This window comes from Kitasatospora sp. NPDC036993, assembly GCF_055607525.1.
Genome location: NZ_JBVJRP010000003.1, coordinates 539864 through 596279 on the forward strand (window position 1 = coordinate 539864; position 56416 = coordinate 596279).

Sequence of the window (56416 nt, forward strand, 5' to 3'; positions counted from 1 at the left end):
TCGGAGAGCGCGGAGGAGTTTTCCCGAATCAACCTCCTATGCCCCACCACCATCCCGGTCCCTCTTCCCCCCCGCAAAAGTCCCACCGGGCTGGGTTCTTATGCCTGTTGCGCAGGAAGTCGGCGGGGGTGACTCTGCTGGCGAAGTGTTTGGTCTGGGTCAGGCTGCTGTTGTGATGTCGTGTTGGGTGCAGAGTGTGTGGATGCGGGTGGGGCGGCGGTCTGGTTTCTTGGGTGTGGTGTCGCAGTGGGTGCCGAGTCGTTGGATGTTGATGGCCATGCCGGTGAGGATGTTCTGGAGGTGGGTTTTGGTGAGGCCTCGGTAGCGGGATCGTCGTAGGCCGGGGCCTCGGACTGCTTGTGAGATGGTGCCTTCGATGCCGGCGCGGGCGCGGTAGGCCTGGCGCCATTGGGGGGTGTCCTGTTCGGTCTGCATCCGTATTCGTGCGGTGTGGATGGGTTCGGGGTGGATCTCCAGGCTGCGGCCGAGGTGGGGGGCGGGCAGTGGTGCAGTGGGCGCGGATGGGGCAGGGGCGGCAGTCGGCGCGGGCGAAGGCGACGCGGATCAGGCCGTTCTTCTTCGGGCGCATGGAGATGCTGGTGGCTCCGGCGGGGCAGTGGGTGGTGCCGGCCTGCCAGTCGACGTGGAAGTCCTTAGGGGTGAAGGTGCCGTTGTGGGCGCCTCGGCCGGTGTTCACGGTGACGGGTGCGATGAGGGTGATGTCGCGTTCGAGGGCGGCGCCGATGTTCGGCCCGCTGGGGTAGCCGGAGTCCGTCAGGTGCTCGCCGGGTTTCAGGTCCCGGTCGGTGAGCTTGTCCTGGATGGGGGTGGTGGCGGCGACGTCGGGTTCGGTGGCGGGGGTGGTGTGGACGTCGGTGACCAGGTCCGGTAAGTCCTCGTCGCAGAATTCGGTCAGGTGGGCCTTGGAACCGGTCCACTCCACGCTGCCGGCGCCGGGAACGCCTTTGGTGCTGTAGCGGGCCTGCGGGTCGTGGGGTGAGCGGATGCGCATCGCCGAGGGCGGCTGTTCCCGGTGTCGCGGTAGCGCAGCGTGCCGGCGCGGGTCTTCTCGTAGTGCTGGTCCCACAGTTCCCGCAGGATTCTGACCTGCGCAAGGTCGTTCATCCAGCGGGCGGTGGGATCCGCGTCGATGGCGATCATCAGGCTCCGGCCGTCGGCGCCGATCTGCTCGGCGAGTTTGAGCGCGGAGGCGTTCCTGCGGCGCAGGAGCCGGCTGGTCTCGACCTTGCGGCCGTAGCGTTCGTCCCAGCCGGGCCCGAGCAACGGCACGATGAAGGCGGGGCTGGTGAGGGCGATCTCCTCCAGGGCCGTGCGCAGGGCCTCGCCCAGGCACTCGATCCGGTTCAGCCTGCGCACGCAGGCCAGCACATGGGTGGAGTCGGGGCGCTGAAGGCCGCCGGCCCGTACCAGGCCGGCGGCCTTCAACCGCCGGAGCATCAAGGTCAGCAGGGCATCTGCCCGGTCACCCACAACCAGACGGGCACGGAACTCGCACAGCACACTGGCATCGAAACCCGCGTCCTCCAGCTCCAGGCCCAGCGCGTACTTCCAGGAGATCCGGTCCGCGACCGCCACCGCGGCGTCCCGGTCGGACAGGGTGTGCAGGAACTGCAGGACCGTGACCATCACCAACAGCGCCGGAGAGACACCCGGCCGCCCCAGACCCGCGTACATCTCCTCGAACTCACCCACAGTGAAGTCCTCGTCGACGAACAACGGACCCAACGCGTCCCGCACCCGCATCTCATCCGTCCCACCCGGATGAACCCTACGAGCCAAAGCCACCGTCTCCGACGGAATCCCCGACACACCACCAGGACGCAGCACAACCCACTCCCACCAACAGACACTTACTGTCCCACAACCACCCCAACCGACTTCGCCAGCAGAGTCGCCCGTCCGACTTCCGGCGCAACGTCGTGGAGGCCCCGGCTGCGGGGCGAGGCTACGGCCACGCAGGGGGTGGGTGGGGGCATGCGAAAGGGCCCGCGCGCTCGGGTGAGCGGGCGGGCCCCTGCGGGTGTACGGGCTCAGCCCACGGAGGAGTAGGCGATGATGCCGCGGCGGAGGCCGTCGACGGCCTTGCGGGCGGTCCTGCGAAGCTCCACGTCCTCGCCGGCGGCGTCCTGGATCTGGCCCAGGACGTCGATCAGCTGCTTCGTCCAGCGGACGAAGTCGCCGGCCGGCATCTCGGCGTCGCGCAGCACCTGGTCGAGGTTGTGGCCGAGCGCCCAGCGGTAGGCGACCCAGGCGAAGCCCAGGTCGGGCTCGCGCTGGCCGACGCCCTCGGCGGTGTTGATCCGGTGCTGCTCCTCCAGGGCGTCCAGGTGGCCCCAGATCCGGACCATCTTGCCGAGTGCCTCCTTGGCCGCGCCCTCCGGCACCCGGGGGGCGCCGGCGTCGTCGGACTGGCGCGCCTCGTACACCAGCGCCGAGGCGCAGGCGGCGAGTTCGGCGGCGGCCAGGCCGCTCCAGACGCCCTCGCGGATGCACTCGGAGGCGAGCAGGTCGAGTTCGCCGTAGAGCCGGCCGAGCCGTTTGCCGTCGTCGGTGACGGTGTCGCCGCTCAGGTAGCCGAGGTCGGTGAGCAGCCCGCAGACCCGGTCGAAGGTGCGGGCGATGGTGTGGGTGCGCGAGCGCATCCGGCGTTCCAGCAGTTCGGTGTCGCGGTGCAGCCGGTGGTAGCGCTCGGCCCAGCGGGCGTGGTCCTCGCGGTCGGAGCAGCCGTGGCAGGGGTGCTGGCGCAGTTCGGTGCGCAGCCGGGTGATCTCCGGGTCGTCGGCGGCGGCCGCACGGCCGCGCCGGAACCGCTCGGGCTCCAGGTGGCCGGCCTTGGTGCGCAGTGCCGAGGCGAGGTCGCGCCTGGACTGCGGGCTGCGCGGGTTGAAGGACTTGGGGATGCGCAGGCGCTCGATCGCGACGACCGGGTGCGGGAAGTCGATCATGGCGAGCCGCTTGACCTGCCGCTCGGCGGTGAGCACCACCGGGCGCGGGCCGTCCTGGAAGTCGGGATGGCGCGGGCCGCCCCGGCCGGAGCGGTTGACCGGCGGCAGGCCAGGGTCGAGGACCAGGGCGAGGCCGGCGAACTTGCCGGTGGGCACGTGGATGACGTCGCCCGGCTTGAGCTGCTCGATCGACTCGGCGGCGGCCGAGCGGCGCTGGCTGCTGCCCTCGCGGGCCAGCTCGTTCTCCCGGTCCTTGAGCTTGCGGCGCAGCTCCATGTACGCGTCGAAGTCGCCGAGGTGGCAGGTCATCGACTCGCGGTAGCCGTCCAGGCCCTCCTCGTTGCGCTGCACCTGGCGGGCGATGCCGACCACCGAGCGGTCCGCCTGGAACTGGGCGAAGGAGGTCTCCAGCAGTTCGCGCGAGCGGTGCCGGCCGAACTGGGAGACCAGGTTGACGGCCATGTTGTAGGAGGGCCGGAACGAGGACTTCAGCGGGTAGGTGCGGGTGCCGGCCAGGCCGGCCAGCGCCTCCGGGTCGAGGCCGCGCTGCCAGAGCACCACGGCGTGGCCCTCGACGTCGATGCCGCGCCGCCCGGCCCGGCCGGTGAGCTGGGTGTACTCGCCGGGGGTGATGTCGGCGTGGGTCTCGCCGTTCCACTTGACCAGCTTCTCCATGACCACCGAGCGGGCGGGCATGTTGATGCCGAGCGCCAGGGTCTCGGTCGCGAAGACGGCCTTGACCAGGCCCTTCACGAAGAGCTCCTCGACCACCTCCTTGAACCTGGGCAGCATCCCTGCGTGGTGGGCGGCGATGCCGCGCTCCAGCCCGTCCAGCCACTCGAAGTAGCCGAGGACGTGCAGGTCCTCGTCGGGGATGTCGGCGCAGCGCTCCTCGACGATGGCCCGGACCCGGGCGCGGTCGGAGTCCTTGTTGAGCCGCAGGCCGGAGCTGAGGCACTGCTGGACGGCGGCCTCGCACCCGGCCCGGCTGAAGATGAAGGTGATCGCGGGCAGCAGGCCCTCGGCGTCGAGCCGGTCGATGACGTCCACCCGGCCCGGCGTCCAGACCCGGCCGGGACGGCCGTTGGGCATCGAGCGGCCCCGGCCGCGGGTGAAGCGGTCGCGCGGGTTGCGGTCGATCTCGGAGCGGGCGAGCCTGACCAGCTCGGGGTTGACGGCCTTGCCGGGGTTCTTGAGGCTGTGCTTGGGGCGGCCGTCCCGGTCGGGGTCGGCGAACAGGTCGTACATCCGGTTGCCGGCCATCACGTGCTGCCACAGCGGCACGGGGCGGGTCTCGGAGACGATCACCTTGGTGCCGCCGCGCACGGTGTCCAGCCAGTCACCGAACTCCTCGGCGTTGGAGACGGTCGCGGAGAGCGAGACGAGGGTGACCGACTCGGGGAGGTGGATGATGACCTCCTCCCAGACGGCGCCGCGGAGGCGGTCGGCGAGGTAGTGCACCTCGTCCATCACGACGTAGCCGAGGCCGTCGAGGGTGCTGGAGCCCGCGTAGAGCATGTTGCGCAGCACCTCGGTGGTCATGACCACCACGGGTGCGTCGCCGTTGACGGTGTTGTCACCGGTGAGCAGGCCGACCTTGGCCGCGCCGTAGCGCTTGACCAGGTCGCCGTACTTCTGGTTGGAGAGCGCCTTGATCGGCGTGGTGTAGAAGCACTTGCGACCGGCGGCCAGGGCCAGGTGCACGGCGAACTCGCCGACGATGGTCTTCCCCGAGCCGGTGGGGGCGGCGACCAGGACGCCGGATCCGGCCTCCAGCGTCTCGCAGGCCTCCAGCTGGAAGTCGTCCAGCGGGAAGTCGTACAGCTGCTGGAAGCCGTACAGGGCGGTGGCCTGCTCCTGGGCCCGGCGACGACTGGCCGCGTACGCCTCGGCGGGGCCGAGCTCCTGGTCGTCCTGGGGCTCTGGATCGGGGGTGTTCATCGCCGTCCGGGTGTGGTTGGTGTGATCTCGCATCTCAGCGAGAGGTTACCCGGGAGGACCGACATCGATAGCACCGTTTTTCCGTGCGACGGGATCACTCCCCGCTGTCACACCCGAGACCACTCCTCTCTCAGATCCATGGTGGCCGATGTCCTCAAGTGATCGGAACGGGGCAGGGTTCGAACGTCTCCGGTCATCCCCGGTGGAATCCGCCGGTGCTCCCTACCGTCGTCACGGTCACGGAACAGCCACCGACACGCGGGAGGACAGCCACGATGGCGAACCTGGAGACGTCCCTCAAGGAGGCCATGGCGATCGAGGGCGCCATCGGCGTCGCCCTGGTCGACTACGGCAGCGGCATGGCGCTCGGCAGCCTCGGGGACGGCGGCGAGCTGGACCTCAACGTCGCCGCGGCCGGGAACACCGACGTGGTCCGCGCCAAGATGCGCGCGCTGGAGGCGCTCAACCTCCTCGACAACGAGATCGAGGACATGCTGATCACGCTGACCCACCAGTACCACATGGTCCGGCCGATCACGACGCCCGGCGGCCGCGGGCTGTTCCTCTACCTGGCGCTCAACCGCGGCCGCTCCAACCTGGCGATGGCCAGGCACCACCTCAAGCGGATCGAACTCGCTCTGGAGATCTGACCCCGACGCGCCCTTCGCTGCCGGTGCGGCTACCCCTTCAGCAGCTCCGCCAGGCCGTCCGCCAGCCGCTCGTACTCCGCCGCCCGGTTGTACAGCTGGGCGCTGACCCGCAGCACCCCGCCGCCGGCCCACGGACGGACGGCGATCCGGGTGCCGAGCCGGTGCCACACCTCGGCCATCAGCGCCTTCACCTGCGGCTCGGTCTCGCCGTACCCGGCGGGCAGCCGGACGGTGCTCATCCACACCCCGGGCGTCCCGGGCAGCGGCGCCAGGCCGGTCCGCTCGGCCAGCACCCGGCGGCCGTACCCGGCCAGCGCGGTGTTGTGGGCCGCCACCTCCGCGTGGCCGAGTCCGCGCAGCAGCCCGAAGCCGGCCGGGGCGGCCAGCCAGGGCGTGTAGTCGCAGGTGCCGCGCCACTCGACGTTGCCGGGGAAGCCCTTGTCGTGCTCCCAGGACAGCGCCAGCGGGCGCACCCGGGCGGTCCACTCGGGACGGACGGCGAGCACGCCGGTGGCGCGCGGGGCGAAGGCCCACTTGTGCAGGTTGCCGAACCAGAAGTCGGCGTTCGGGTCGATCGGAGCGGGCAGCATGCCGGGCGCGTGGGCGCCGTCCACCACGGTGGTCACGCCGCGGGCGCGCAGGTCGGCGAGCAGGGCCCGGCCGGCCACCAGGCGGGCGGTGGGCGAGGTGAGCTGGTCCAGGATCGCGACGGTGGTCCGCCCGTCCACGGCGTCCAGCACCGCCTCCCGGACGGCCTGCTCGTCCGGCGCCTCCAGCGGCACCCTGGCCACCACGACCTCGGCGCCGGTCTCGGCGGCCTTGCGGACGGCGGCCTGGGTCACCGCGCCGTAGCCGTGGTCGGTGACCAGGATCCGGTCGCCGGGTGCGAACGGGATGCTGTCCAGGGCGATCGCGACCGCCTCGGTGACGTTGGCGACCAGCGCGAGCCGCTCCGGGTCGGTGTCCAGCTCGGCGGCGAGCAGGGCCCGGGCGGCGGCGATCCGGGCCGGCAGGTCGGCGAAGAAGCCGTCCGGGTCCTGCTCGTGCTCGATCCGCAGCCGCTCCTGCGCCCGCTGCACCGGTATGGGCACGGCCCCGAACGAGCCGTGGTTCAGGTGCGCGGTCCGCGGCGACACGCTGAACAGCCCGTCGGCGGCGGGCAGCGGTGCCGGGGGCTGGGCGGTCCGCAGGTCGTCGGTCACGGTTTCCTCCGCTGGCTGACACTCACACTAGTGTGTGACATTTCACATGACAGACTACTGGTCGGAACGCGCACCGCGCGACCACCATCAGGCCGTGACCATCACCGACGCCTTCCTTGCCCTCAGCGCCCGTACCGGTCGGTTCACCTTCGGCGCACCGCGTGCGTGCACCTTCGCCGAGGACGGTACCCGGCTGCTGCTGCTCCGATCGGCCGGTCCCGAGGACCCGGTCGACCGCCTCCACCTGCTCGACACCGCCACCGGCGACGAGCGCCTGGTCGCGGATCCGGCCGCGCTGCTGCCCGGCCGCACCGGCCGGCGCGACGACCTGCCCGCCGTCGAGCGCCGGCTGCGCGAGCGCATCCGGCTGGTCGCCGCCGGGATCGGCACGTACGCCGCCACCGCCGACCTCGCCACCGCCGTCTTCACCCTGGACGGCCGGCTGTTCCGCACCGACACCACCACCGGCAACAGCGACGAACTCCCGGTCGCCGGGCCCGCGTTCGACCCCCGGCCGGACGCCACCGGGCAGCGCGTCGCCTACGTCGCCGAGGACGCCCTGTACGTCACCCCCGGCCTCGAACCGCTCTCCCCCGCCGACGGCGCCCGCTGGGGCGTCGCCGAGTTCGCCGCCGCCGAGGAGCTGGGCCGCGCCCGCGGCCACTGGTGGCGCCCGGACGGCGGCGCGCTGCTGGCCGCCCGGGTGGACGAATCCGCCGTCCCCCGACGGTACTTCGCCGACCCGGCCCACCCCGGCGAGGCGCCCGAGGACTTCGCCTACCCGCAGGCCGGCGGCCCCAACGCGGACGTCCAGCTCTGGGTGCTCGGCCTCGACGGCGGCCGGGTCCCGCTGCGCTGGGACCGCGAGGAGTTCCCGTACGTCTGCGCCGCCTCCTGGGCCTCCACCGAGGAGGTGCTGCTCACCGTCGCCGACCGCCTCCAGCAGAACGTGCTGCTGCTGAGCGCCGACCCGGCCACCGGCGTGACCACCGAACTCTCCCGCACCACCGACGAGTTCTGGGTGGACGACCTGCCCGGCACTCCCGACCGGCTGGCCGACGGCCGACTGCTCACCGTCCTCGACACCCCGCAGGCCCGCGGCCTCGCGCTGGACGGCAAGCCGCTGGACACCACCGGGCTCCAGATCCGCCGGGTGGTCGGCACCCTGCACGGCCGGCTGCTCTGCGAGACCGGCGAGGGCGACCCGTTCCACCAGTACGTCCACCTGGTCGACCCGGACGGCGGCGCGCCCGAGCGGCTCACCGCCGGCCCCGGCCTGCACACGGCCCTCGCCGCCGCCGACACCCTGCTGCTGACCTCGGCCACCGCCGACGGCGTCCGGCGCGTCATCAGCCGCGACGGCCACGAGATTCCGCTCACCGACCTCAGCGCCATGCTGCCCCACCGGGTGGAGCCGCGGCTCGCCCGGGTCACCGAGCGCGCCCTGCCCACCGCCGTGGTGTACCCGCGCGACCACGTCCCCGGCCGGCGGCTGCCCGTCCTGCTGGACGTCTACGGCGGTCCCGGCTACCAGGCGGTGGCCGCCGAGCCGCGCCGCTGGCAGCTCAAGCAGTGGTGGGCCGACCAGGGCTTCGCGGTGGTCACCACCGACAACGGCGGCACCCCGTTCGTCTCCCCCGACTTCAGCCGCACCATCTTCCGCCGCTTCTCCCAGGTGGCGCTGGACGACCAGGTCGACGCCCTGCACGCGCTCGCGGCCGCCCACCCGGACCTCGACCTCGGCCGGGTCGGCGTGCGCGGCTGGTCGTACGGCGGCTACTTCGCGGCGCTCGCCGTGCTGCGCCGCCCCGACGTCTTCCACGCCGCCTGCGCGGGCGCCCCGCCCACCGACTTCCGGCTCTACGACACCGCGTACACCGAGCGCTACCTCGGCCTGCCGCAGGACAACCCGGAGGGCTACGCCGACGACTGCCTGCTCACCGACGCGCCCGGCCTGAGCAGGCCGCTGCTGCTGATCCACGGGCTGGCCGACGACAACGTCCACCCCTCGCACACCCTGCTGCTCTCCCAGGCGCTCGTCAGGGCGGGACGCCCGCACACCGTGCTGCCGCTGCCCGGAGTGACCCACATGACCCCGGGCGGGCTGGGCGAGCAGCTGGCCCAGGCCGAACTCGCCTTCCTGCGCGCCTCGTTGGGATGACCCGTTGCACCATCCGGGCCGGAATCCGGCACTCCACACGATCGCCGGTCCGGCAGCGGGCGTCGCACCTCCGGGTGCGGCGCCCGTTCGCTTGTTTCACACCTCTTCCACGTAACCCGTGACATGTGAAATATTACCTGCGCTTCACCTTACCGATGTCGAAGCACCCCCATCTTCCGGAAAGGACCGGTCAGTTGCGCAGACTGTCCGCGGCCCTCGCCGCCGCGCTCACCACCGGCGCGATAGCGGCCACCTTGCTGGGCACCCCCGCCCAGGCCGCTCCCCCGATCTCCCTCACCGCCGCCGCGGCCTCCGACGCCCCGGAGGGCGCCGAGGCCCCGCCCGCCCCGATGGCCCCGCAGGAGCGCGAACGCCAGGCGCTGCGCGGCAAGGCCCTGGAACAGCTCAACAAGGGCGCCCTCGACCAGGGCGCCGCCGCCAAGGCCGCCGGCAAGCGGGCCCCGGCGAAGGTGAGGATCGGCAACGACTACGTCCAGCTCGCGCACCAGCGCACGGACAAGGTCTTCGTGATCCTCGCCCAGTTCGGCGACGAGGTCGACAACACCACCCAGTGGAACGGCCAGCCCCGCTACGGCGGCACCCCCGGACCGCTCCACAACCAGATCCCCAAGCCCGGCAAGGACGACAACCACACCCTGTGGTCGCAGAACTTCGACCGCGCCTACTACCAGAAGATGTTCTTCGACGACACGCCCGGTGCCGTGTCCATGCGCAACTACTACCGCACCCAGTCCTCCGGCCGCTACGACGTCCAGGGCACCGTCAGCGACTGGGTCACCGTCCCGCACAACGAGGCCCGCTACGGCAGCAACAAGGGCCCGCAGGGCTCCGGCGCCTGGACCCAGGGCCAGGAGTTCATCCGGGACGCCGTCAAGGCCTGGTACGACGGCGAGGTCGCCAAGGGCCGCCCGGCCGCCGACATCAAGGCGCAGCTCGCCCAGTACGACGTCTACGACCGCTACGACCACGACAAGGACGGCGAGTTCGCACAGCCGGACGGCTACCTGGACAACGTCGTCGTGGTGCACGCGGGCGTCGACGAGACCTGGGGCGGCGGCGCCCAGGGCGCCGACGCGCTGTGGGCGCACCGCAGTTGGACCTTCCCGGACGCGACCGGGCAGACCGGCCCGGAGGGCAACAAGATCGGCGGCGCCCCGGTCGGCGACACCGGCCTGTACGTCTACGACTACGTCCAGGGGGGTGAGAACAGCGGCGTCGGCCTGTTCGCCCACGAGTTCGGCCACAACCTCGGCCTGCCCGACCTGTACTCCACCAGCGGCGGTGACAACAGCGTCAACTTCTGGTCGCTGATGTCCTCCGGCTCGTACCTGGGCAAGGGCCCGAACACCACCGGCGGCTACCCCGGCGACCTCGACGCCTGGAGCAAGCTCCAGTTCGGCTGGCTCGACTACGACGAGGCCCAGGCCGCCACCCGCTCCACCCACGCCCTCGGGGTGAGCAGCTACAACACCGACCAGGCGCAGGCCGTCCTGGTCCACCTGCCGGACGGCACCACCCGCACCGACCTCGCCGACCCGTACGAGGGCGGCAGGCAGTGGTGGAGCGACACCGGCGACAACCTCGACAACTCGCTGGCCCGGGACGTCGACCTGCGCACCGCCGCGGGACCGGCCGCCCTGGACGCGGCGGTCTGGTACGACACCGAGCAGGACTACGACTTCCTCACCGTCGAGGCCTCCACCGACGAGGGCAAGCACTGGACCGCCCTCGGCGGCACCGTGGACGGCGCCCCGATCGGCAACACCAGCGCCAACACCCCCGGGCTGAGCGGCAGTTCCGGCAGCCACAAGCAGCTGCACATCCCGCTGGACGGCTACCTCGGCCGGCAGGTCCGGCTGCGCTTCCACGTCACCTCGGACAGCAACACCCACGGCAGGGGCGTGCTGGTGGACGCCGTGAAGGCCACCGCCGGCGGCGCCGAGCTGTTCGCCGACGGCGCCGAGAACGGCACCGGCGGCTGGACGGCCAGCGGCTTCACGGTCATCACCGGCCGCACCGCCGTCAAGCAGCACCCGCGGGCGTACCTCGCCGAGAACCGCCGCTACACCGGCTACGGGTCGTTCCTGAAGACCGGCCCGTACAACTTCGGCTACAGCGGCGTCGCGGGCAAGGCCAACGTGGTGGACAACTACCCGTACCAGGAGGGCGTCCTGATCTGGCTGTGGGACACCTCGTACGGTGACAACAACACCAAGGACCACCCCGGCGGCGGGCTGATCCTGCCGGTCGACGCCCGCCCGGCGCCGATCCGCTTCGCCGACGGCACGCTGGTCAACGGGCGGGCGCAGACCTACGACGCGACCTTCTCGCTCAAGCCGACCACGCCGTTCACCCTGCACAAGGGCGGCACCGCGGTGCGCATCCCGGCCAAGCCGGCCGTCCCGGTGTTCAACGACCACACCGGGGTGTACGGCGACGCGGCCACGCCGCAGCTGACGGTGAAGGTGCCGGACACCAACACGAAGATCGAGGTCGTCCGGGAGTCCCAGGGCGGGAAGATCACCACCGTCCGGGTGGGCCCGGCCTCCTGACCCGGAGACCCCCTGACCCGGAGACCCCCTGACCCGGAGCCTCCCGGCCCGGCGAACGCGCGAAGGGCCCCGGATCCCCCCGACGAAAAGGGATCCGGGGCCTGCTCGTGTACCCGGGCGCCTCAGCGCCCCAGGCTGCGCGCGGTGCGCGCGGCGGTGGCCACCCCCAGGACGGTGATCGCGGCGATCCCGAAGGTCATGTACCGGGCCGCGTCGACCGGGCTGTCCCCGCCCAGGTTGACCAGGGTGCCGGCCAGCGCCGAGGTCACCGAGAAGGCGATCAGCTGGGTGGTGTTGATCGCCGCGGCCGCCTTGCCGCCCTCGGCCGGGTCGCTGCTGCTGCGCATCGCGGCCACGCTCAGGTGCGGGAAGGCCAGCCCGATCCCGGTGCCGGCGGCGAACAGCGCCACCGCCCAGAGCACCACCCGCGGCCCGGAGGCGTGCCCGGTCTGGGTCAGCCCGTACACCAGCAGGCCGCCGACCAGCACCAGCGGGGCGGCGCGGACCGCCAGGGCCCGGCCGCGGGCCGACTCGATCCCGACGCTGAACAGCTGGGCGGTGGTCCAGCCGGCCGAGATCGCGGCGCCGAGGAACCCGGCCACCAGCGGGCCGAGGCCGCCCAGCCGCTGGCCGAACAGCGGGATGAAGTTCTCCGCCACCACGCCCGCGCAGAGCACCGCGACGGTCAGGTAGAGCCACTTCAGCGGATTGCCCGGCCGGTAGGTCTGCTGCGGCAGCACCGTCGCCGCCGCGCGCCGCTCGACCGCCGCGAAGCCGGCCAGCAGCGCCGCCCCGGCGAGCAGGCAGAGCGCCGTCGGCCGGCCGCCCGGCACGGTCGAGCTGACGCTGAAGGCGGCCGCCGCCAGGGTGAGCAGCAGCAGCGAGGGCAGCGGCACCGGGCCGCTTCCGTGCCCGGCGCCGGAGCGCCCGGGCAGCACCCGGCGGGCCAGGACGGCCAGCACCAGCGCGGCGGCCAGCAGCAGGACGTACGCCCAGCGCCAGGCGCCGAGCTGGGCGAACAGCCCGCCCAGCGACGGCCCGACCAGGGTGCCGACGCCCCACATCGCGGAGACCAGCCCGGCCGCCCTGGTCCACAGCCGCTCCGGCAGCGCGCTGCGGATCACGGCGTAGCCGAGCCCGGCCACCAGCCCGCCGCCGAGGCCCTGCACCACCCGGCCGAGGATCAGCGCCGCCATCGACGGGCTGAGCGCGTTGACCACCGCGCCGACGCCGAAGACCAGGAAGCCCAGCACGTAGGCCCGGGCGGCGCCGAGGCGGTCCAGCAGCCGGCTGACCAGCATCGAGGCGATGACGGCGGCCATCAGGAAGCCGGTGGCCACCCACGCGTAGTACCGCCCGCCGCCGATGTCGCCCACGATCGAGGGCATCAGCGCGGCGGTGAAGTAGAGGTTCATCGCGTACAGCGCGACGCCGCCGGCCAGGATCGAGGCGGCGGCGGCGTACCGGCGGGAGAAGAGTTCGCGCCACCCGCCGGAGGCCCCGGCGGACGGCGGCTCCGACGGGCAACCATCCCGCTCGGCAGCGGTGGTGTGGTTCTGGACGGCGGGTGATTCGGTCACGTCCGGTACGCTAGGACTTCAACAGAACTTGAAGTCAAGGAGCCGCCATGACCACCGCGCCGGTCGATCTGCTGAGCGTCGGCGAGGTGGCCCGGCGGGCCGGGATCGCCACCTCGGCGGTGCGCTTCTACGAGGACCAGGGGCTGATCTCCGCCGAACGCACCGCGGGCAACCAGCGGCGCTACCGGCGGCACGTGCTGCGCCGGATCTCGCTCATCCTGGTCGCCAAGCGGCTCGGCATCCCGCTCTCCGAGGTCGCCGAGGTCTTCACCGGCCTGCCCGAGGACCGGATGCCCGGCAAGCACGACTGGGAGCGCATCTCCCGGCACTGGGCCGAGCAACTGCGCGCCCGCCGGGCCGAACTGGAACGGCTGGAGGACGAGCTGACCGGCTGCATCGGCTGCGGCTGCGTCTCGCTGCGCCGCTGCCGGGTGCTCAACCCCGGGGACGAACTGGCCGCCGAGGGCCCGGGCCCCCGACGGCTGCTCCCCGAGGACGGCCTGCTGCCCGTCGAGGAGTGAACGGGCGGGCCCGCGGACGGGCATGGGGAAGGGTGGGTGGAACCCGGTCGGACGCGGCCCTCGCAGGGTTCCCCGCCGCGTCCGACCGGGGGTCTGTAAGCGCCGGCTCAGCCCTCCGGGAAGTGGCAGGCCGCCTGCCGCTCGCCGGGCCCGGCGATCCTCAGCAGCGGCCGCTCGGTCCGGCACAGGTCCTGCGCCTTCGGGCAGCGCGGGTGGAAGGAGCAGCCGGGCGGCGGGGCCGCCGGGCTCGGCGGGTCGCCGAGCAGCACGATCCGCTCCCTGGTCCGCTCCGCCTCCGGGTCCGGCAGCGGCACGGCCGACAGCAGCGCCCTGGTGTACGGGTGCGCGGGCCTGCCGTACACCTCGGCCTTGTCGCCGATCTCCACGATCCGGCCCAGGTACATCACCGCGACCCGGTCGCAGACCCGCTTGACCACCGAGAGGTCGTGCGCGATGAACACGTACGCCAGTCCCAGCTCCTGCTGGAGCCGCTCCATCAGGTTGACCACCTGGGCCTGGATGGAGACGTCCAGCGCGGAGACCGGTTCGTCGGCAATCACCAGCCGCGGCGAGGTGGCCAGCGAGCGGGCGATGCCGATCCGCTGGGCCTGGCCGCCGGAGAACTCGTGCGGGTAGCGGTCCAGGTGCTCGGGGATCAGCCCGACCAGTTCCATCAGCTCGGCGGCCCGCTTGCGCGCCGCCGCCGCGCCCTCGCCCTGGACCAGCAGCGGCTCGGAGATGATCCGGGCCACCGTCTGCCGGGGGTTGAGCGAGGAGTACGGGTCCTGGAAGACCATCTGGAGGTCGCGCCGGTGCGGCCGCAGCCGGGCCTGGGAGAGCCCGCCGATCTCGGTGCCGTCGAAGGTGACGGTGCCCGAGGTCGGGTCGAGCAGCCGGACGATCATCCGGCCGGTGGTGGACTTGCCGCAGCCGGACTCGCCGACCAGGCCGAGCGTCTCCCCCGCGCCGACGTCGAAGCTCACCCCGTCCACCGCCCGGACCGGTGCGCCCGGCCGGCCGGTGCGGGAGCGCCGGCCGGGGAAGGTCTTCACCAGGTCCCGGACCGACAGCAGCGGAGCCTGCGGCGCATCCTTCGTCGACGGTGTGGTCATCACAGCACCCCTTCCGGCACCAGTGGCAGGTGACAGGCGGTCTGGTGGCCGGGGGCGAGCACGCCGAGCAGCGGGCGCTCGCCCAGGCAGCGGGCGTGCTCCTCGGCGGACGCGGCGGCGGTGCGGGCGCAGCGCGGGGCGAAGGAGCAGCCGGAGGCGGGGGCGATCAGCGACGGCGGGCTGCCGGGGATGGCCCGCAGCGGGGCGTCGTCGGTGTCGTCCAGGCGTGGCAGCGAGTCCAGCAGGCCGCGGGTGTACGGGTGCGCGGGTTGCGCGAACAGCCGTTCCACCGGGGCCTGTTCGGCGGCCCGGCCGCCGTACATGACCAGCACCTCGTGGGCGACCCGGGCGACCACGCCCAGGTCGTGGGTGATCATCACGACGCCGAGGCCGCGCTCCTGCTGGATCCGGGCGATCAGGTCGAGGATCTGCGCCTGGACGGTGACGTCGAGCGCTGTGGTGGGCTCGTCGGCGATCAGCAGTTCGGGTTCGCAGGCCAGCGCCATGGCGATCATGACGCGCTGGCGCATGCCGCCGGAGAACTGGTGCGGGTACTCGTCGACCCGGCGGGCCGGCTCCGGGATGCCGACCTCGGCCAGCATCTCCACCGCCCTGGCCCGTCCGGCCTTGCGGTTGGCCTTGAAGTGCACCCGGTAGTGCTCGGCGATCTGCTCCCCGACGGTGTAGAAGGGGTGCAGGCTGGACAGCGGATCCTGGAAGATCATCGCGATCCTGCGGCCCCGGACGGTGCCCAGCTCGCGCTCCCCCAGGCCGCCCAGCTCCTGGCCGTTCAGCCGGATCGAGCCGGTGACGGTGGCGCCGTGGTGCAGTCCCATGACGGCGAGCGAGGTGACGGACTTCCCGCTGCCCGACTCGCCGACCAGCCCGAGGGTCCGCCCGGACTCGACGGCGAAGGAGATCCCGTCCACCGCCCGGACCGTGCCGCGCGGGGTGTCGAAGGCGACCTTGAGGTCCTCGACCTCCAACAGCCTGGTCATCAGTACCTCACTCTCGGGTCTACGAACGCGTACAGCAGGTCGACCAGCAGGTTCGCCGCGACGATGAAGAAGGCCGCGAGCAGGGTGACGCCGAGGATGACGGGCTGGTCGGAGCGGGCCAGGCCGTCGTAGAACAGCCGGCCGACGCCGGGCAGGCCGAAGATCGACTCGGTGATGACCGCGCCGGCCAGCAGGCCGCCGAGGTCCATCCCGAAGATGGTCAGGATCGGCGTCATCCCGGCGCGCAGCCCGTGCTTGACGGTGACCGTCCGCGCCGGCAGGCCCTTGGCCCTGGCGGTGCGGATGTACGGCTCGGCCATCGTCTCGATCATCGAGTTGCGGCTCTGCCTGGCGTACATCGCCGCGTACAGCAGGGCCAGCGCGATCCACGGCAGCAGCAGGTTGGAGCCCCACTCGAAGGGGTTCTCGGTGAACTTGTGGTAGGCCGGGTAGGGCAGCACGCCCGCGGTCCGGACGACGCCCCAGATCAGCATGATCGAGGTGAAGTAGACCGGCAGCGAGGCGGTGCCGACGGACAGCACCATCAGGGCCTTGTCGACCGGCCTGCCCTTGCGCAGCGCCGAGGTGACGCCCGCGCCGAGGCCGAGGACCAGCCAGATCACGGCCGCGCCGAGCGCCAGCGAGATGGAGACCGGCAGGCGGTCGGTGAGCAGGTCCCACACCGGCAGCCCGTACTCGTAGGAGTAGCCGAGGCAGGGGAAGCCGCAGTGCACCGCACTGGGGCCGCTGCCGTAGTCGCGGCCGGCGAAGATGCCGCCGAGGTAGGCGAGGAACTGGTCCCAGACCGGCTTGTCCAGGCCCATCGCCGCCTTGACGTCGGCGAGCCGCTCGGGGCTACAGGTCTTGCCGCAGGCGGCCGCGGCCGGGTCGTTGGGCAGCAGGTAGAAGATGGTGAAGGTGATGGCGCAGATGGCGAGCAGGATGCCCACCACGCCGAGCAGGCGGCGGCCGAGGTAGAGGATCACGACCGGCCTCCCCGGGGGTCGAGGATGTCCCGCAGCGCGTCCCCGAGCAGCGTGAACGCGAGCACGGCGACGAACAGGAAGGCGGTCGGGATCAGGAAGTAGGTCGGGTCGGTCTCGTAGTGCACGATGCTCTCGGCGATCATCTGGCCCCAGGACGCGGTCGGCGGGCGGACGCCCACGCCGAGGTAGCTGAGCGCCGCCTCGGTGGCGATCATGCCGGGGACCAGCAGGGTGGTGTAGGCGATGATCGGGCCGGAGACGTTGGGCAGGATCTCCCGGGTGAGGATGCGCCAGGAGCGCGCCCCGCCCACCTTGGCGGCCTCGACGTACTCGCGGTGCTTGAGCGAGAGGGTCTGCCCGCGCACCACCCGGGCGATGCCGGGCCAGGTGAACAGCCCGATCACCAGGGTGATCAGCAGGATCCGGTTGACGTCCTTGGCCACCGACATCATCGCGATCATGAAGATCAGCGAGGGGAAGGACATCGTGAGGTCCATCAGCCGGGACAGCAGTGTGTCGACGCGCCCGCCGAAGTAGCCCGCCGCGATGCCGGACAGGGTGCCGACGAGCACGACGACGGCCGTCGCGGTGAAGGCGATCAGCAGGGAGACCTGCCCGCCGTGCAGCACCCGGGCGAACAGGTCGCGGCCGGTGAGCGGCTCGACGCCCAGCCAGTGCCGGGCGCTGATGCCGCCGAAGTCCCCCTTGGGCAGACCGCCCAGGTACGGGTCGAGCGAGCGCTTGTCGAACTCCTCGGGGCTCCAGCCGCCGAGCGAGCCGAGCGGCCCCGCCAGGGCGGTGACCAGGACCAGCAGGCCGACGGTGATCAGCCCGAACCGGGCCGAGCCCTTGGCCCACAGCTGGACCCAGACCAGCCGCCAGGGCCCGCGCCCGGCACTCTTCTTGGCGCCCCCCGCCGTGGCGTCGGCCACGGCGGCGGGCTCAGTGGTGGTACTCATGGCTGCCGGTCCCTCACTTGCCCTTGGCGGGGTCCTTGAGACCGACGGTGGCCAGGTCGATCATGCCGGCGAAGCCCGAGTTGCCGAACGCGCCGGCCACGTTGGTGCCGACCAGCAGCGGGCGCCGCTGCCAGAGCAGCGGGACGGCCGGGGCCTTCTTCATCAGGTCCTCGTCCAGCTGCTTCCAGGCCTTGTTCGCCTCGGCGACGTCCGTCATGGCCGCGATCTGGTCCATCCGGTCCATCGTGGCCTGGTCCTTGAACTGGCTGTAGTTGCCCTGGTTGCCCTTCTCCTTGATGGTGCGGCCGTCGAAGAGGAACGGCAGGAAGGTCGCACCGGAGGGGTAGTCGGGGCACCAGCCGTTGAGGGTCAGGTCGGGGGCGTTCCTGATGTCGCCGACGGTGTCGGCGAAGGCGGACGCGTCGACCGTGTTCACGGTGACCTGGACGCCGGCCTTGGACAGCGACTGCTGGATCGCCTCGGCGCGGGTCTTGTCGCCGGTCGAGACGGTGAGCGAGACCTTGAGGTCGCTCTTGCCCGCCTCCTGGAGCATCTTCTTGGCCTTCTCCTGGTCGCCGGCCACCGGGATCTTCAGCGGGTCGGACTTGGCGCCGCCGGTCAGCGACGGCGGTAGGAAGGAGGTCGCCGGGTCGGTCATCGCGGGGCCGCCGAAGGCGGTCACCTGGGCGTCGCGGTCGACCGCCCACATCATCGCCTCGCGCACCTTCGGGTCGTCGAAGGGGGCCTTGGCGGTGTTCAGGTAGAGCATGTCGGTACATCCGGTCTGCTCGGCGACCATGCGGGCCTTGACGTCCGCCTTGGGCAGCACCTTGGCGACGGTCTCGTGCTGCATCCAGGGCATGTTGATGGCGTTGGCGTCGGCGCCGTCGCTGGCGATGATCCGGTCGTCGGCCTGGCCGCCCTTGATGCCCTGGGTCACCACGACCTTGTCCGGGTACGCCTTGCGGACCGTGTCCGTGGCCGGGTCCCAGTTGGTGTTGCGGACCAGCACCAGCTGCTTGCCGCGGTCGTAGGTCTCGATCTTGTACGGGCCGGAGGAGAACGGCCGGGCGTCGTACTGGGTGCCCTTCTCCTGGGACTGCGGCACCGGGGCGAAGGTCGGCAGGGTGACGGTGTCCGAGAACTCGGCGACCGGGCGCTTCAGGTGGAAGACGATGGTCCTGTCGTCCGGGGTCTCGATGCTCGCCAGGTGCTCGCCGTTCAGCGGGCCCTTGTAGCTCTCACCGCCGGCCAGGTACTGGATCGCGTAGTCGGGGCCGCCGGTGAGGTCCGGGGAGAAGGACCGCTCGACGTTGTACTTGATGTCGGCGGACTTGATCGGCGAGCCGTCCTCGTACTTGAGGCCTTCCTTGAGGGTGAAGGTCCACACCTTGCCGCCCTCGGTGGACGTGCCCAGGTCGGTGGCGAGGTCGGGGACGATCTCGCTGCCGGCCGCGCCCGGCTCGGACTTGAAGGTGGTCAGGGTCCGGTAGATCAGCCGGGTGCCGAAGTCCATGTGCGGCACCACCCAGTTGCGGGCCGGGTCGAGGTGCGCGAAGTCCTGGTTGGTCAGGACGGTGAGGGTGCCGCCCTTGGCCGGGGTGCCGCCGACGACCGTGCCGGACGCCGCGCCCGGGCCCTTGCTGTCGGAGGGCGCGGCGTCGGCGCCGCTGTCGCTCTTGTCGTTGGAGCAGGCCCCGAGGCCGAGGGTGAGGGTGGCCGCGAGGGCCGCCGCGAGGGCGGCGTGGGTGCGCCTGGTCATGTGCAACTCCGCTGTGGGGGGCCTGATCCGCCTGATCCGGCCGCTGCGCTGTGTGACCCGTAACATAGTAATGTGAAATTGCACTGCACAAGAGGTGACGCCACCCGTTACCGAGCTGTGTCCGTGCCCCGCATCTCCCCAGCCCCGACAAGGAGTTCACCGGTGACCCTTCCCCCGACCGGCCTCAACACCGGGAGCCACGACCTCCCGGTCCCTCCCGCCCTCGCCTCGTTCATGGCCACCCAGTGGGCCGCCACCCCCCTCCCCGCCGACCGGCGCGTCCCCGGATACGACCGCTTCCCCGGCCGCCGGGCCCGGCTCTCCGCCGCCTTCCCCGGCGAACGGCTGGTCGTCCCGGCCGGCCGGCTCAAGGTCCGCTGCAACGACCTCGACTACCGCTTCCGCCCGCACAGCGCGTACGTCTGGCTCACCGGCCTCACCGGCGAGGACCAGGCCGACCACGTCCTGGTCCTCGAACCGGCCGGCCCCGAGGGCCACGAGCCGGTCCTCTACCTGCGCCCGCGCTCCCCCCGCGACGGCGGCGAGTTCTACCGCGACCGCCGCTACGGCGAGTTCTGGGTCGGCGCCCGCCCCGACCTCGCCGAGGCCGCCCGGCTCACCGGGGTGCGCACCGAACACCTCGACGACCTCGGCAAGCTGCTCACCGGACCACAGCCGCCCACCCGGGTGCTGGCCGGCACCGACCCGCTGGTCGACGAGGCCACCGGACGGCTGTCCGGCGACCTCAGGGACGGCGAACTGGCCGCCGTGCTCTCCGAGTTGCGCCTGGTCAAGGACGAATGGGAGATCGGGCAGCTGCAACTGGCCGTCGACCACACCGTCACCGGCTTCGAGGACGTCGTCCGCGCCCTGCCCACCGCGCTGCGCCACCACCGCGGCGAGCGCTGGATCGAGGGCGTCTTCGACCTGCGCGCCCGCGCCGAGGGCAACGGCACCTCGTACACCACCATCGCCGCCTCCGGCGCCCACGCCTGCGTGCTCCACTGGATCCGCAACGACGGCGCCCTCGACCCGAACTCCCTGCTCCTGCTGGACGCCGGCGTCGAGACCGACAGCCTCTACGCCGCCGACATCACCCGCACCCTCCCGCTCAGCGGCACCTTCACCCCGGTCCAGCGCCAGGCCTACGACCTCGTCCTCGCCGCCCAGAGCGCCGGCATCGCCGCCCTGCGCCCGGGCGCCGAGTACCGCGACTTCCACCGCGCCGCCATGCGGGTCATCGCCGAGGGCCTCGCCGACTGGGGCGTCCTGCCGGTCTCCGCCGAGGAGGCCCTCGACGAGGACAACGGCCTCTACCGCCGCTACACCCTCTGCGGCAGCGGTCACATGCTCGGCCTCGACTACCACGACTGCGCCAAGTCCCGCGCCGACCACTACCTCGACGGCACCCTGGAGGAGGGCATGGTCCTCACCGTCGAACCCGGCCTCTACCTCCAGCCCGACGACGAGACCCTCCCCGCCGAACTCCGCGGCCTCGGCATCCGCATCGAGGACGACCTGGTCATCACCGAGGACGGCGCCCGCCTGATGTCGGGCGCCCTGCCCCGCGAAGCCGACGCCATCGAGTCCTGGATGGCCGGCCTGCTCGCCTGAGGACGCAAGGAGCGGACGGTCAGGCCACCTTGATCGTCCGCTCCCCCTGCCGGACGGTGACCTCGACCTCGCCGCCGATCGCGGCGGCATAGGCCCGAAGGTTGTCCAGGCTGTCCACCTGTCCGTGCTCGATCTGCGACACCCGCGCCTGGCTGACCCCCATCAGCCCGGCGACCTCCTTCTGGGTCAGCCCTGCTGCTTTCCGCAGCTCAACGAGCTCATACCCCCGAATCCGCGCCAGCGTCTCCTGCCGGATCCGTGCCCGTTCCGCCTCGGCCTCCGGCGAGGCCAGCCACGGGTTGATGCGCTGGGCCTCAGCCCACACCTCGGTCCAGCTACGCCCCTTCACAGGCACCACCCATCGCTCTGCCACCAGATGGACGCCATGCTGAACGGCCGCCTACTGGTACGGCGCGGCCTTCCGCTTCGGCCACCCCTGCGGGGGACAACACTCGCCGCCCGGCGCGCCCCCGGTGCGCTACCCCCGGGCCGCCTGCCACAGCTCCGCGACGATCGTCTCCGCCGGGCCCGTGCGGGCGAGCGCGTGCGCCGTGCCGGCCCAGAGGTGCATGGCGGCGGTGTCACCGCGGCGGGCGGCGGCGGCGCGGAGGGGCGTGGTGAGGCGGTTGACCTCGGGGTAGGCGGCCGGGGCGTACGGGCCGTAGCGGTCCATGAAGGCGTTGCGCAGGCCACGGGCCGGGCGGCCGGTGAAGGCGCGGGTGACGGCCGTCTCGGGGAGTTCGACGAGCGCCGCCCGGTGGGCGGCCGAGGCGCCGGACTCGTCGGAGCGCAGCAGCGCCGTGCCCAGCTGCACCGCCACCGCCCCCGCCCGCAGCGCCGCCGCGACGGCCGGGCCGTCGCCGAGCCCGCCCGCGGCGACCAGCGGCAGCGCCGTCACCTCCCGGACCGCGGGCAGCAGGCGGAGCAGTGGCAGCTCCCCCGGCAGGTCAGCCACCCGGTGGGTGCCCCGGTGCCCGCCCGCCTCCGGCCCCTGCACGCACAGCGCGTCCATCCCGACCGCCTCGGCCGCCCGCGCCTCCGCCGGCGTGGTCACGGTGCCGACCTGCGTCGTGCCGGCCGCCCGCAGCGCCGCCGCCTCCTCTGCCGTCGGCAGCCCGAAGGTGTACGAGACCACCGGCACCGGGTCCGCGAGCAGCGCGGCGAGCTTGGCCTCCCAGTCGTCCCGGTCGGGCCCGGCCTCCTCCGGCAGCGCCACGTCCCTCCGCTCGGCCTCGGGCCGCAGCCGCTCCCGGTAGGCCGCGACGGCCGCCCGGTCCCCGGGCGGGCCCGGCACGAAGAGGTTCACCCCGAACGGCCGGCCGGTCGACTTCCGTACCGCGGCGATCTGTTCGGACATCCCGGCGGCGGTCTTCATCCCGGCGGCCAGGAACCCCAGGCCGCCCGCCCGGTTCACCGCCGCCACCAGCTCGGGTGTCGAGGGCCCGCCCGCCATCGGGGCGGCGATCACCGGTACGGCCAGCTCGTCGAGTCGGACGGTCATCGGGCGCTCCTCACACTGCGGGTACGGAACACGGCCACGGGCGCGGGCCCTGAACACCCTCACCCTACGCTCAGCGGATCAGCCCCCGCCGCCGCGCCTCGCGCACCGCCGACGTACGCGAGTCCACCCCCAACTTGGTGTAGATGTGCACCAGATGGGACTTCACCGTGGCCTGGCTCAGGTGCAGCCGCTGACTGATCTGCTGGTTGGCCAGCCCGTCCGCGACCAGCCCCAGCACCTCGGTCTCCCGCGCGCTGAGCGCCGCCGCCGGCGTCCGCATCCGTTCCAGCAGCCGGTCCGCCACGCTGGACGCCAGCGCGCTGCGCCCGGCCGCGGCGGCCCGGACGGCCTGCGCCAGCTCCTCCGGCGGCGCGTCCTTCAGCAGGTAGCCGGTGGCGCCCGCCTCCAGGGCCGGGAGGGTGTCCGCGTCGGTGTCGTACGTGGTGACGACCAGCACCCGCGGCGCGCCCGCCCTGGCGGTGATCGCCGCGGTGGCCTGCGCCCCGTTCATCGCCGATCCCGGACCGAACTGGAGGTCCATCAGCACCACGTCCACACCCGGCTCCGCGGCCAGTTCGACGGCCCGCTCGGCGGTGGCCGCCTCCGCCACGATGGCGAAGTCCGGCTCGCACTCCAGCACCGCCCGCAGCCCGGCCCGCACCACCGGGTGGTCGTCCGCGATCAGCAGCCGGATCACTGGCCGGCCTCCGGAGCGACCGGCAGCTGCACCGCCACCGTCGTCCCCTCCCCGGGCGCCGACTCCACCGTGAAGCCGCCGCCGAGCGCCCGGGCCCTGGCCCGCATCGAGGGCAGCCCGAACCCGCCGTCCCCGCCGGTGCGGCCGGCGACCGCCGCCGGGTCGAACCCGGCCCCGTCGTCGTACACGTCCAACGCCACCTCGCCCTCCATGTAGCTGAGTGTCACCTCGGCCCGCGAGGCCCCCGCGTGCCGGACGGTGTTGCCGAGCGCCGACTGCGCGATCCGCAGCAGCGCGACCTCCTGCGCGGCCGGCAGCCGGAACGGATCGCCGGAGAGGTGCAGGTGGACGGGCAGCGCGCCGTGCGCCGTCGTGGTCGCGCACAGCCGCTCCAGCGCGACCGGCAGCGGATCGCCGTCCAGCGCGGGCGGGGTGAGCGCCCGGACGAACCGGCGGGCCTCGTCCAGGTTGTCCTGGGCGGCCTGCCGCGCCTGCTCGACGTACCCGCCGGCGGCCTCGGTGCGCTCCGGCAGGGCCCGCTGGGCGGCGCGCAGCAGCAGCTGGATGGAGCTGAGGCCCTGCGCGAGGGTGTCGTGGATCTCCCGGGCGAGCCGCTCGCGCTCGGCGAGCACCCCGGCCGCGTGGTGGGCGGCGGCGGCGTCGGCGCGGGCGGCGGTCAGCTCGTCGATCAGCCGCCGGCGCTCCTCGCTCTCCCGGTACAGCGCCTGGTAGCCGAGCACGGTGGCGGTGGCGACGGCCGCGCCGAGCGCGGGCCCGATCGACGCGGCGAAGCCAAAGCTGTGCTGGTGCCAGGACCAGGCCGCGATCGACGCGGCGGCGGTCAGCCCGACGGCCACCAGCCCGGCGCGCCGCCCCAGCAGGTGCAGCTCCAGGAAGTACAGCGGGAACGCCAGCCAGACGCCGTCCTGGGTGGCGACCAGCACGCCCGCCCAGGTGACGCCGAGCAGCGCCAGCCAGAGCGCGGCCGCCCGGCGCGAGCGGCGCACGGAGGCCAGCTGCGGCCCGACCGCGTAGACGGCGGCCATGGCGGTGGCCGCGGCGGCGACGGCGGACGGATCGCCGCCCCGGTCGACGAGGACGGCACGGGCGACGGCGAGCGCGAGCAGGCCCGCCACGAGCAGGTGCAGGCAGACCTGGAGGACGCGGGCGACGGGGGTGGTTCTGAGTCGTTCGGTCGCCATCCGTCCAGCCTAGGTTCCGTGCCCGCACCCGGCATCAATCAAAAGGTTGAACTCGGCCTCTGCCCTTTGATGCCCAGGATGCAATCCCCGGCGCGATGCCCGCGGGCCCGCCGATCCGGGACGGTGGAAGAGTCGAAAGCACCTGTGCAGAGGAAGGCTCACTGTGTTCGTCGCCTGGAGGGACCTGAGGTTCGCCAAGGGGCGGTTCGCCCTGATGGGGACCGTCATCGTACTGATCACCGTCCTGGTCGGCCTGTTGTCCGGGCTCACCGCCGGGCTCGGCCGGCAGAACATCTCCGCGATCACCGGCCTGCCCGCCGACCACCTGGTGTTCGGCAAGCCGGCCGACGGGCAGAAGCTCTCCTTCACCGACTCCCAGGTCACCCCCGAGCAGTGGCAGGCCTGGGCCCACGAGCCCGGCGTCACCTCCGCCCAGCCGCTCGGCATCACCACCACCAAGGCCGCCGCGGGCAAGCGCACCACCGCGCTCTCCGCCTTCGGCGTCCCCGAGGGCTCGGACCTGGCCCCGCGGGGCACCCGGGTCGCCCCCGGCCAGGCGGTGCTGTCCAGGACCGCCGCCGAGAACCTGGGCGGCCTCGCCCCCGGCGCCGACTTCACCCTGGCCGGGCACCCGCTGCGGGTCGCCGCCGTCGAGGGCGACGCCGCGTACAGCCACACCCCGGTGATCTGGACCAGCCTCGGCGACTGGCAGCAGGCCGCCCCCGGCGGCGCCGGCCACGCCACCGTCATCGCGCTCGACACCGCGAAGGGCGCCGACCTGGCCGCCGCCGACGCCCGCCACGGCACCGAGACCCGCACCCGCGACGACGCCCTCACCGCGATCGGCTCCTACACCTCGGAGAACGGCTCCCTCCAGCTGATGCGCGGCTTCCTGTTCGCCATCTCGGCCCTGGTGATCGGCGCGTTCTTCACTGTCTGGACGATCCAGCGCAGCGGCGACATCGCCGTCCTCAAGGCCCTCGGCGCCTCCACCCGCTACCTGCTGCGCGACGCCCTCGGCCAGGCCGTCCTGCTGCTGGTGCTCGGCACCCTGCTGGGCACCGCGGTCGCGGCCGGCCTCGGCGCGCTGATCGGCTCCGCCGTCCCGTTCGTGCTGGACGCCCCGACCGTCCTGCTGCCCGCCGTCGTCATGATCGCCCTCGGCGCGATCGGCGCGGCCCTGTCCATCCGCCGGATCACCTCCGTCGACCCGCTGACCGCCCTGGGGAGTGCCCGATGAGTTTGGCCCTCGACCGCATCACCCTGACCTACCCGGACGGCGACGGCCGGCTCACCGCCCTGGACGACGTCTCGCTGACCGTCCCCAAGGGCTCGCTGACCGCCGTCGTCGGCCCCTCCGGCTCCGGCAAGTCCAGCCTGCTGGCGGTCGCCGCCACCCTGATCACCCCGGACTCCGGCCGGGTGGTCGTCGACGGCACCGACACCACGGGCCTCAGCCGGGCCGAACTCACCGCGCTGCGCCGCACCAGGATCGGCGTCGTGTTCCAGCAGGCCAACCTGCTGCCCTCGCTCACCGCCGTGGAGCAACTCCAGGTGATGGCCCACCTGGACGGCCGCTCCCCGCGCAGCGCCCTCCCCCGCGCCCTGGAGCTCCTGGACGCCGTCGGCCTGCGCGACCAGGCCGCCCGCCGTCCGCACCAGCTCTCCGGCGGCCAGCGCCAGCGGGTCAACATCGCCCGCGCCCTGATGAACGACCCCACCGTGCTGCTGGTGGACGAACCCACCAGCGCCCTGGACCACGAACGCGGCGCCGCCGTCCTCGACCTGATCACCGACCTGACCCACCGCCGGGCCACCGCCACCGTCCTGGTCACCCACGACCGCACCCACCTGACGGCCGTCGACCAGGTCGCCGAGGTCCACGACGGCCGGCTGACGGTGCCCGCGGCGGCGGTCTGAACTACTTCTTCGCCGTCAGCACGTCGTCCACCGAGAGCGTCACCGACGCGCCGATCGACTCCGGCAGTGTGAAGGACTGCCCGGGGTGGTGGACGGCGTGCACCCGGTACTCGCCGTCCTTGGGGTCGGTCAGGACCATCACGCGCTGGTTCGTCCGGTCCACGATCAGGTAGACGGGCACCCCGGCCGTCGCGTAGGCGGCGGGCTTCTTCTTCAGGTCGTCACTGAAGTTGGAGGAGGTCACCTCCGCCACGAGGCGAAAGGCCGCCGGGTCGTAGCAGTTGTACTCGATCAGCAGGTCGTCACTGTTCGCGTCGAGGATGGCCAGATCGGGCACCGCGTAGTCGGACGGGCCGCCCGGCAGCCAGATGCCCACGTTCTGCAGGACCTCTGCTTCGTCGTCGTCGAGACCCGCGGCGAAGAACAAGCGCATGAGCTTGGTCAGCGATCGACCGTGCTTGATGTCCGGCGGCGGCGTCACGGTGATCTGGCTCCCGACGATCTCGACCCGGTAGCCGGGAAACTGCTGCGAGATCAGCTCCGCGGCTTCGAGCAGCGTCGGCTGCTCCCTGGGCTCTTCCACTGCTGCGGCGGACATGGATTTCCTCCTGGCTGCCGATGTCGAGACCATCATCGTAGGACCCGGACACCCTCCGACGCCCGATCCTCAACCATCACCCGAACGAGCGGTTCAGCCGTGCCGGGCCCCGAGTCGCAGGGCCGAGGGCTCCGGCTCGGCCGGCTTCTCCTCGCCGGCCCACAGCGACCGGACGTGGCTGAGGTGGCGGGTCATGCAGGCCTCGGCCCCGGCCGCGTCGCCGGCGATCATCAGGTCCAGCAGCTCCAGGTGCTCCTCCGCCGAGGAGACCAGCTCGCCGCGCTCGTCCAGCCGGTTGAGGCCGTACAGCCGCGAGCGCTTGCGCAGGTCGCCGACCACCTCGACCAGCCGCGTGTTGCCGGCCAGTCCCAGGACGTCCAGGTGGAACTGGCGGTCGGCCTCCAGGTAGCCGATCAGGTCGTGCTTGCGGGCCGCCGCGACGATCGCCTCGGCCTGCGGGCGCAGCCGCTCCAGCTGATCCTTGGTGGCCGTGCGCGCGACCTGGCCGACGGTCGGGACCTCGATCAGGGCGCGGATCTCGGTGTAGTCGTCCAGGTCGCGGTCGGTCAGCTCGGTGACCCGGAAGCCCTTGTTGCGGACGGCCTCGACCAGGCCCTCGCGGGCGAGGTCGAGCATGGCCTCGCGGACCGGGGTCGCGGAGACACCGAAGTCGGCGGCGAGGGCGGGTGCGGAGTAGACCATGCCGGGGCGCAGTTCACCGGAGATCAGGGCCGCCCGGAGTGCGTGGGCGACCTGGTCGCGAAGCCGCTCCTGTACGGAGATCAGGGTGCGGGATTTGAGGTCGGACATGGTGTTCCTCCGGGTGGGTGCAGAACACCAGCGTACAATGTCACGTTACGTTGCGTGCGCGTCCGTCAGCGATTCGAACACCCGCCACCCGAGCCCCTCGTGGCGTCGAACGCCATGGTGACAGCGGCCGTCGGCCGTGACAACGGCCGACGGCACACGATCTTCCGCTTGACACGGACGGCTACGCCCCGCGGAGCCGTCCGACCAGCGCGCTCAGGCCGGCCGCGCCGTCACCACCCTCCACGCCCCGACGGACCAGCTCCGCCAGGACGGCCGGCAGCGCGCCGTCCACCCCGGAGTCCTCCGCGGTGTGCCGGACGTGCTCGATGCTCGCCAGCGCCATCGCCAGCCGGTCGACGTCCCCGCGGTGGTCGCCCGCGGTGATCCGCGGCGCGTAGAACTCGATCAGCCGCGGCACCAGCGAGGCGGTGGCGACGGCGTGCGGCCGGAACTCCTCGGCCGGGATCCCGTTGGCCTCGGCGACGGCCGTGGCATGCAGGTAGCCGAGCATCGAGGACCAGAACAGGTCCATCTGGATCTGGTAGTACAACTGCGCCAGCCCGGGGTCGTCGCCCCGGTAGTCGGCTCCGGTGAGCACCTCCAGGGCGGCCCGGTGCCGCCGGAACAGCTCGACCGGCCCACTGTAGAAGGTGGACGACTCGGAGCTGCCGATGCCGGACGGCGGCACCTGCACCCCACCGGTCAGGTGCCCGGCCCCGCGCTCGGCCAGCCAGCGGGCGGCCTCGCGGGCGCGCTCCGGGGTGTCCGAGCTGAGGTTCGCGACCACCTTCCCGTCCAGCACCGGCTCCACCGCCTTCAGCACCTCGAAGACCGCGTCGTAGTCGGTGAGGCTGAGCACCACCAGGTCGTTCGCCGCGACCGCCGCCTCCACGCCGGCCGCCACCACCGCGCCCCGGGCGACCAGTTCCCCGGCCCGACCGGCCGACCGGTTCCACACCGTGACGGCGTACCCGGCGTCCAGGAACGCCCCGGCCATGGCCTGCCCCATCGGACCGAGCCCGATCACCGTCACGGACCGCTGCGCCTGCTGCTCCACGGACATGCGTCTCCCCCTCACTCTGGAACGAACGCTCTATTCAGAGCACCGGGGCCGACGCTAGCACAGGACTGGAACGAACGCTCTACTCAGCACCTCGGCTAGAATCACGGCGTGAAGACGCCCGAGAAGACGCCCGAGAAGACCTCCGCGACGGGCGCCGCGAAGAACGGGGCGAAAAACGGCGCGACGGGCGCCGCGAAGCCCGGCACCCGCGAGCGGATCGTCCGGGCCACCTCCCGGCTGCTGCAACGCCAGGGGTACGAGGGCACCGGGATCAAGCAGATCTCCCGAGAGGCCGAGGCCACCCTCGGCTCCGTCTACCACTTCTTCCCGGGCGGCAAGCAGGAGTTGGCCGCCGAGGCGATCCGGCACGGGGACGAGGAGTTCGCCGTCCTGCTGCGCGCCGGGCTCGACTCCTCGCCGGATCTGGGCGAGTCGCTGGCTTCCTGTACGCGGCTGCTCGCCGAGGAGTTGCGCGCCTCCGACTGGCAGGACGGCTGTCCGATCACCACCACCGCGCTGGAGACGGTCGGCCGGGTGCCGGTGATCGAGGAGGCCGTCGCCGAGGCCTTCGACAACTGGCGGGCCATCGTGGCGCAGCGGCTGCGCACCGCCGGCATCGGCGAGGAGGACGCCGTCGAGCTGGCCGGCACGGTGATCAACGCCCTGGAGGGCGCCGAGCTGTCCGCCCAGGTCGCCCGCAGCGAGCAGCCGCTGCTGGTCACCGGCAGGCACCTGGCCCGGCTGCTCGCCGGCTACACCGACGACCGGGCCTGACCGGGCCTGCCCTCGCCTGCCCGGGCCTGCCCGCCACCGGAAAACGTGAGGAGCCGGCGCAGCGGGGGATCCCTTCCCGCTGCACCGGCTCCGGCTCCACAACTCCCGACCACAGCCAGGAGTAACGACATGGCGATCGACATCGCGCTGTACGACGGCCACCCGAACGGCGGACGCCGTACCAGCCCCAGGATGCTGCACCTGTCGAGCCCGGGCGAGGCCCTCACCATCGCCCTGGCCCGGCACACCGATCCGGCCCGCCACCGGCTCGGCCGGATCGACCCCTACGGGGACACCCTGTTCGACGAGCAGGAGGCGGGCGCGGCCTTCGAGGAGGCCACCGCCCTGCTCGCCCGCTGCACTACCGAGGCCGAGCGGGCGGCCGTCCGCGAACTGCGGAACCTGCTCGCCGAGTGCGCGGCGACCCCGGGAAGCCGGCTCGAGTTCCTGGGCGACTGAGCGGACGCCGGACGGCTACTGCTGCCGGTACACCTCCGCCGCGACGGCCAGGTCCTCCCAGGCCATCCCGACGCTCTTGAAGAACCGCGGCCGCCCGTCCGGCACCAGCGCGTCACCGCGCACCAGTTCGGCGAGGTTCCACAGCTGCCGCCCGGCCACGCCGGCCATCAGCAGGTCCCCGGCCTCCCGGGCCGCGACCGTACGCGCCTCCACGTACAGCTCGGCCCGCCGGACCAGCATTTCGTCGACCTCGCGGGCGTCCGGCTCGTGCGAGCCGACCGCCGCCACCGCTGCGTGCGCCGGCACCAGCGCACCGTCGAACAGCGGCGTGCGCGCGGTGGTGCAGCAGACCACCAGGTCCGCGTCGCGGACCGCCTCCGGCCCGCCGGCCTCGGCCGTCAGCCCGAGCCCCCGCCCGTACGCCGCCAGCGCCTGCGCCCGCTCGGCGTTGCGCGCCACCACGGTGAGCCGGCGTAGCGGCCGGACGGCGAGCAGCGCGTCCAGGTGCCCGTAGGCCTGGGGTCCTGAGCCGAACAGCACCAGGTGCTCCGCGTCCGGCACCGCGAGGCGCCGCAGCGCGGCCGCGGTGACGGCGGGCGTGCGCAGCGCGGTGAGCGCGGCGCCGTCCAGCAGGGCGAGCGGTTGCAGGGTGGGCCCGTCCAGCAGCAGGTAGCTGCCGGTGATCCGGGGCAGCCCCCGCTCCGGGTTGGCGGGTGCCACCCCGGCGATCTTCACGCCCGCGTACCGCCCGGCGGCGGCCGGCATCAGCAGCAGTTCTCCGGCGGGTACCGGCACGGCCGACCGGGCGGGTGCCGCTTCCGGGTCGAACCCGTCCAGCAGCACCCGCTCGATCGCCCCCACCGCACCGGTCGGCCCGACGCCGCCGGTTCCCGCCACGGCGTACTGGAGCGGCACAATTGCCGTGCCGGGCTTTGCGGTTGGACTCACAGCAGGAACCCCGTTCCCAGCTCGTCGCCCGGCTCCAGCACGAAGCCGTGCTCGCCGGTGCGGAAGGCCGTCCCGCCGACCTCGGTGACCACGCCCTCGCCCCGCGGGTCGCCGCCCGGGAGGACCCGGCCGCTGAAGACCGTGCCGATGACCGACTCGTGGCGCAGCGGCTCGCCGGGGGCCAGCCGCCCCTCGGCGGCGAGCACCGCGAGCCGGGCCGAGGTGCCGGAGCCGCAGGGCGAGCGGTCGATCTGCCCGTCCGCGAAGACGGTGACGTTCCGCTGGTACAGCACCCCGTCCTCGGACGGCAGTTCGTCGTGCAGGATGACCCCGTACACGCCCGAGAGGCGGGGGTCGGTCGGGTGCGCGACCGCCTCGGACCCGGCCAGCGCCGCCCTGATCTCCCGTCCCACGGCGGTGAGTTCGGCCAGCTTCCCCGGCTCCACGGCGAGCCCGAAGGCCGCGGCGGGCACCGAGGCGTAGCAGGCGCCGGAGTGCGCCACGGCGACCTCCACGGTGCCGTGCGAGGTGCGCACCGGCAGCTTCAGCGCGGTCACCCGGCTGGGCACGTTGCGGAAGGTCACCCCGGTGGTCCGGCCACCGGCCCGGTGCACCAGCGCGGTGACCCGGCCGGAGGGGACGTCGATCCTGACCCGTGCCACGCCGTCCTCGGGGGCCGTCACCAGTCCGGAGTCCACGGCCCAGGCGCCGAGCGCGATGGTGCCGTGCCCGCACGCGGTGGAGTAGCCGTCCTTGTGCCAGAACAGCACGCCGAGGTGCGCCTCGTCGTCGTCCGGCGGCACCAGGAAGCCGCCGTACATCCCGGCGTGGCCGCGCGGCTCGCGGCTGAGCAGCTGCCGGATCTCGTCCAGGGCGCTGGGCCGGGGCGCGGTCGCGCTGCCGCCCGCGCCGAGGGCGATGGCGCGGCGTTCGGCGACGGTGTCGCCGGGGATCGGCGGCACGCCGTCCAGCACGATCCGGAACGGCTCGCCGGCCGTGTGGTAGTCGACGGTGCGGACGAACATCAGAGGGCACCTCCCGGCAGCACGCTGACGGTCCGGCTGACGGTGTAGAAGTCCAGGGCGGCCTGGCCCTGTTCGCGGTCGCCGTGGCTCGCGCCCTTGGCCCCGCCGAAGGGCAGGTGGAAGTCGACGCCGCTGGACGGGGCGTTGACCCGGATCATGCCCGCGTCCAGCCGGTCGGCGGCGGCCAGCGCCACGTCCAGGCTGCGGGTGTGCACCGAGGTGGCGAGGCTGTGCGGGGTGTCGTTGGCGAGCGCGACGGCCTCGTCCAGGTCTGCCGCGGCGTGCAGCACCGCGATCGGGCCGAAGAACTCCTCGCTCGCCAGCGGGTGTCCGGCCGGCACCTCGGCGAGCAGGGTCGGCTCGACGTACCAGCCGGCCCGCTCGGGCACCCGGCCGCCGGTGAGCACGCTCGCCCCGGCCTCGACGGCCGAGGAGACGGCGCCGGTCAGGCGCTCCCGCGCGGCGGCGTTGATCACCGGTCCGCACACCGCGTCGTCGACCGCCGCCAGCGCCTTGACCAGCGCCTCGCGCAGCGGCTCGTACGCGGCGCCGACCGCGATCACCCGGCTGGTGGCGGTGCACTTCTGCCCGGCGTACCCGGCGACGGCCGCGGCGATGTGCCCGGCGGCCTGCGCGATGTCGGCGTCCGGCAGCACCAGCGCGGCGTTCAGCCCGCCGAGTTCGGCCTGCACCGGCACGCCGCGCTCGGTGGCGGCCCGCACCACGGCCCGGCCGACGCCGGTCGAGCCGGTGAAGGAGACCACGTCGGTGGAGTCCACCAGCGCGGTGCCCTCCTCGGCGCCGCCGGGCAACACGGTGAACACGTCCTCGGGCAGCCCGGCCAGCTCCGCCAGCCGCAGCGCGCAGGCCGTCGCCTCGGGGGCGGGCTTGAGCACCACGGCGTTGCCGACGGCGAGCGCCGGGGCGGCCTTCCAGGTCGGGATCGCCAGCGGGAAGTTCCACGGCGTGATCAGCCCGGCCACCCCGTACGGGCGGCGCCTGGTGAGCAGCAGCCCCGGCCCGGCGGCGGTCTCGTGCACAGCCCCGGACGGCGCGTACGGCGCCTGCGCGTAGTAGCGCCAGATCGCCGCCGTACGGGCGACCTCGCCGAGCGCCTCGGCGAGCGGCTTGCCGACCTCGCGCACGATCAGCGCGGCCAGCTCGTGGGCGTGCGCCTCCACGGCGTCCGCGATCCGGCCGAGCGCCGCCGACCGGGCGCCCGCGCCGGCGGCGAGCCAGTCGCGCTGCGCCGACCGGGCCCGCCCGACGGCGGCCCGCACGGCCTCGGCTCCTGGCTCCTCGACGGCGACCACGAGGTCGTCCGGATCGGCGGGGTTGTACGAGGTGATGGTCACAGCCAGCAGCCCTTCGGGGGGAGGTACGAGAACGAAGGAGGTAGGGGAGGTCAGAGCAGGAAGCCCGCCGGGAACGGGTCGCTCGGGTCGAGGAAGTACTGGGCGGTGCCCGTGACCCAGGCCCGCCCGGTGACGGTGGGCACCACCGCGGGCCGGCCGGCCACCTCGGTCTCCTCGACGAGCCGACCCGTGAAGGTGGTCCCGATGAAGGAGTCGTTGCGGAAGTCCCGCCCGAGCGGCAGTTCGCCGCGCGCGTGCAGCTGGGCCATCCGCGCCGAGGTGCCGGTGCCGCAGGGCGAGCGGTCGAACCAGCCGGGGTGGATGGCCATCGCGTGCCGGGAGTGTTCGGCGGTGGAGCCGGGGGCGAGCAGCTGGACGTGGTGGCAGCTGTGGATGGACGGGTCCTCCGGGTGCACCGGCCGGTCCTGGCTCGCGTTGATCGCGTCCATCATCGCCAGGCCGGCGTCCATGATGTCCTGCTTGCGCTCGCGTTCGAAGGGCAGTCCGAACTCGGCGAGCGGCAGGATGGCGTAGAAGTTGCCGCCGTACGCGAGGTCGTAGTTCACCGTGCCGTGGCCGGGCACCTCGATCTTGCGGTCCAGGGCGACCGAGTAGGCCGGCACGTTGCGGATGGTCACCGCCTTGGCGGCGCCGTCCTCGACCCGCACCTCGGCGACCACGAGTCCGGCCGGGGTGTCCAGCCGGACGGTGGTGACCGGCTCGACCACCGGCACCATCCCGGTCTCGACCAGCACGGTGGCGACCCCGATGGTGCCGTGGCCGCACATCGGCAGCAGTCCGGAGACCTCGATGTAGAGCACCCCGAAGTCGGCGTCCGGCCGGGTCGGCGGCTGGAGGATCGCGCCGCTCATCGCCGCGTGGCCGCGCGGCTCGTACATCAGCAGGGTGCGGAAGTGGTCCAGGTGCTGCTGGAAGTGCACCCGGCGCTCGGCCATGGTGGCGCCGGGGATGACGCCGAAGCCGCCGGTGATCACCCGGGTCGGCATGCCCTCGGTGTGCGAGTCGACGGCATGGAACACGTGACGGCTGCGCATGGGTCACAACTCCCGTACAGGTTCGGATGGTCGGCAGGACAGGCCCGCGGGGCCAGGCCGGCTGCCGCCGCAGCCGGCCTGGCGGTCCCGAAGCGGGCGGGGCTCAGAGGTGGCCGTCGGCCAGCGCCTTCTCGGTGGCCGCGCGGACGGCCGCCTCGATCTCCGGGGCGAGCGGCCCGCGCGGGGCGCGGACCGGGCCGCCGGGGCGCCCGGCGATGTCCATGGAGAGCTTGATGGCCTGGACGAACTCGGTCTTGGAGTCCCAGCGCAGCAGCGAGTGCAGCGACTTGTAGAGCGGCAGCGCGCTCTCCAGGTCCTTGGAGACGGCCGCGTCGTAGAGCGCCACCGAGGCGGCCGGCAGCGCGTTCGGGTAGCCGGCGATCCAGCCGACCGCACCCGCGAGCGCCAGCTCCAGCAGCACGTCGTCGGCGCCGATCAGCAGGTCCAGCCCGGGGGCCAGCTCGGCGATCTCGTACGCCCGGCGGACGTCGCCGCTGAACTCCTTGACCGCGACGATCGAGCCCTCGGCGTGCAGCTGGGCGAGCAGCGCGGGGACGAGGTCGACCTTGGTGTCGATCGGGTTGTTGTACGCCACGATCGGCAGGCCCGCCTTGGCGACCTCGGCGTAGTGGGCGCGCACCGAGGCGTGGTCGGCCCGGAAGGCGTTCGGCGGCAGCAGCAGGACGGAGCCGGCACCGGCCTCGGCGGCCTGCTCGGCCCAGCGGCGGGACTCGGCGCTGCCGTAGGCGGCCACGCCCGGCATGACCCGGGAGCCGTCACCGGCCGCCTCGACGGCGACCTCGACGACCTTGGCGCGCTCCTCGGCGGTGAGCGTCTGGTACTCGCCGAGCGAGCCGTTGGGGACGACGCCCTCGCAGCCGGAGTCGATCAGCCAGCGGACGTGCTCGGCGTAGGCGTCGTAGTCGACGGACTGGTCCGGGCGCAGCGGAAGCGTGGTGGCGACCATGATGCCGCGCCAGGGACGGGTGGTGTCGTGCTGGGTGATGGACACATGAGCTCCTAGATGAGGTGTGACATTTTACTAGAGTGGACGGGCCGGAGACAAGGTCCCCGGCCCGCCCTTCGACGGCGAGCCCAGGGGCGTGTCCGACGATTCCCGCCGGGTGCGCGACGCGAACTGCCGGACGCGCCCTACACCTCCGGGGTCGGCCCCGCCGCCAGCTGGGAGAGCGGCACCGGGCAGCCCAGCGGCCGCCGGTCCGGTGACGGCTCACCCGGGCCGGCCAGGCAGGCCACGGCCGGACCGCACATCCGGCCCTGACACCAGCCCATCCCGGCCCGGGTGAGCAGCTTGACGGTGCGCGGATCGCCCGCGCCCAACTCCTCGACGGCCTCCCTGATCGCCGCCACCGGCACCTCCTCGCACCGGCAGACGTCGGTGTCGGGACGCAGCCAGCCGGTCCAGCCCTGGCCCGGCCGGTGGGCCGCGGCCATCAGCCCGGCGAAGGCCCGCAGCCGCGAGCGGCGGCGCAGCAGCACGGCCGCCGGCTGCCTCCCGGCCACCGCGTGCGCGGCCAGCTCGCCCTCGGCGATCGCGAGGTCGGCGCCGCCGACGCCGTTGGTCTCCCCCGCCGACCAGAGGCCGGGCACACTGGTGCGCAGCCGGGCGTCGACCTCCAGCGCGACCGCGCCGTCCGGCCCGGTGAGGGTCCGCGCACCCAGCTCGGTGGCCAGGTCGATCTGCGGGAGCAGTCCGTGGCCGACGGCGAGCGCGTCGCACTCGATCCGCCGCTCCGTGCCGGGCCGCGGCCGCCAGTCGGCGTCCAGTCCGGCCACCGTGACTCCGGTGACCCGGTCCGCCCCGTGCGCCTCGACCACCGCGCTGCGCGGCCGCAGCCGGACGCCGTGGCGCAGCAGCGCACGGCCGTGCCCGGCGCCCTCGACCAGCTTGCCGGGCACGCCCGCCAGCACGCCGGGGCGCCGCAGGTACCCGAGGTAGGCGGTGGCCTCGACCACCGCGGGCACCTCGGCCCCCGCGGTGACCAGCGAGGAGGCCGCCGCGAGCAGCAGCGGGCCGCTCCCGGCCACCACGATCCGCTTCCCCGGCAGCACCAGCCCGGCCTTGAGCATGGCCTGGGCGCCGCCCGCGGTGACCACCCCGGGCAGGGTCCAGCCGGGGAACGGCAGCTGCCGCTCGTACGCGCCGGTGGCGAGCAGCACCGCCCGGGACCGGACGGTGGCCCGGTCGGTGCTCCCGGGACCGCGGGTGACGTGCACCGCGAAGCCGTCCCCGGTGCGCTCCAGCGCCCAGACCTGGTGTCCGGCCAGGAAGGCGGCCCGCTCGGCGTCCTCGTGCGCGGCGAGCCGCTCGGCCAGGCCGGTGTAGACGTACCAGTGGTGGTGCAGCCGGTCCGGCCTGGCCGCGCCGAGGCCCGGCGCCGGGTGGCGGTAGTACTGCCCGCCGGTGCTCGGCCCGCCGTCCAGCAGGACGCAGCGCAGCCCGAGGTCGGCGGCGGTGACGGCGGCGGCGAGCCCGGCCGGGCCCGAACCGACCACCGCGAGGTCGTACAGCGGGGAGTCAGACGGCGAGGTCGGCACGGCCGTGGCCCTCCTGGGTGGTGACGGTGGTGCCGGGCTCGGCGGGGATCAGGCAGGTGCGCTGGTTGGGGCGGCCGTCCACGGTGGCCAGGCAGTCGAAGCAGGCGCCGATCCCGCAGAACGCCCCGCGCGGCCTGCCGCCGACCCTGGTGGTGCGCCAGGCGAGCACGCCGTCGGCCCAGAGCGCGGCGGCGACCGACTGCCCGGGCAGCGCGGGGACGGGCCGCCCGTCGAACTCGATGTGGTGGGCGGGCCCGGGCTCGGCCTCGACCAGCCCGGCGGGGGTGCGGCGGCGCATCGGCGGCTTCTCCAATCCAGGACGGAATCTCATATGTGGGCGGTGTCGGGCGTTCGGCAGGTCTCGGGCGCAGCCATTCAGGCGGTCGCGGGAGCCTGCTCGGGCTCTCGCGGGAGCCTGCTCAGGCGGTCGCGCTGTCACCCGGACGGGAAGCGGTCCGCCCGGAACGGCGCGAGGTCCGGCTCCGGCCGTTTGCCGGTGAGCTGCTCGCTGATCAGCAGCCCGGTCGCCGGGGCCAGCCCGATGCCGGCCCCCTCGTGCCCGCAGGCGTGGTACAGCCCGGGCACCCTGGGGTCCTCGCCGATGGCCGGCAGGTGGTCCGGAAGGTACGGCCGGAAGCCCCGGTAGGTGCGCATCACCGTGACACCGGCGAGCACCGGGAAGAGCCCCGCGGCCTGGGCGGCGAGCCGGCTCAGCACCTCCTGGGAGAGCGTGCGGTCGAAGCCGACCCGCTCCCGGCTGGCGCCGATCAGCACCGGCCCGCCCGGGGTGCCCTCGATCACGGCGGAGGTCTCCAGCCCGGCCGAGCCGCTGGCCACGTTGGCCACGTAGTCGGCGGAGTAGACCTTGTGCCGGACTACCCGCGGCAGCGGCTCGGTGACCAGCACGAAGCCGCGCCGGGGCAGCACCGGCAGGTGCACGCCGGCCAGTGCGGCCAGCTCGCCGCCCCAGGTGCCGGCCGCGTTCACCACGGCGGGGGCGGCCAGCCGGCGCCGGTCGGTCCGCACGCCGCGCACGACGCCGTCCGGCCCCCGGTCGACGGCGGTGACGCTCTCCCCGGTGAACAGCGCGGCGCCCATCCGGCGGGCCTCGCGCAGCAGGTGGGCGGCGGCGAGGGCGGGCTGGACCTGGGCGTCCTGCGGGTAGTGGAAGCCTCCGGCCAGGCCCTCGGCGAGGTGCGGTTCCAGCTCGCGCAGCCGCTCGCCGGGCACCTCCTCGGCCTCGACCCCGACCTCCCGCTGCCCGGCGGCGAAGGCGCGCAGCGCGTCCTGCCCGGCGGCGGTCGAGGCGACGACCACCCCGCCCTTGGGCTCGTACTCGATCGCCGGGCCGATCAGCTCGGCGAGTTCCCGCCAGAGCCGGGTGCTGAGCAGGGCGAGGTCGAGTTCCGGGCCCGGCTCCTTGTCGGAGACCAGCAGGTTGCCCTCGCCCGCGCCGGTGGTGCCGCCGGCCACCGGCCCGCGGTCCACGACGGCGACGGCGAGCCCGGCGCGGGCGGCGTAGTAGGCGCAGGCGGCGCCGACCACGCCGGCGCCGACCACGACGACGTCCAGGGGAGGTCTTTCGGTCTTCAGCACACCAGTAATATGTCACATGCCATGCAAGCTGCCAAGACCACCCGCCGAAACCCGCGAACCCCCCGACCAGCGGAAAGTCCGGATCGGCAGCCGGGGCCTGGCCATGCCGGGGCGGGGCAGTACCGGGGCCCGGGCAGCGAAGAGCCCCGGCCCACCGCTCGGCGGCGGCGGACCGGGGCTCCCTCAGGGCCGGCCGGCTCAGGTGATGTCGTCCATCTCCTCACGGCGGGACGCCGGCACGGCCGCACCGGCCGCCGGGGCCGCCGAGGCCTGGACGTTCTCCGCGCCCGACACCGGCTGCACCGAGAGGTCCAGCTGCGAGGCCTCCTCGTCGTCCAGCCCGGCGTCCGGGTTGCGGCGGGCCTTGCGCTTGTCGTTGAAGATCGCGATCGCCACCGCGATGAAGTACAGCGCCCAGATCGGCGCGGCCAGCGCGAGCATGCTCAGCGGGTCGGCGCTCGGCGTGGCGAAGGCGGCGAACACCGTGATGCCCATGACCATGCCGCGCCACCAGCCCAGCAGCCGCTTGCCGGTGACCATGCCGATGACGTTCAGCATCACCAGCAGCAGCGGGAACTCGAAGGCGAGGCCGAAGACCAGCACCATCCGGGTGGCGATGTCGAAGTAGTCCTCGGGCGGCAGGATCGGCGTGGTGTTGTTCGGGGTGAACGAGATCAGCACGTCGACCGTGGTCGGCAGCACCAGGATGGCCACGGCCACACCGGCCAGGAACAGCGGCGTCCCGCAGAGCAGGAAGACGACCGTGTACTTCTTCTCGTGCCGGTGCAGACCGGGCGCCACGAAGGCCCAGACCTGGTAGAGCCAGATCGGCACGGTCCCGACCACGCCGGCCGTCAGGGCCACCTTGAGCATCCAGGTGAAGCCGGAGGTCAGACCGATGTTGGAGACCTGGGCGCACTTGCCGTGGTAGTGCTCGGCCAGCTCCTTGGTGTCGCACCGCGGCAGCGGCTTCAGGAGGAAGTCCTCCAGCTGCTTGTGGTAGATCGCCGCCACGATGGTGATCAGCACGATCGCCAGGACCGACTTGACCACGCGGTTGCGCAGTTCCCTCAGGTGGTCGGCGAGGGCCATCCGCCCCTCAGGATCCTTTGACGTCTTCGACGCCTTGGAGAGCTTGCTCAACCCCGGTCCTCAACTCGTGCGTCGGGGCCCGCCGGTCGACGGGCCTCCGTGGTCGCGTGCGTCGCGCACGCCGGACGTGCGACGCGCGTCAGGCGCGTCACGTGCCCCGCGCTCAGTGCGGGCGGTCGCCGTCGGGTGCGGAGGCCCCGGCGGCGGGCTCGGTCACCGGACGGGCCGTGGCCGACGCGCCCGGAGCGGACTGGACGGCCCTGCCCGCGGTGCCGGCCACCGGCGCCGGAGCCGGAGCGGCCTGCGGCTCGGACTCGCCGTCCGAACGCATCGCCTGGGCCTCGCTCTTCAGGATCCGCATCGACTTGCCCAGCGAGCGCGCCAGGTCCGGCAGCCGCTTGGCTCCGAACAGCACGATGGCGAGAACCACGATCACCACGATCGCAGTCATCGAGATGCGCATGCGCGACCACCTTCAGTCATGGCGGCCCGACGGGCCGTCCGCTGCGGATGGTAACCGCTGCGGATGACGCCACGACGACGGCCGCCCGAACGGGACAGCGGCCCCCGGTACGCGGTTCAGGAGCCACTTGAGAGCGTAACCCGCCCCCACCCGCTCGCAGCAGTCCCCGTACCCCCGCGGTTCCCGCCGTGCTATGCGGCCGGGGCGCTGTGCTCCGCAGCCCGGTCGCCTCCGCCGGGCACCGCGTCCGCCAGGTCCTCGGCCGCCACGGCCAGCGCCCGCGCGGCCCGGTCCACGCCCTCGGCGAGCGCCCGTACGTCCAGCCAGAGCCGGATCGCGAGGACCCCGAGGACCAGCAGGCCCGCGGTGGCGAGCAGGACGGCGGCGACGAGCATCCAGGACATGCGCCCCACCCTATACGGGGGCCGGTCCCCCGCCGGGACGAGCGCCGGCCCCCGCCGGGACGGGCGTCAGCCCTCCGCCGGCACGAGCCGCATGGTGCGCACCCCGGCCCCGGTGAGCGCCTCGACGATCTTCTCCCCGGCCGGCTTGCGCACCGCCGCCCCGCACCGCGGGCAACCGAAGCTGTAGTGCGCCTGGGCCGGGGTGCGACCGAGGGTCAGCCGGAACTCCTCGGCCGGGAGCTCGACCTTCTCCCGGCACTCGGAGCAGTACACCTTGAATCTGGTCCCGGGTTCCACCGCTCAGGCCCGCCCCTCCCCGTAGGCGGCCAGCGCCTCCCGCGCGGCCGAGCGCGCCTGCTCGGCCGGCTCCGGCGGCGAGACGATCCGGCCGTCCCGGCCCAGCCGCAGCGCCAGCGGGCGCAGCTGGGAGGGGTCGGCGCTGCGCATGGTGATCCGCAGGCCGCCGTCCGGCAGCTCCTCGGCCCGGTCGTGGGTGTAGTACTCGGCCACCCAGCGCCCGCCGGAGGAGACCTCGACCACCACCTCGGGGTCGTCCGCCGCCGGGTTGACCAGCCCGCCGCTCAGGTCGCGCGGCTCGCGCCGGGGCGGGTCGGCCGGGACGTCCAGGACGCGGATCTCGGCGACCCGGTCGAGGCGGAACATCCGGTGGTCCTCGGAGGTGCGGCACCACGCCTCGAGGTAGGTGTGGCCCTCGGTGAGCAGCCGGATCGGGTCGACCTCGCGCTCGGTCATCCCGCCGCGCCCGTGCGAGTAGTAGCGCAGCCAGAGCCGGCGGCCCTCGCTGAGCGCCCGGTCGATGTCGGCGAAGACGTGGCTCTCCGCCTCGAAGGTCACCCCGACCCTGGCGCTGCCCTCGGCGCTCTCCCCCGCCGCGTTCTCGATCTTGGCGACGGCCCGGGTGAGCGCCTCCCGGTCCCCGGCCCGCAGGCCGGGCAGCCCGGCCACCGCACGGGCGGCCACCAGCAGCGCGGTCGCCTCGTCGGCGGCCAGCCGCAGCGGCTGGGCCACGTCGTCGACGTTGTGCCACCAGATCCGCTCGCCGTCGGTGTCGATGTCGAGCAGGTCACCGCCGCGGAAGCTGGTGCCGCACATCGGCAGCACGTTGAGGTCCCCGATCAGCTCGCGCTCGCTGATCCCGAACGCCCTGGCCACCTCGGCGACCTCGGCCCCGGGCCGCTCGCGCAGGTAGGTGACCAGCGACAGCATCCGTCGCGTCTGGTCGATGGCGTTGCTCACGCGCGTTCTCCCTCGATACCCGCGACCGCCCGCAGCCGGTCGATCACATCCGCCCGCAGCTCCTCCGGCCCGAGCACCAGCACGTCGGGCCCGAACTCCGCCAGGTCGGCGCCCAGCCCGTTCCCGTACGGGATCTCCAGCTCGTCCCAGACCTCGTCCACCCGCGAGCTGCTCAGCGCCTTGGTGCGCAGCGGGAAGCCGGCGCCCCGGCGGACCCGGACGGTCGCGCTGGCGGTGGCCCCCTCGCCGGCGAACTTCGCCACGGTGGCCCGGACGTCCACGTGCTCGGGAACGGTGCCGACGAAGGCCCCGGGCTTCGTCTTCACCCGGCCGGTGATCCGGCTGAGCCGGAACACCCTGGCGTCGCCCCGGTCGCGGTCGTACCCGGCCAGGTACCAGTGCCCGCGCCAGCACTCCAGCGCCCACGGCTCCACGCTGCGCTGCTCGACGGCGGCGGCACCGGCCTTGCGGTACTCGAAGGTGACCGGACGGCGGTCCCGGGCGGCGGTGAGCAGCGGCTCGAACGCGGCCTCCCGAGCGGGGATGCGCGGCTCCAGGGCGGTCCGGCCCTCGGCCTCGGTGAACGGCACCCCTGCCGCGCGCAGCTTCTGCAGGGCGCCGCTGGCCGCGCCGGACATCTTGGCCTGCTGCCAGACCCTGGCGGCCAGGGTCAGCGCGGCCGCCTCCTCGGCGTCCAGGGCGATCTCGGGCAGCCGGTTGCGGTCGGCGCGGGCCAGGTAGCCGAGTTCGCCGTCCAGGGTGCTCTCGTCGACGTCGATCACCAGACCGAGCTCGCGCAGATCGTCCTTGTCCCGCTCGAACATCCGGTTGAAGGCGTCCTCGCTGCCGTTCTGCCAGGCCTCGCGGTACGCCTCGACGGATTCCCGCAGCTCCTTCTTGGAGAGCGGACGTCTGGTGTTCATCAGGCACAGGGCGAGATTCATCAGCCGCTCTGCCTTGGCGATCGCCATCGCTGACCCTTCCGGTGTGCCGCGCCGCGCGCGGGGTGCGCCAACCGGGCGATCACCACCCGGCGGGACCGACCGTACCGGTAGCGGTACGCACGGCAAAAGCGGCCTCCCGCACCTCCTGCCCGCGCCGGGCCGTTCCGGCCCGGACAGGCCCGTGGGCCGGGCCCCCCGAGGGGTCCGGCCCACGGTCTCGGCAGGCTCAGACGCCCAGCAGGTCGACCACGAAGATCAGGGTCGAGTGCGGCGGGATCGCCGAGGTCGGCGACTGGGCGCCGTACGCCAGGTGCGACGGGATGGTCAGCTCGCGACGGCCGCCCACCTTCATGCCGACGACGCCCTGGTCCCAGCCCTTGATGACACGGCCGCCGCCCAGCGGGAACTTGAACTCGTTGGGGCTCCGGTTCCAGCTCGCGTCGAACTCCTCACCGGTCTCGAAGGTCACGCCGACGTAGCGGACCTTGACGACCTGGCCCGACTTGGCCTCCGCGCCGTCACCGACGACGATGTCGCGGATCTGCAGCTCCTTCGGAGCGTCACCGATCGGGAAGTCGATCTCGGGCTTCTCGTTCAGGTTCACGGTCCCTCTTCTCACGTTCGCTTGCATTCACGACCAAGCGGCGGGCGCCCGCACCCGGTCCGACCGGACGACCGTCCGGGCAGACCACCGTACGGGCACCCGCCGCCCGTCCGAGTCCGGCCACGCGGCCGGACCCGAAGGTCACACGTCCACCATTGTCACCCGAAAGTGGATCAGCCCTGACCGGCGTCCAGGATGTCCACCACGAAGACGAGCGCCGCGCCCGGCGGGATGTCGCCCTGGCCCTTGTCGCCGTAGCCCAGCGCGGCCGGGATCACCAGCTCGACCCGGCTGCCGACCGTCTGGCCCTCCAGGCCCTGGTCCCAGCCCGCGATGACCTGGCTGCCGCCCACCGGGAAGGTGAACGCCTGGCCCTTGCTGAGCGAGGAGTCGAACACCTTGCCGCTGGAGAACAGCGCGCCGGTGTACTGGACGACGACCTTCTCGCCCTTCTCCACCTTCGGGCCGGTGCCCTTGATCAGGACGTGCGACTTCAGCTCGGTCGGGTCCTTCGCCCCGGCGACCGGGGTGATCTCGGCCGGCTTCTTGCCGTTGTCCTTGACCTGCGGGAAGTCCGCCGGCGGCGGGGTGACGGTACCGCTCACCACGGCGTCGGGCGCGGTGCTGTTGCGGACGTCGATCACGAAGATCAGGTCGTCCTTGGCCCCGATCGACATGTCGGGCTTGCCCTGGGAGCCGAAGGCGGCGGCCGGCGGGGCCACCACCAGCAGCCGGCTGCCGGCCTTCTTCCCGACCACGGCCTGGTCCAGCGCCGGGATCAGCGCGTCGGTGCCGGCCTGGAAGATCTGCCGCTTGTTCCCGGAGTCGTACGAGCTCGGGATGTCCTTGCCGGTGTTCCAGTCCTTGGCGGTGTAGTCCACCGAGGCCCAGGAGTTCTTCTCCACCTTGGGGCCGTTGCCCTCGGACAGCACCTTCACCACGAAGGAGCCGTCGGAGGGCTCGCCCGGCACCTGGATCTCGGCCTTCGCGCCGAAGTCGCCGGTGACCGTCGGCAGCACCTTGGCGCTGTCCTTGATCGGCGGCACCGGATCGGCGGTCGGCGTGGGCGGCGCGGTGGTGGAGTCCGGCTTGGCCGCCGCGGTGTCCTTGCCGTCGTCCTTGTTCACCACGTAGAGCGTGATGCCGCTGCCGACCAGCAGCAGGGCCAGCACCGTGCCGAGGACCACGCCCAGCTTGCCGACGCCGGGCGGGTTCTCGTCGTACCCGGCCTCCGAGGTGTCGGCCTTGCGCACGTTGGAGGCGAAGATCTGCGGGGCGTCGTCCGTCTTGGTCCCGCCCGCGGGGCGCGGCGCCTCGCCGGGCTGCGCCCAGCCGGCCTGCTGCGCCAGGATCGCCGGCGGAACGACGATCGACTCGCGGTCCCCGCCGACCTGACCGCCGGGACGGGAGGCGGCCGGGTCACCCGCAGAGCTGTCGTTCGCCGCGGTACCGGCCCCGCCCGGGCTCGGCGTCTTCTCAGTCATGACTCCCCATCCATCTCGCCACGAGGTCTTCCAGGTCTGCGCCCGGCGTGGGCACGCCGGCTGCGGTCGCACCGCCCGCCCAGGACCTTCGGCACCGGGCGGCGCCTGCCACAGTGCGTGGGCAGTATGACAGCTCAGGATGAGGGCGGACGCTACGTTGTACGAGCGTCCGCCCAAGCGTACGGAATCCCCCTGAGATCTTCCTAGACCGCTTCCAGGATGTCGATCACGAAGACCAGGGTCGAGTTCGCCGGCACCGAGCCCTGCGCCTTGTCCTGGTAACCGAGCGCGGGCGGCACCACCAGCAGGACCCGGCTGCCGACGTTCTGCCCGACCAGCCCCTTGTCCCAGCCCTCGATCACGCTGCCGGTGCCGATCTGCACCGCCTGCGCGCCTCCGTGCGTCCAGGAGGCGTCGAACTGCTGGCCGTCGGCCCACAGCACCCCGGTGTACTGCACCACCAGGGTCTGTCCGCTCTTGACCTGCTTGCCCTCGCCCTTGATCAGCACCGCCTGCTGGAGGTCGGTGGGCGCGGCCTGCCCGGCCGGGATCGTGATCGTCGCGGCCGCCTTGCCGTTGTCCTTGACCTGCGGCATCGTCGCGGCCGGCTCGGTCATGTTCCCGGTCAGCGTGGAGTCCGGCGGCAGGCTCTCCATGATGTCCAGCACGAACACCACGGTGTCGCCCTTGTTGACGCCCAGCTGGCCGGAGCCCTGCTCGCCGAAGGCCGCCGCCGGCGGGGCCACCACCAGCAGCCGGTTGCCCACCTTCTTGCCGATCACGCTCTGGTCCAGCGCCGGCACCAGCTGCCCGCTGCCGGCCTGGTACAGCTGCGGCTTGCCGTTGGCGTCGTACGAGCTGGGCAGGTCCTTGCCGGTGGTCCAGTCCTTGGCGGTGTAGTTGACCGTCACCCAGTCGCCCTTGCCGACGGTCGCGCGCTCGCCCTCGCTGACCGTGTTCACCACGAACTGGCCGCTGGGCTGCTGGCCCTCGGGAATGGTGATGGTGGCCTTGCTCCCGAACCCGCCACCCGAAAGAGTGGGCATCGGCGACGCCTCGGCGACCGGCGCCGGCACCGTCGGGGCGGCACTCGCCGAGGACGGTGTCGCCGGGCCGGCTGCCTTGGGCGAGCTGCCGCAGGCGACCGCGAGCAGCAGCGGCAGGGTGAGAAGCAAACCGGCGGTGCGGCGCACGGTGGTCCTAACTGTCGGTCGAAGTCGTCTCTCCTGACTCGACGGACAGCGTATGCCCGGCACGCGTCCGGCCCCGGTAGACACCACCGGGGCCGGCTCCAGGGTCTTGATCATGGCGTCGTGATCACGGACTCGGTCACACCACGCGTTCACACGGCTCGCTCGCGCCGCCGCGCGGTCACATCCCCGCGATCAGCTTCTCCACCCGCTCGTCCACCGAACGGAACGGGTCCTTGCACAGCACCGTGCGCTGCGCCTGGTCGTTCAGCTTCAGGTGCACCCAGTCCACCGTGAAGTCCCGGCGCTGCTCCTGCGCCCGGCGGATGAAGTCCCCGCGCAGCCGCGCCCTGGTGGTCTGCGGCGGGATCGACTTGGCCTCGAAGGTCTTGAGGTCGGTGGTCACCCGCTGCGCCTGGTTCTTGCCCTGGAGCAGGTAGAACAGGCCGCGGCGGCGGTGGATGTCGTGGTACGCGAGGTCGATCTGGGCCACCCGCGGGTTGGACATGCTCATCTGGTGCTTCTCGCGGTAGCGCTCGATGAGCTTGTACTTCATGATCCAGTCGATCTCGGTGGCCACCCCGTCCAGCCGCTCGGACCGCACGGCCTCCAGGGTGCGGCCCCAGAGGTCGAGCACCCGGGCGACGGTGCCGGTGTTGATGCCCTTGCGGTCCGCGAACTCCAGGGCCTTGGTGTAGTACTCCTCCTGGATGTCCAGCGCGCTGGCCTCGCGGCCGTTGGCCAGCCGCACCTGGTGGGTGCCGGTGAGGTCGTGGCTGACCTCGCGGATCGCCCGGATCGGGTTCTCCAGGGTGAGGTCGCGCATCACCACGCCGGCCTCGATCAGCCGCAGCACCAGGTCGGTGGAGCCGACCTTGAGCAGCGTGGTGGTCTCCGACATGTTGGAGTCGCCGACGATCACGTGCAGCCGGCGGTAGCGTTCGGCGTCCGCGTGCGGCTCGTCCCTGGTGTTGATGATCGGGCGCGAGCGGGTGGTGGCCGAGCTGACGCCCTCCCAGATGTGCTCGGCCCGCTGGCTGACGCAGAACACCGCGCCGCGCGGGGTCTGGAGCACCTTGCCCGCGCCGCAGATCAGCTGCCGGGTGACCAGGAACGGGATCAGCACGTCGGCCAGCCGGGAGAACTCGCCGTGCCGGGCCACGCAGTAGTTCTCGTGGCAGCCGTAGGAGTTCCCGGCCGAGTCGGTGTTGTTCTTGAAGAGGTAGACGTCCCCCGCGATGCCCTCCTCGTGCAGCCGCCGCTCGGCGTCCACCAGGAGTCCTTCGAGGATGCGCTCGCCCGCCTTGTCGTGCGTCACCAGCTCGACGACGTCGTCGCACTCGGGGGTTGCGTACTCGGGGTGGGAGCCGACGTCGAGGTACAGGCGGGCGCCGTTGCGCAGGAAGACGTTGCTGCTGCGGCCCCAGGAGACGACCCGGCGGAACAGGTACCGCGCCACCTCGTCCGGTGACAGCCGTCGCTGCCCGCGGAACGTACAGGTCACGCCGTACTCGTTCTCCAGCCCGAAAATCCGGCGGTCCATGAGCACTCCATTCTCTGTCGGAGCTGTCCGAAACCGCCTCCACGACGACTGGGCCGCCGCAGGGGCACCGGAGTCCCGCACGGCGGCGGCAGGGCCGCCGCACGGGACTCCGCAGGCACTTGCTACACCGGCGTGCCGTCCGCCGGGTTCTCCTCGTCGTCCGCCTCGGCGGACTGGTCACCGTCGAGCAGCCGGCCCAGCTGGTTGCCCAGGATCCGCTTGAACTTGCGCTGCTGGAACCGCTGGCGGTCGAGGACCGCTACCTCCAGCTGTTCCGGAGTGAGGCTGCGCGGGCTGCCGCCGTTGGGGTCGCGGGCGAGCGAGTCGACCGCGACCTTCACCGCCTCGGTGAGGCTCAGGCCGGCGCGGTGGCTCTGGCCCAGGTAGTTGCCGATCGAGTCGGCGTTGCCGCCGACCACCACGTAGTTCTTCTCGTCGACGACCGAGCCGTCCGGCGTGAGCCGGTAGATCTGGTCCTGGTCGCTGGTGCGGCCGACCTCGGCCACGATCAGCTCGACCTCGTACGGCTTCTCGCCGACCGAGGAGAAGATGGTGCCCAGGGTCTGGGCGTACACGTTGGCGAGGCCCCGGGCCGTGACGTCGGCCCGGTCGTAGGAGTAGCCGCGCAGGTCGGCGTAGCGGACGCCGCCGATGCGCAGGTTCTCGAACTCGTTGTAGCGACCGACCGCCGCGAAGGCGATCTTGTCGTAGATCTCGGAGACCTTGTGGAGCGCCCTGGAGGTATTCTCCGCGACGAAGACGATGCCGTCGGCGTAGGTGAGCACGACCACGCTGCGGCCGCGGGCGATGCCCTTGCGGGCGTACTCCGCGCGGTCCGCCATGGCCTGCTGGGGCGAGACGTAGAACGGTGTCGACACCGGCGGTCGTCCCTTTCCTGTGAGGTGACTAGATCAGCGGGGCCTGCGGGCCGTTGGGCCGGGTCAGGCGCTCGTCGGTGATGGCGACGACGATCTCCGTGACCTCCGCCTCGGTGAGCCGGCGGAAGCCGTCCTCGGTGATCAGCGAGACGATCGGGAAGATCTTGCGGGCGAGGTCGGGGCCACCGGTGGCGGAGTCGTCGTCCGCCGCGTCGTAGAGCGCCTGGACGACCATGGTGGCGGCCTGGTCGGCCGTCAGCTCCTCGCGGTAGAGCTTCTTCATCGAGCCGCGGGCGAAGACCGAGCCCGAGCCGGTCGCGGTGAAGCTGCGCTCCTCGGAACGCCCGCCGGTGACGTCGTAGTTGAAGATCCGGCCACGGCCGAGCTCCACGTCGTAGCCGGCGAACAACGGCACCACCGCGAGGCCCTGCATCGCCATGCCCAGGTTGCCCCGGATCATGGTGGTGAGCCGGTTGGCCTTGCCCTCCAGCGAGAGCGTGGTGCCCTCGATCTTCTCGTAGTGCTCCAGCTCCAGCTGGAACAGCCGGACCATCTCGATCGCGAGGCCGGCGGTGCCGGCGATGCCGACCGCGCTGTACTCGTCGGCCGGGAAGACCTTCTCCATGTCGCGCTGGGCGATCACGTTGCCCATCGTCGCCCGGCGGTCACCCGCGATCACCACGCCGCCGTCGAAGACCGCGGCCACGATCGTGGTCCCGTGCGGGGCCTCGACCACGGCGCCCTCGGGGAGTCCGCGGCGGCCGCCGGGGACCAGCTCCGGCCGGTGCTCGGCGAGGAAGTCGAGGAACGAGGAGGACCCCGGGGTCAGGAAGGCAGCCGGTAGACGCCCGGTGCCACGAGTGTTGGCTTCCACACGATTCCTTCCAGGTAGCTTGAAGCGCGCGCTGCCCGCACCCTACCCGCCCGACGATCACCGTCCACGGGTGGAGGGGCCGGTGCCGGACGGCCGGACGGTGTTCCCCGTCCGGCCGCCTCCGACGGTCGCGACCGTGATTTCCCGAATGGCCGGGCCGGGCTATTGCCCGCCCTTCTGGACGAATCCACGGACGAAATCCTCGGCATTGGATTCGAGGACCTCGTCGATTTCGTCCAGTACCGCGTCGACGTCGTCGCTCAGCTTTTCCTGGCGCTCCTTGAGGTCGTCGGAATTCTGGCTTTCCGCGGCCTGCTCCTCGACCTCCTCGGAGGAACGGTTTGCCCGCTGCTGGCCGCCGCCGGTGTCCTTGCTCGCCATTTCCCTCACCCCGCTCGATTCGTCTGGCACGGTTCGGTCGCTGCTGCTGCACCGACCCTATACACAGGGTGCGACTGCCGCTCCCGGTTTGCCGGTGGCGCTTACTGTCCAACGCCCGCTGCCACCCCGGATGATTCCCATTCGGCGGACGTTCACCCATGGTGATCGAAAAGTTACCCGCCGGACAGCACCCGGAGCAGGTCCTCCGCCGTGCGGCAGCGGTCCAGCAGCTCCTTGACGTGGTTGCGGGTGCCGCGCAGCGGTTCCAGCGTGGGCACCCGCTGCAACGAGTCCCGGCCGGGCAGGTCGAAGATCACCGAGTCCCAGGAGGCCGCCGCGACGTGTTCCGCGTACTGCTCCAGGCAGCGCCCGCGGAAGTACGCCCTGGTGTCCTCGGGGGGCTTGGAGACGGCCCGCTCGACCTCGTCCTCGGCGAGCAGCCGCTCGAACCGCCCGCGGGCCACCAGGCGGTTGTAGAGGCCCTTCTCGGGCCGTACGTCGCTGTACTGGAGGTCGACCAGGTGCAGCCGCGGATTGGCCCACTCCAGGGCGTCCCGGCTGCGGTAGCCCTCCAGGATCTCCCGCTTGGCGACCCAGTCCAGCTGTTTGGACAGGGACATCGGGTCGCGCTCCAGCCGGCCCAGGACGTCCTCCCAGCGCGCCAGCACGTCCACCGTCTGCTCGTCCGCGTCGGTGCCGAAGCGGTCCTCGACGTACTTGCGGGCCAGTTCGAAGTACTCCAGCTGGAGCTGGACGGCGGTGAGCCTGCGCCCGTTGCGCAGGGTGATCAGGTGCTTGAGCGTCGGGTCGTGGGAGACCCGGTGCAGGGTGCGCACCGGCTGGTCGACGGCCAGGTCGGCGGCGATGAAGGAGTCCTCGATCATCGCCAGGACCAGGGAGGTGGTGCCCAGCTTGAGGTAGGTGGAGATCTCGGAGAGGTTGGCGTCCCCGATGATCACGTGCAGCCGGCGGTACTTCTCGGCGTCGGCGTGCGGCTCGTCCCTGGTGTTGATGATCGGGCGCTTGAGGGTGGTCTCCAGGCCCACCTCGACCTCGAAGTAGTCCGCCCGCTGGCTGATCTGGAAGCCGTGCGCCGAGCCGTCCTGGCCGATGCCGACCCGGCCGGCGCCGGTGACCACCTGGCGGGAGACGAAGAACGGGGTCAGGTGGCGGACGATGTCGGCGAACGGTGTCGCCCGCTTCATCAGGTAGTTCTCGTGGGTGCCGTAGGAGGCGCCCTTGTTGTCGGTGTTGTTCTTGTACAGGTGGATGTTCTGCCCGTTGGGCAGTTCCAGCGCGCGTTGCGCGGCCGCCGCCATGATCCGCTCGCCGGCCTTGTCCCAGAGCACGGCGTCGCGCGGGTTGGTCACCTCGGGCGAGCTGTACTCGGGGTGCGCGTGGTCCACGTAGAACCGGGCCCCGTTGGTGAGGATGACGTTGGCGAGGCCGATGTCCTCGTCGGTCAGCTGGCTGGCGTCCGCGACCTCGCGGGCCAGGTCGAACCCCCGTGCGTCGCGCAGCGGGTTCTCCTCCTCGAAGTCCCAGCGGGCCCGCCGCGCCCGGTGCATCGCCGCCGCGTACGCGTTGACGATCTGGGACGAGGTGAGCATGGCGTTGGCGTTGGGGTGCCCGGGCACGGAGATCCCGTACTCGGTCTCGATGCCCATCACGCGCCGTACGGTCATGCGGCCCTCCTTGCCCGGTGCGCCGCCCCCGACGGGCGGAGCACTCTGACGTACCGCCGAACAACACCGACGCCGGACTCCTCTGCCCGCGGACGGTGGGTCGAGCCTAGGACCGGGCGCCGACCGGCGGGCCCGGAGACGCGCCGTCCGGCTGCGGGGCCGCGAGGCGCCACAGCCGGACGGTGTGCGTACGGCTCCGGGGCCGCTGCCGGCCCGGTCGACCGCGTGCTTACAGGTACTGCCCCGTGTTGGCGACAGTGTCGATCGAGCGGCCGGACTCGGCGCCCTGCTTGCCGGTGACCAGCGTGCGGATGAAGACGATCCGCTCGCCCTTCTTGCCGGAGATGCGGGCCCAGTCGTCCGGGTTGGTGGTGTTCGGGAGGTCCTCGTTCTCCTTGAACTCGTCCACGCAGGCGGCGAGCAGGTGGGAGACGCGCAGACCGCGCTGGCCGTGGTCGAGGAAGTCCTTGATGGCCATCTTCTTCGCGCGGTCGACGATGTTCTGGATCATCGCGCCGGAGTTGAAGTCCTTGAAGTACAGGACCTCCTTGTCACCGTTGGCGTAGGTGACCTCCAGGAAGCGGTTCTCCTCGGTCTCGGAGTACATCCGCTCCACCACCGACTGGATCATCGCGGCCACCGTGGTGTCGACGGAGCCGTCGTGCTCCTTGAGGTCGTCCGGGTGGAACGGCAGCGAGTCCTTGAGGTACTTGGAGAAGATGTCCTTCGCGGCCTCGGCGTCCGGGCGCTCGATCTTGATCTTGACGTCCAGCCGGCCGGGCCGCAGGATCGCCGGGTCGATCATGTCCTCGCGGTTCGAGGCGCCGATGACGATGACGTTCTCCAGGCCCTCCACGCCGTCGATCTCGGCGAGCAGCTGCGGGACGATGGTGTTCTCCACGTCCGAGCTGACGCCGGAACCGCGGGTGCGGAACAGCGACTCCATCTCGTCGAAGAAGACGATGACGGGCGTGCCCTCGCTCGCCTTCTCCCGGGCCCGCTGGAAGACCAGGCGGATCTGCCGCTCGGTCTCGCCCACGTACTTGTTGAGCAGCTCGGGGCCCTTGATGTTGAGGAAGTAGCTCTTGCCCTGGGGGCGGCCGGTGACCTCGGCGACCTTCTTGGCCAGCGAGTTGGCGACCGCCTTGGCGATCAGCGTCTTGCCGCAGCCGGGCGGGCCGTAGAGCAGCACGCCCTTGGGCGGACGCAGCTCGTACTCCTTGAAGAGGTCGGCGTGCAGGTACGGCAGCTCGACCGCGTCGCGGATCAGCTCGATCTGGTTGCTCAGGCCGCCGATCTGGCGGTAGTCGATGTCCGGGACCTCCTCGAGGACCAGTTCCTCGACCTCGGACTTCGGCACGACCTCGAACACGTAGCCGGAGCGGGGCTCCAGCAGCAGGGCGTCCCCGGGCCTGATGGTCAGCCCGCGCAGCGGCTCGGCGAGCCGCACCACGCGCTCCTCGTCGGTGTGCCCGAGGACGAGGGCGCGTTCGCCGTCCTCCAGGAGCTCCTTGAGGGTGACGATCTCACCGATGTTCTCGAAGGCCATCGCGTCCACGATGTTGAGGGCCTCGTTGAGCATCACTTCCTGGCCGCGCCGCACCTCGTCGAGGGCGACGTCGGGGCTGACGTTCACGCGGAGCTTGCGCCCGCCGGTGAAGATGTCGGCGGTGCCGTCCTCGTTCGCGTCGAGGAAGGTGCCGAAACCGGCCGGGGGCTGTGCCAGCCGGTCCACTTCCTCCTTGAGGGCCACGATCTGGTCGCGGGCCTCACGCAGGGTGGAGGCGAGCCGGTCGTTCTGGGCGGTCACGCCCGCCAGGTTGGTCTGGAGCTCGACGATCCGCTCTTCGAGGATCCTCGAATTGCGCGGCGAGTCGGCGAGCTTGCGGCGCAGCACTGCGATTTCCTGCTCAAGGTACGAGACCTGAGCGGCCTCGTCGGAACCACGAGCGGGCCTGCCGGTGCTGCGGGTGTAGTCGTCATCGTGGGCTGCCACGGTCCTCACCTCCTCCGGGGAGCTGGACGCTTCCAGACCCTACCTGGGACCAGGGGTCCGTAAACCCCTAGATCAAGAAAGATGGAACGGGCGTGTCCGATCTTCGCCCCAGCGTGCTTCCCCTCTGCTAAGGGGATACCCACCGCGCACCACCCAAAGCGGGCCAGATGTATCGTCGAGCGAAGTGATATCCGATCGCGACCACAAGTAGAGGTCCGATCGTTGTACGAATGGCGGGATTGCTCCAGGAATAGGGGCGACCCGGGACAGAAACGGCAGGGGACCATGTCGGTGACCGAGCAGACGGCGGCAGCGGCCGAGGCGCTGGAGGTGTGGATCGACCAGGATCTGTGCACCGGCGACGGCATCTGCGTGCAGTACGCGCCCGAGGTCTTCGAGCTCGACATCGACGGGCTGGCCTACGTGAAGGGCCCGGACGACGAGCTGCGCCAGCAGCCCGGGGACAGTGCCCCGGTGCCGCTGACGATCCTTCAGGACGTGGTGGACTCGGCGAAGGAGTGCCCCGGCGACTGCATTCACGTGCGCCGGGTCGCCGACCGGGTCGAGGTCTACGGCCCGGACGCGGAGTAGTCCGCGTCCGGACGGGTGGCGGTCGTCACACGGCGGAGACCGGGGCGGCGGTCTGGGAGCGTTCCCAGCCGCCGCCCCTGTGCGTCCAGGTGAGGTCGAGTGAGATGTCGGGCTTGAAGCGCGGCACGTCCTCGCTCGAATACCCCTGCGCGTGGCCGGTGATGGCGCCGTCCGAGCGCACCGTGATGCGGCTCACGGTGAGGTTCTCGCGCTCGGGCAGCAGGGTGGCGACCACCTCGGGGCTCCCGCCCCTGCCGAAGCCGAGCAGGAAGACCGCGTCCGGCGGGGTGCCGGTCTCGGCGGCGCAGTGCGCGGCGACCACCGTGCCGGGGCGCCCGTCGCCGAGCTTCGCGGGCACTCTGAGCGCCGTCTTGACCGGGAACGGGCCGCAGTCCAGCGGAAGTTGGGCCAGGGCCGGGTCGGGGGCCGCGCCGGCGGCGAGGGGCCCGGCGGTGCTGCCGTGCACGGGCACCGGGCTGCCGGTCGCCGGCGAGGCCGCGAGCGCGGCGCCCACCACCGCGCCGCAGCCGGCCAGGGCGACGGCCCAGTGCCAGGGGGCGGTTCGCGCGTGCCCGGGCCCGGTACGGCCCCGCGGTGTCTGCTGTCCAGCCGTCGCCGTCGTCCCGACCGCGGTCTCCACCAGGCGTCCCCTCCAGAGCTCCAGGAGCTGGTCTGCGTGAGCGAGCATCGTCCCACACCGTGGCCGGCGGAACGCGAAAGGGGTGGTACGGGCGCAGAGCCCGTACCACCCCTTGACCGTCTGTGGGATCAGCCCAGGTCGGGCTGCTCCGTCTCCGCGCCGAGGGCGGCCTTGCGAGCGGCGGCGCGCTCCTGGAGGGTGGGCTCGGCCGACCCGTTGTCGTAGTCCTCGCCGTACGCGCCCTTGGCCGGGCGGCGGCGGCGCAGCGGCGGCTCGACACCGTCCGCCAGGCGGCGGGCGGTGAGCAGGAAGCCGGTGTGGCCGATCATCCGGTGGTCCGGGCGGACCGCCAGGCCCTCCAGGTGCCAGGTGCGGACCATGGTCTCCCAGGCCTGCGGCTCGGTGAAGGTGCCGTGGTCGCGCAGCGCCTCGACGGTCTTCGACATCTGCGTGGTGGTGGCCACGTAGCAGCAGATGAGGCCGCCGGGGACGAGCGCCTTGGAGGCGACGTCCAGGCACTCCCAGGGGGCGAGCATGTCGAGGATGACGCGGTCGACGTCGGTCTCGACCAGGTTGTCCTGGAGGTCGCCGACGGTGAGCTTCCACGCCGGGTGCGGACCGCCGAAGTAGCGCTCGACGTTCCCCTTGGCGATGTCGGCGAAGTCCTGCCGGCGCTCGTAGGAGGCCAGCGAGCCCTGCTCGCCGACGGCGCGCAGCAGGTACGTGCTGAGCGCGCCCGAGCCGACACCGGCCTCGACGACGCGGGCGCCGGCGAAGATGTCGGCCATCGCCAGGATCTGCCCCGCGTCCTTGGGGTAGATCACGGCGGCGCCGCGCGGCATGGACAGGACGTAGTCGGGGAGCAGGGGACGCAGCGCGAGGTACGGGACGTTCCCCGTCGTACGCACGACCGTGCCCTCGGGAGCGCCGATCAGCTCGTCATGCGGGAACGCACCCTTGTGGGTGTGGAACTGGTTCCCGGCCTGGAGCGTGAACGTGTAGTGGCGACCCTTGGGGTCGGTCAGCTGGACCTGGTCCCCGACCTGGAAGGGCCCGCGTCGGCGGGCGGCACCGGTCGGTTCGGACATGTGCCCAATCCTAAGGGAAGCGGACCGGCTCGCGGGACGCGGGTGATCAGCGGCCGGTGACGGCGGCGGTCAGCCGCTGCTCGATGTCGCTGAGCGCGGCGACGCCGAACACCCGGCCGTCCGGCTCCACCACCAGGTACTCCCCCGCCGGAGTGGCCTGGACGGCCCTCAGCAGGTCCTCGCCGCCGAGGTCGGCGTCCAGCCGTATCCCGGGTTCGAGGTCGCGGGCGAGCGGGCCCACGGCCACCCAGGGGCGGCGGTGCTCGGGCACCGCCCGGACCGCGGACTCGCGCACCAGGGCGATCGGCTCGCCCCGGCCGTCCACCACGATCACCGCGCCGGCCTCGGCCTCACGGGCGCGGCGCAGCGCCTCGCCGAGCGGGGTGTCGGCGGTGACCTCGACGGCCCGCCGGGCCAGCTCGCGCAGCCGCAGGCCGGGCAGCACCTCCTTGAGCCGGGCGTTGCGCAGGCTGCCGGTGGCGCCGTTCCAGATGATCGCGGCGAGCACCGCGGCCAGCACCGCGTCCACCAGGGTGTCGGTGGTGGTCCGCTCGACCCCGCGGGCGGCGCTCGCCAGCGGCAGGCCGAACAGCACCGCGACGGCCAGCCCGCGGCCGACCCAGGCGGCGGCCACCGTGCCGGTCATCGGCTTGCCGCTGATCGCCCAGACGACCGCGCGCAGCATCCGGCCGCCGTCCAGCGGCAGGCCGGGCAG

At 72.7% G+C, this 56416-nt stretch carries 53 protein-coding genes and 1 pseudogene (1 of these 54 only partly in view); 10 read left to right on the forward strand and 44 right to left on the reverse strand.

Annotated elements, in window-relative coordinates:
• Nucleotides 1-159 precede the first annotated feature (159 nt).
• The 3 genes from ACZ7C5_RS08695 to ACZ7C5_RS08705 form a co-directional block, all read right to left on the reverse strand.
• Nucleotides 160-504: a transposase gene (locus tag ACZ7C5_RS08695; RefSeq protein ID WP_470322322.1), complete on the reverse strand. Its 345-nt coding sequence runs from the start codon at nt 502-504 to the stop codon at nt 160-162.
• A gap of 408 nt (nt 505-912) precedes the next feature.
• Nucleotides 913-1758 carry a transposase gene (locus ACZ7C5_RS08700; protein ID WP_470322296.1) on the reverse strand — a complete coding sequence of 282 codons (846 nt, stop codon included), beginning with the start codon at nt 1756-1758 and terminating at the stop codon, nt 913-915.
• 293 nt (nt 1759-2051) lie between these two features.
• Nucleotides 2052-4907, reverse strand: a complete 2856-nt coding sequence (locus ACZ7C5_RS08705; RefSeq protein WP_401087751.1) for a DEAD/DEAH box helicase — start codon at nt 4905-4907, stop codon at nt 2052-2054.
• Between the two features lie 275 nt (nt 4908-5182).
• On the opposite strand from ACZ7C5_RS08705, the gene ACZ7C5_RS08710 reads away from it, so the two are divergent.
• Entirely contained in the window at nt 5183-5557 is a 375-nt protein-coding gene (locus ACZ7C5_RS08710; protein WP_401087602.1) for a hypothetical protein, read from the forward strand.
• Nucleotides 5558-5586: 29 nt separating this feature from the next.
• Here ACZ7C5_RS08710 and ACZ7C5_RS08715 read toward each other — a convergent pair whose 3' ends face one another.
• Nucleotides 5587-6759: an aminotransferase class V-fold PLP-dependent enzyme gene (locus tag ACZ7C5_RS08715; protein ID WP_401087604.1), complete on the reverse strand. Its 1173-nt coding sequence runs from the start codon at nt 6757-6759 to the stop codon at nt 5587-5589.
• A gap of 94 nt (nt 6760-6853) precedes the next feature.
• Here ACZ7C5_RS08715 and ACZ7C5_RS08720 point away from each other — a divergent pair, with 94 nt between their 5' ends.
• Together ACZ7C5_RS08720 and ACZ7C5_RS08725 are read left to right on the forward strand one after the other, a co-directional pair.
• The gene (locus ACZ7C5_RS08720) at nt 6854-8920 is read left to right on the forward strand and encodes a S9 family peptidase (protein ID WP_401087606.1); all 2067 of its coding nucleotides are present in this window, start codon (nt 6854-6856) and stop codon (nt 8918-8920) included.
• A 194-nt stretch (nt 8921-9114) separates the two neighbouring features.
• Nucleotides 9115-11493 carry an immune inhibitor A domain-containing protein gene (locus tag ACZ7C5_RS08725; protein WP_401087608.1) on the forward strand — a complete coding sequence of 793 codons (2379 nt, stop codon included), beginning with the start codon at nt 9115-9117 and terminating at the stop codon, nt 11491-11493.
• A 122-nt stretch (nt 11494-11615) separates the two neighbouring features.
• Here ACZ7C5_RS08725 and ACZ7C5_RS08730 read toward each other — a convergent pair whose 3' ends face one another.
• Complete coding sequence (locus ACZ7C5_RS08730) at nt 11616-13073, reverse strand: MFS transporter (RefSeq protein WP_401087610.1); 1458 nt, start codon at nt 13071-13073, stop codon at nt 11616-11618.
• Between the two features lie 47 nt (nt 13074-13120).
• On the opposite strand from ACZ7C5_RS08730, the gene soxR reads away from it, so the two are divergent.
• Nucleotides 13121-13594, forward strand: coding sequence for a redox-sensitive transcriptional activator SoxR (gene soxR / locus ACZ7C5_RS08735; protein WP_401087612.1), 474 nt, complete (start codon nt 13121-13123; stop codon nt 13592-13594).
• Nucleotides 13595-13701: 107 nt separating this feature from the next.
• Here the strand turns inward: soxR and ACZ7C5_RS08740 are convergent, their stop codons facing one another.
• From ACZ7C5_RS08740 to ACZ7C5_RS08760, 5 genes are read right to left on the reverse strand one after another with little or no spacing between them, the layout of a single operon-like run.
• Nucleotides 13702-14706 carry an ABC transporter ATP-binding protein gene (locus ACZ7C5_RS08740; RefSeq protein ID WP_401087614.1) on the reverse strand — a complete coding sequence of 335 codons (1005 nt, stop codon included), beginning with the start codon at nt 14704-14706 and terminating at the stop codon, nt 13702-13704.
• Complete coding sequence (locus ACZ7C5_RS08745; protein ID WP_401087616.1) at nt 14706-15704, reverse strand: ABC transporter ATP-binding protein; 999 nt, start codon at nt 15702-15704, stop codon at nt 14706-14708. Before ACZ7C5_RS08745 ends, ACZ7C5_RS08740 begins: the two co-directional genes overlap by 1 nt.
• Complete coding sequence (locus ACZ7C5_RS08750) at nt 15704-16690, reverse strand: ABC transporter permease (protein WP_401087618.1); 987 nt, start codon at nt 16688-16690, stop codon at nt 15704-15706. The genes ACZ7C5_RS08745 and ACZ7C5_RS08750 overlap by 1 nt, the downstream gene beginning before the upstream one ends.
• Nucleotides 16687-17649 (reverse strand): ABC transporter permease, encoded by a 963-nt coding sequence (locus ACZ7C5_RS08755; RefSeq protein WP_470322297.1) that lies wholly within the window; start codon nt 17647-17649, stop codon nt 16687-16689. Before ACZ7C5_RS08755 ends, ACZ7C5_RS08750 begins: the two co-directional genes overlap by 4 nt.
• A 13-nt stretch (nt 17650-17662) precedes the next feature.
• The gene (locus tag ACZ7C5_RS08760) at nt 17663-19411 is read right to left on the reverse strand and encodes an ABC transporter substrate-binding protein (RefSeq protein WP_470322298.1); all 1749 of its coding nucleotides are present in this window, start codon (nt 19409-19411) and stop codon (nt 17663-17665) included.
• A 162-nt stretch (nt 19412-19573) separates the two neighbouring features.
• Here ACZ7C5_RS08760 and ACZ7C5_RS08765 point away from each other — a divergent pair, with 162 nt between their 5' ends.
• Entirely contained in the window at nt 19574-21025 is a 1452-nt protein-coding gene (locus ACZ7C5_RS08765) for an aminopeptidase P family protein (protein WP_470322299.1), read from the forward strand.
• Nucleotides 21026-21044: 19 nt separating this feature from the next.
• On the opposite strand, the gene ACZ7C5_RS08770 is transcribed toward ACZ7C5_RS08765, so the two are convergent.
• The 4 genes from ACZ7C5_RS08770 to ACZ7C5_RS08785 all read right to left on the reverse strand — a co-directional run bounded on the left by ACZ7C5_RS08770 (nt 21045) and on the right by ACZ7C5_RS08785 (nt 24425).
• The gene (locus tag ACZ7C5_RS08770; protein WP_470322300.1) at nt 21045-21398 is read right to left on the reverse strand and encodes a helix-turn-helix domain-containing protein; all 354 of its coding nucleotides are present in this window, start codon (nt 21396-21398) and stop codon (nt 21045-21047) included.
• 105 nt (nt 21399-21503) lie between these two features.
• Entirely contained in the window at nt 21504-22526 is a 1023-nt protein-coding gene (locus ACZ7C5_RS08775) for a nitronate monooxygenase (RefSeq protein WP_470322301.1), read from the reverse strand.
• A gap of 70 nt (nt 22527-22596) precedes the next feature.
• Entirely contained in the window at nt 22597-23223 is a 627-nt protein-coding gene (locus ACZ7C5_RS08780; protein ID WP_401087632.1) for a response regulator transcription factor, read from the reverse strand.
• Nucleotides 23220-24425, reverse strand: a complete 1206-nt coding sequence (locus tag ACZ7C5_RS08785; protein WP_401087634.1) for a sensor histidine kinase — start codon at nt 24423-24425, stop codon at nt 23220-23222. Before ACZ7C5_RS08785 ends, ACZ7C5_RS08780 begins: the two co-directional genes overlap by 4 nt.
• A 163-nt stretch (nt 24426-24588) precedes the next feature.
• On the opposite strand from ACZ7C5_RS08785, the gene ACZ7C5_RS08790 reads away from it, so the two are divergent.
• Together ACZ7C5_RS08790 and ACZ7C5_RS08795 are read left to right on the forward strand one after the other, a co-directional pair.
• The gene (locus ACZ7C5_RS08790; RefSeq protein WP_401087636.1) at nt 24589-25665 is read left to right on the forward strand and encodes an ABC transporter permease; all 1077 of its coding nucleotides are present in this window, start codon (nt 24589-24591) and stop codon (nt 25663-25665) included.
• Nucleotides 25662-26345, forward strand: a complete 684-nt coding sequence (locus tag ACZ7C5_RS08795) for an ABC transporter ATP-binding protein (RefSeq protein WP_188295829.1) — start codon at nt 25662-25664, stop codon at nt 26343-26345. The genes ACZ7C5_RS08790 and ACZ7C5_RS08795 overlap by 4 nt, the downstream gene beginning before the upstream one ends.
• A gap of 1 nt (nt 26346) precedes the next feature.
• Here the strand turns inward: ACZ7C5_RS08795 and ACZ7C5_RS08800 are convergent, their stop codons facing one another.
• From ACZ7C5_RS08800 to ACZ7C5_RS08810, 3 genes are all read right to left on the reverse strand, one after another.
• The gene (locus tag ACZ7C5_RS08800; protein ID WP_470322302.1) at nt 26347-26943 is read right to left on the reverse strand and encodes a Uma2 family endonuclease; all 597 of its coding nucleotides are present in this window, start codon (nt 26941-26943) and stop codon (nt 26347-26349) included.
• A gap of 93 nt (nt 26944-27036) precedes the next feature.
• Nucleotides 27037-27753 carry a GntR family transcriptional regulator gene (locus tag ACZ7C5_RS08805; protein ID WP_401087640.1) on the reverse strand — a complete coding sequence of 239 codons (717 nt, stop codon included), beginning with the start codon at nt 27751-27753 and terminating at the stop codon, nt 27037-27039.
• 181 nt (nt 27754-27934) lie between these two features.
• Complete coding sequence (locus ACZ7C5_RS08810; protein WP_470322303.1) at nt 27935-28816, reverse strand: NAD(P)-dependent oxidoreductase; 882 nt, start codon at nt 28814-28816, stop codon at nt 27935-27937.
• A 216-nt stretch (nt 28817-29032) separates the two neighbouring features.
• Here ACZ7C5_RS08810 and ACZ7C5_RS08815 point away from each other — a divergent pair, with 216 nt between their 5' ends.
• Nucleotides 29033-29590: a TetR/AcrR family transcriptional regulator gene (locus ACZ7C5_RS08815; protein WP_470322323.1), complete on the forward strand. Its 558-nt coding sequence runs from the start codon at nt 29033-29035 to the stop codon at nt 29588-29590.
• 129 nt (nt 29591-29719) lie between these two features.
• Nucleotides 29720-30049, forward strand: a complete 330-nt coding sequence (locus ACZ7C5_RS08820; RefSeq protein ID WP_401087644.1) for a hypothetical protein — start codon at nt 29720-29722, stop codon at nt 30047-30049.
• Nucleotides 30050-30064: 15 nt separating this feature from the next.
• Here the strand turns inward: ACZ7C5_RS08820 and ACZ7C5_RS08825 are convergent, their stop codons facing one another.
• From ACZ7C5_RS08825 to arc, 24 genes and pseudogenes are all read right to left on the reverse strand, one after another.
• Entirely contained in the window at nt 30065-30997 is a 933-nt protein-coding gene (locus ACZ7C5_RS08825) for an ornithine cyclodeaminase family protein (protein ID WP_401087646.1), read from the reverse strand.
• On the reverse strand, nt 30994-32022 hold the full coding sequence (locus ACZ7C5_RS08830; protein ID WP_401087648.1) for a proline racemase family protein: 1029 nt from the start codon (nt 32020-32022) through the stop codon (nt 30994-30996). The genes ACZ7C5_RS08825 and ACZ7C5_RS08830 overlap by 4 nt, the downstream gene beginning before the upstream one ends.
• A complete protein-coding gene (locus ACZ7C5_RS08835; protein ID WP_401087650.1) occupies nt 32022-33377 on the reverse strand; it encodes an aldehyde dehydrogenase family protein in 1356 nt (451 codons plus the stop codon). Before ACZ7C5_RS08835 ends, ACZ7C5_RS08830 begins: the two co-directional genes overlap by 1 nt.
• A gap of 50 nt (nt 33378-33427) precedes the next feature.
• Nucleotides 33428-34432 carry a proline racemase family protein gene (locus ACZ7C5_RS08840; protein WP_401087652.1) on the reverse strand — a complete coding sequence of 335 codons (1005 nt, stop codon included), beginning with the start codon at nt 34430-34432 and terminating at the stop codon, nt 33428-33430.
• 103 nt (nt 34433-34535) lie between these two features.
• On the reverse strand, nt 34536-35399 hold the full coding sequence (locus tag ACZ7C5_RS08845) for a dihydrodipicolinate synthase family protein (RefSeq protein WP_401087754.1): 864 nt from the start codon (nt 35397-35399) through the stop codon (nt 34536-34538).
• Between the two features lie 185 nt (nt 35400-35584).
• A complete protein-coding gene (locus tag ACZ7C5_RS08850) occupies nt 35585-36991 on the reverse strand; it encodes an FAD-dependent oxidoreductase (protein ID WP_470322304.1) in 1407 nt (468 codons plus the stop codon).
• Nucleotides 36972-37289: a (2Fe-2S)-binding protein gene (locus ACZ7C5_RS08855; RefSeq protein ID WP_401087655.1), complete on the reverse strand. Its 318-nt coding sequence runs from the start codon at nt 37287-37289 to the stop codon at nt 36972-36974. The genes ACZ7C5_RS08850 and ACZ7C5_RS08855 overlap by 20 nt, the downstream gene beginning before the upstream one ends.
• A 137-nt stretch (nt 37290-37426) precedes the next feature.
• Complete coding sequence (locus ACZ7C5_RS08860) at nt 37427-38587, reverse strand: NAD(P)/FAD-dependent oxidoreductase (RefSeq protein ID WP_401087657.1); 1161 nt, start codon at nt 38585-38587, stop codon at nt 37427-37429.
• 198 nt (nt 38588-38785) lie between these two features.
• Nucleotides 38786-39679, reverse strand: coding sequence for a twin-arginine translocase subunit TatC (gene tatC, locus ACZ7C5_RS08865; RefSeq protein WP_401087756.1), 894 nt, complete (start codon nt 39677-39679; stop codon nt 38786-38788).
• Between the two features lie 163 nt (nt 39680-39842).
• A complete protein-coding gene (gene tatA, locus ACZ7C5_RS08870) occupies nt 39843-40142 on the reverse strand; it encodes a Sec-independent protein translocase subunit TatA (protein WP_401087659.1) in 300 nt (99 codons plus the stop codon).
• A gap of 191 nt (nt 40143-40333) precedes the next feature.
• Nucleotides 40334-40546: a hypothetical protein gene (locus ACZ7C5_RS08875; RefSeq protein WP_401087661.1), complete on the reverse strand. Its 213-nt coding sequence runs from the start codon at nt 40544-40546 to the stop codon at nt 40334-40336.
• 66 nt (nt 40547-40612) lie between these two features.
• Nucleotides 40613-40819 carry a hypothetical protein gene (locus tag ACZ7C5_RS08880; protein ID WP_380699046.1) on the reverse strand — a complete coding sequence of 69 codons (207 nt, stop codon included), beginning with the start codon at nt 40817-40819 and terminating at the stop codon, nt 40613-40615.
• A gap of 27 nt (nt 40820-40846) precedes the next feature.
• Entirely contained in the window at nt 40847-41773 is a 927-nt protein-coding gene (locus tag ACZ7C5_RS08885) for a helix-turn-helix transcriptional regulator (RefSeq protein ID WP_188299097.1), read from the reverse strand.
• Between the two features lie 26 nt (nt 41774-41799).
• Nucleotides 41800-42774 (reverse strand): helix-turn-helix transcriptional regulator, encoded by a 975-nt coding sequence (locus tag ACZ7C5_RS08890; RefSeq protein ID WP_401087663.1) that lies wholly within the window; start codon nt 42772-42774, stop codon nt 41800-41802.
• A gap of 199 nt (nt 42775-42973) precedes the next feature.
• Nucleotides 42974-43345: an FKBP-type peptidyl-prolyl cis-trans isomerase gene (locus tag ACZ7C5_RS08895; protein WP_401087758.1), complete on the reverse strand. Its 372-nt coding sequence runs from the start codon at nt 43343-43345 to the stop codon at nt 42974-42976.
• Nucleotides 43346-43524: 179 nt separating this feature from the next.
• The gene (locus tag ACZ7C5_RS08900) at nt 43525-44835 is read right to left on the reverse strand and encodes an FKBP-type peptidyl-prolyl cis-trans isomerase (RefSeq protein WP_188299090.1); all 1311 of its coding nucleotides are present in this window, start codon (nt 44833-44835) and stop codon (nt 43525-43527) included.
• 203 nt (nt 44836-45038) lie between these two features.
• Nucleotides 45039-46028: an FKBP-type peptidyl-prolyl cis-trans isomerase gene (locus ACZ7C5_RS08905; protein WP_470322305.1), complete on the reverse strand. Its 990-nt coding sequence runs from the start codon at nt 46026-46028 to the stop codon at nt 45039-45041.
• Between the two features lie 178 nt (nt 46029-46206).
• Nucleotides 46207-47568, reverse strand: coding sequence for a Pup--protein ligase (gene pafA, locus ACZ7C5_RS08910; RefSeq protein WP_188299088.1), 1362 nt, complete (start codon nt 47566-47568; stop codon nt 46207-46209).
• Nucleotides 47569-47690: 122 nt separating this feature from the next.
• Complete coding sequence (gene prcA, locus ACZ7C5_RS08915; RefSeq protein ID WP_188299087.1) at nt 47691-48446, reverse strand: proteasome subunit alpha; 756 nt, start codon at nt 48444-48446, stop codon at nt 47691-47693.
• Nucleotides 48447-48474: 28 nt separating this feature from the next.
• A complete protein-coding gene (prcB, locus tag ACZ7C5_RS08920; protein ID WP_401087760.1) occupies nt 48475-49275 on the reverse strand; it encodes a proteasome subunit beta in 801 nt (266 codons plus the stop codon).
• Nucleotides 49272-49349, reverse strand: a pseudogene (locus tag ACZ7C5_RS08925) (endonuclease VII domain-containing protein); the annotation flags it as partial. The pseudogene ACZ7C5_RS08925 and the gene prcB, both read right to left, overlap by 4 nt.
• 133 nt (nt 49350-49482) lie before the next feature.
• Entirely contained in the window at nt 49483-49701 is a 219-nt protein-coding gene (locus ACZ7C5_RS08930) for a ubiquitin-like protein Pup (RefSeq protein WP_188299085.1), read from the reverse strand.
• A 173-nt stretch (nt 49702-49874) separates the two neighbouring features.
• The gene (gene dop / locus ACZ7C5_RS08935) at nt 49875-51386 is read right to left on the reverse strand and encodes a depupylase/deamidase Dop (RefSeq protein WP_401087669.1); all 1512 of its coding nucleotides are present in this window, start codon (nt 51384-51386) and stop codon (nt 49875-49877) included.
• Between the two features lie 229 nt (nt 51387-51615).
• On the reverse strand, nt 51616-53382 hold the full coding sequence (gene arc, locus ACZ7C5_RS08940; RefSeq protein WP_188299083.1) for a proteasome ATPase: 1767 nt from the start codon (nt 53380-53382) through the stop codon (nt 51616-51618).
• Between the two features lie 285 nt (nt 53383-53667).
• Here arc and ACZ7C5_RS08945 point away from each other — a divergent pair, with 285 nt between their 5' ends.
• Nucleotides 53668-53973 (forward strand): ferredoxin, encoded by a 306-nt coding sequence (locus ACZ7C5_RS08945; protein WP_401087672.1) that lies wholly within the window; start codon nt 53668-53670, stop codon nt 53971-53973.
• 25 nt (nt 53974-53998) lie between these two features.
• Here the strand turns inward: ACZ7C5_RS08945 and ACZ7C5_RS08950 are convergent, their stop codons facing one another.
• From ACZ7C5_RS08950 to ACZ7C5_RS08960, 3 genes are all read right to left on the reverse strand, one after another.
• Nucleotides 53999-54661: a hypothetical protein gene (locus ACZ7C5_RS08950; RefSeq protein WP_401087674.1), complete on the reverse strand. Its 663-nt coding sequence runs from the start codon at nt 54659-54661 to the stop codon at nt 53999-54001.
• A gap of 80 nt (nt 54662-54741) precedes the next feature.
• Nucleotides 54742-55701 (reverse strand): tRNA (adenine-N1)-methyltransferase, encoded by a 960-nt coding sequence (locus tag ACZ7C5_RS08955; protein ID WP_470322306.1) that lies wholly within the window; start codon nt 55699-55701, stop codon nt 54742-54744.
• Nucleotides 55702-55747: 46 nt separating this feature from the next.
• On the reverse strand, nt 55748-56416 hold the 3' portion of the coding sequence (locus tag ACZ7C5_RS08960) for a site-2 protease family protein (protein WP_401087762.1). 549 nt of this gene lie beyond the right edge of the window; only the last 669 of its 1218 coding nucleotides appear in the window; its start codon lies off the right edge, out of view; it ends in the stop codon at nt 55748-55750.

Coding starts and splice junctions, on each gene's coding strand:
- ACZ7C5_RS08785 (WP_401087634.1), bottom strand. CDS start 24,425: ATGGCGACCGAACGACTCAGAACCACCCCCGTCGCCCGCGTCCTCCAG.
- ACZ7C5_RS08775 (WP_470322301.1), bottom strand. CDS start 22,526: ATGACCGTCCGACTCGACGAGCTGGCCGTACCGGTGATCGCCGCCCCG.
- tatC (WP_401087756.1), bottom strand. CDS start 39,679: ATGGCCCTCGCCGACCACCTGAGGGAACTGCGCAACCGCGTGGTCAAG.
- ACZ7C5_RS08855 (WP_401087655.1), bottom strand. CDS start 37,289: ATGCGCCGCCGCACCCCCGCCGGGCTGGTCGAGGCCGAGCCCGGGCCC.
- ACZ7C5_RS08800 (WP_470322302.1), bottom strand. CDS start 26,943: ATGTCCGCCGCAGCAGTGGAAGAGCCCAGGGAGCAGCCGACGCTGCTC.
- ACZ7C5_RS08755 (WP_470322297.1), bottom strand. CDS start 17,649: ATGAGTACCACCACTGAGCCCGCCGCCGTGGCCGACGCCACGGCGGGG.
- ACZ7C5_RS08875 (WP_401087661.1), bottom strand. CDS start 40,546: ATGTCCTGGATGCTCGTCGCCGCCGTCCTGCTCGCCACCGCGGGCCTG.
- ACZ7C5_RS08950 (WP_401087674.1), bottom strand. CDS start 54,661: ATGCTCGCTCACGCAGACCAGCTCCTGGAGCTCTGGAGGGGACGCCTG.
- ACZ7C5_RS08955 (WP_470322306.1), bottom strand. CDS start 55,701: ATGTCCGAACCGACCGGTGCCGCCCGCCGACGCGGGCCCTTCCAGGTC.
- ACZ7C5_RS08810 (WP_470322303.1), bottom strand. CDS start 28,816: ATGTCCGTGGAGCAGCAGGCGCAGCGGTCCGTGACGGTGATCGGGCTC.
- ACZ7C5_RS08820 (WP_401087644.1), top strand. CDS start 29,720: ATGGCGATCGACATCGCGCTGTACGACGGCCACCCGAACGGCGGACGC.
- ACZ7C5_RS08795 (WP_188295829.1), top strand. CDS start 25,662: ATGAGTTTGGCCCTCGACCGCATCACCCTGACCTACCCGGACGGCGAC.
- tatA (WP_401087659.1), bottom strand. CDS start 40,142: ATGCGCATCTCGATGACTGCGATCGTGGTGATCGTGGTTCTCGCCATC.
- ACZ7C5_RS08840 (WP_401087652.1), bottom strand. CDS start 34,432: ATGCGCAGCCGTCACGTGTTCCATGCCGTCGACTCGCACACCGAGGGC.
- ACZ7C5_RS08710 (WP_401087602.1), top strand. CDS start 5,183: ATGGCGAACCTGGAGACGTCCCTCAAGGAGGCCATGGCGATCGAGGGC.
- ACZ7C5_RS08885 (WP_188299097.1), bottom strand. CDS start 41,773: ATGCTGTCGCTGGTCACCTACCTGCGCGAGCGGCCCGGGGCCGAGGTC.
- ACZ7C5_RS08805 (WP_401087640.1), bottom strand. CDS start 27,753: ATGTCCGACCTCAAATCCCGCACCCTGATCTCCGTACAGGAGCGGCTT.
- ACZ7C5_RS08890 (WP_401087663.1), bottom strand. CDS start 42,774: ATGGCGATCGCCAAGGCAGAGCGGCTGATGAATCTCGCCCTGTGCCTG.
- ACZ7C5_RS08945 (WP_401087672.1), top strand. CDS start 53,668: ATGTCGGTGACCGAGCAGACGGCGGCAGCGGCCGAGGCGCTGGAGGTG.
- ACZ7C5_RS08760 (WP_470322298.1), bottom strand. CDS start 19,411: ATGACCAGGCGCACCCACGCCGCCCTCGCGGCGGCCCTCGCGGCCACC.
- ACZ7C5_RS08830 (WP_401087648.1), bottom strand. CDS start 32,022: ATGTTCGTCCGCACCGTCGACTACCACACGGCCGGCGAGCCGTTCCGG.
- pafA (WP_188299088.1), bottom strand. CDS start 47,568: ATGGACCGCCGGATTTTCGGGCTGGAGAACGAGTACGGCGTGACCTGT.
- ACZ7C5_RS08745 (WP_401087616.1), bottom strand. CDS start 15,704: ATGACCAGGCTGTTGGAGGTCGAGGACCTCAAGGTCGCCTTCGACACC.
- ACZ7C5_RS08845 (WP_401087754.1), bottom strand. CDS start 35,399: ATGGTCGCCACCACGCTTCCGCTGCGCCCGGACCAGTCCGTCGACTAC.
- ACZ7C5_RS08930 (WP_188299085.1), bottom strand. CDS start 49,701: ATGGCGAGCAAGGACACCGGCGGCGGCCAGCAGCGGGCAAACCGTTCC.
- dop (WP_401087669.1), bottom strand. CDS start 51,386: ATGACCGTACGGCGCGTGATGGGCATCGAGACCGAGTACGGGATCTCC.
- ACZ7C5_RS08900 (WP_188299090.1), bottom strand. CDS start 44,835: ATGACTGAGAAGACGCCGAGCCCGGGCGGGGCCGGTACCGCGGCGAAC.
- ACZ7C5_RS08705 (WP_401087751.1), bottom strand. CDS start 4,907: ATGAACACCCCCGATCCAGAGCCCCAGGACGACCAGGAGCTCGGCCCC.
- ACZ7C5_RS08740 (WP_401087614.1), bottom strand. CDS start 14,706: ATGACCACACCGTCGACGAAGGATGCGCCGCAGGCTCCGCTGCTGTCG.
- soxR (WP_401087612.1), top strand. CDS start 13,121: ATGACCACCGCGCCGGTCGATCTGCTGAGCGTCGGCGAGGTGGCCCGG.